General features: G+C 48.2%; 48 protein-coding genes and 1 pseudogene (2 of these 49 only partly in view). 18 read left to right on the top strand and 31 right to left on the bottom strand.

The annotated features are described in order from the left end of the window. The 4 genes from EK374_RS12580 to EK374_RS12565 form a co-directional block, all read left to right on the top strand. On the top strand, positions 1-210 hold the 3' portion of the coding sequence (locus EK374_RS12580) for a hypothetical protein (RefSeq protein ID WP_127024079.1). It extends 30 nt beyond the left edge of the window; 210 of the gene's 240 nt are visible here — the last part of the coding sequence; the start codon falls outside the window, past its left edge; it ends in the stop codon at positions 208-210. A gap of 426 nt (positions 211-636) precedes the next feature. Beyond that, positions 637-1089 (top strand): PA2169 family four-helix-bundle protein, encoded by a 453-nt coding sequence (locus EK374_RS12575; RefSeq protein ID WP_127024076.1) that lies wholly within the window; start codon positions 637-639, stop codon positions 1087-1089. A 355-nt stretch (positions 1090-1444) separates the two neighbouring features. Beyond that, positions 1445-1765 (top strand): DUF6172 family protein, encoded by a 321-nt coding sequence (locus tag EK374_RS12570; RefSeq protein ID WP_127024073.1) that lies wholly within the window; start codon positions 1445-1447, stop codon positions 1763-1765. Positions 1766-1954: 189 nt separating this feature from the next. Then, on the top strand, positions 1955-3235 hold the full coding sequence (locus EK374_RS12565) for a DEAD/DEAH box helicase (protein ID WP_127024070.1): 1281 nt from the start codon (positions 1955-1957) through the stop codon (positions 3233-3235). Positions 3236-3317: 82 nt separating this feature from the next. Here EK374_RS12565 and bdpA read toward each other — a convergent pair whose 3' ends face one another. Continuing rightward, entirely contained in the window at positions 3318-4811 is a 1494-nt protein-coding gene (gene bdpA / locus EK374_RS12560; RefSeq protein ID WP_127024067.1) for a BAR domain-like protein A BdpA, read from the bottom strand. 232 nt (positions 4812-5043) lie between these two features. Between bdpA and EK374_RS12555 the strand changes: the two genes are divergently transcribed. After that, the gene (locus EK374_RS12555; protein ID WP_127024064.1) at positions 5044-6636 is read left to right on the top strand and encodes an MFS transporter; all 1593 of its coding nucleotides are present in this window, start codon (positions 5044-5046) and stop codon (positions 6634-6636) included. A 50-nt stretch (positions 6637-6686) separates the two neighbouring features. On the opposite strand, the gene EK374_RS12550 is transcribed toward EK374_RS12555, so the two are convergent. The 4 genes from EK374_RS12550 to EK374_RS12535 form a co-directional block, all read right to left on the bottom strand. Further along, the gene (locus EK374_RS12550; RefSeq protein ID WP_127024061.1) at positions 6687-8000 is read right to left on the bottom strand and encodes a TonB family protein; all 1314 of its coding nucleotides are present in this window, start codon (positions 7998-8000) and stop codon (positions 6687-6689) included. Positions 8001-8184: 184 nt separating this feature from the next. Further along, positions 8185-10056: a DUF885 domain-containing protein gene (locus EK374_RS12545; RefSeq protein WP_127024058.1), complete on the bottom strand. Its 1872-nt coding sequence runs from the start codon at positions 10054-10056 to the stop codon at positions 8185-8187. 177 nt (positions 10057-10233) lie between these two features. Continuing rightward, entirely contained in the window at positions 10234-11562 is a 1329-nt protein-coding gene (locus tag EK374_RS12540) for an amidohydrolase (protein ID WP_127024055.1), read from the bottom strand. Between the two features lie 141 nt (positions 11563-11703). After that, positions 11704-12825 (bottom strand): hypothetical protein, encoded by a 1122-nt coding sequence (locus EK374_RS12535; protein WP_127024052.1) that lies wholly within the window; start codon positions 12823-12825, stop codon positions 11704-11706. Positions 12826-13103: 278 nt separating this feature from the next. Between EK374_RS12535 and EK374_RS12530 the strand changes: the two genes are divergently transcribed. Beyond that, positions 13104-13418, top strand: coding sequence for a hypothetical protein (locus EK374_RS12530; protein WP_127024049.1), 315 nt, complete (start codon positions 13104-13106; stop codon positions 13416-13418). Positions 13419-13529: 111 nt separating this feature from the next. Further along, a complete protein-coding gene (locus tag EK374_RS12525) occupies positions 13530-15248 on the top strand; it encodes a potassium/proton antiporter (RefSeq protein WP_127024046.1) in 1719 nt (572 codons plus the stop codon). Between the two features lie 42 nt (positions 15249-15290). On the opposite strand, the gene EK374_RS12520 is transcribed toward EK374_RS12525, so the two are convergent. From EK374_RS12520 to EK374_RS12505, 4 genes are all read right to left on the bottom strand, one after another. Next, positions 15291-16334, bottom strand: coding sequence for a succinylglutamate desuccinylase/aspartoacylase family protein (locus EK374_RS12520; protein ID WP_127024043.1), 1044 nt, complete (start codon positions 16332-16334; stop codon positions 15291-15293). Between the two features lie 27 nt (positions 16335-16361). Further along, on the bottom strand, positions 16362-17291 hold the full coding sequence (gene rimK / locus EK374_RS12515; protein ID WP_127024039.1) for a 30S ribosomal protein S6--L-glutamate ligase: 930 nt from the start codon (positions 17289-17291) through the stop codon (positions 16362-16364). A 73-nt stretch (positions 17292-17364) separates the two neighbouring features. Further along, a complete protein-coding gene (gene mgtE, locus EK374_RS12510; protein ID WP_127024036.1) occupies positions 17365-18711 on the bottom strand; it encodes a magnesium transporter in 1347 nt (448 codons plus the stop codon). A 36-nt stretch (positions 18712-18747) separates the two neighbouring features. Next, a complete protein-coding gene (locus EK374_RS12505) occupies positions 18748-19713 on the bottom strand; it encodes a magnesium transporter CorA family protein (RefSeq protein ID WP_127024033.1) in 966 nt (321 codons plus the stop codon). Between the two features lie 598 nt (positions 19714-20311). Here EK374_RS12505 and EK374_RS12500 point away from each other — a divergent pair. The 5 genes from EK374_RS12500 to EK374_RS12480 all read left to right on the top strand — a co-directional run bounded on the left by EK374_RS12500 (position 20312) and on the right by EK374_RS12480 (position 28329). Further along, the gene (locus tag EK374_RS12500; protein ID WP_127024031.1) at positions 20312-23002 is read left to right on the top strand and encodes a TonB-dependent receptor; all 2691 of its coding nucleotides are present in this window, start codon (positions 20312-20314) and stop codon (positions 23000-23002) included. Positions 23003-23111: 109 nt separating this feature from the next. Continuing rightward, positions 23112-25736, top strand: coding sequence for a glycoside hydrolase family 3 protein (locus EK374_RS12495; RefSeq protein WP_127024028.1), 2625 nt, complete (start codon positions 23112-23114; stop codon positions 25734-25736). 98 nt (positions 25737-25834) lie between these two features. Further along, on the top strand, positions 25835-26920 hold the full coding sequence (locus EK374_RS12490) for a sensor histidine kinase (protein ID WP_233280243.1): 1086 nt from the start codon (positions 25835-25837) through the stop codon (positions 26918-26920). Continuing rightward, positions 26913-27770, top strand: coding sequence for a LytR/AlgR family response regulator transcription factor (locus tag EK374_RS12485; protein ID WP_233280242.1), 858 nt, complete (start codon positions 26913-26915; stop codon positions 27768-27770). The genes EK374_RS12490 and EK374_RS12485 overlap by 8 nt, the downstream gene beginning before the upstream one ends. Before the next feature lie 109 nt (positions 27771-27879). Further along, on the top strand, positions 27880-28329 hold the full coding sequence (locus EK374_RS12480; RefSeq protein ID WP_127024025.1) for a hypothetical protein: 450 nt from the start codon (positions 27880-27882) through the stop codon (positions 28327-28329). Positions 28330-28574: 245 nt separating this feature from the next. Here the strand turns inward: EK374_RS12480 and acuI are convergent, their stop codons facing one another. The 5 genes from acuI to EK374_RS12455 form a co-directional block, all read right to left on the bottom strand. Beyond that, entirely contained in the window at positions 28575-29567 is a 993-nt protein-coding gene (acuI, locus tag EK374_RS12475; RefSeq protein WP_127024022.1) for an acrylyl-CoA reductase (NADPH), read from the bottom strand. A 44-nt stretch (positions 29568-29611) separates the two neighbouring features. Then, positions 29612-30244, bottom strand: coding sequence for an acrylate utilization transcriptional regulator AcuR (gene acuR, locus EK374_RS12470; RefSeq protein WP_127024019.1), 633 nt, complete (start codon positions 30242-30244; stop codon positions 29612-29614). 139 nt (positions 30245-30383) lie between these two features. Next, positions 30384-30623: a hypothetical protein gene (locus tag EK374_RS12465; RefSeq protein ID WP_127024016.1), complete on the bottom strand. Its 240-nt coding sequence runs from the start codon at positions 30621-30623 to the stop codon at positions 30384-30386. 95 nt (positions 30624-30718) lie between these two features. Next, positions 30719-32155: an MATE family efflux transporter gene (locus EK374_RS12460; protein WP_127024013.1), complete on the bottom strand. Its 1437-nt coding sequence runs from the start codon at positions 32153-32155 to the stop codon at positions 30719-30721. After that, positions 32152-33636, bottom strand: a complete 1485-nt coding sequence (locus tag EK374_RS12455; protein ID WP_206099199.1) for an efflux transporter outer membrane subunit — start codon at positions 33634-33636, stop codon at positions 32152-32154. Before EK374_RS12455 ends, EK374_RS12460 begins: the two co-directional genes overlap by 4 nt. 87 nt (positions 33637-33723) lie before the next feature. On the opposite strand from EK374_RS12455, the gene EK374_RS12450 reads away from it, so the two are divergent. From EK374_RS12450 to EK374_RS12435, 4 genes are all read left to right on the top strand, one after another. Beyond that, a complete protein-coding gene (locus tag EK374_RS12450; protein WP_127024010.1) occupies positions 33724-34341 on the top strand; it encodes a TetR/AcrR family transcriptional regulator in 618 nt (205 codons plus the stop codon). Between the two features lie 77 nt (positions 34342-34418). Continuing rightward, the gene (locus tag EK374_RS12445) at positions 34419-35534 is read left to right on the top strand and encodes an efflux RND transporter periplasmic adaptor subunit (RefSeq protein WP_127024007.1); all 1116 of its coding nucleotides are present in this window, start codon (positions 34419-34421) and stop codon (positions 35532-35534) included. Continuing rightward, the gene (locus EK374_RS12440) at positions 35531-38596 is read left to right on the top strand and encodes an efflux RND transporter permease subunit (protein ID WP_127024004.1); all 3066 of its coding nucleotides are present in this window, start codon (positions 35531-35533) and stop codon (positions 38594-38596) included. The genes EK374_RS12445 and EK374_RS12440 overlap by 4 nt, the downstream gene beginning before the upstream one ends. 34 nt (positions 38597-38630) lie before the next feature. Beyond that, a complete protein-coding gene (locus EK374_RS12435) occupies positions 38631-39437 on the top strand; it encodes an oxidoreductase (RefSeq protein ID WP_127024001.1) in 807 nt (268 codons plus the stop codon). A 492-nt stretch (positions 39438-39929) separates the two neighbouring features. On the opposite strand, the gene EK374_RS20780 is transcribed toward EK374_RS12435, so the two are convergent. From EK374_RS20780 to EK374_RS12375, 13 genes are all read right to left on the bottom strand, one after another. Continuing rightward, positions 39930-41015 (bottom strand): apiosidase-like domain-containing protein, encoded by a 1086-nt coding sequence (locus EK374_RS20780; RefSeq protein WP_267898338.1) that lies wholly within the window; start codon positions 41013-41015, stop codon positions 39930-39932. A 12-nt stretch (positions 41016-41027) separates the two neighbouring features. After that, positions 41028-41903: a DUF5060 domain-containing protein gene (locus tag EK374_RS20775; protein ID WP_206099198.1), complete on the bottom strand. Its 876-nt coding sequence runs from the start codon at positions 41901-41903 to the stop codon at positions 41028-41030. 15 nt (positions 41904-41918) lie between these two features. Continuing rightward, positions 41919-43097, bottom strand: a complete 1179-nt coding sequence (locus tag EK374_RS12425; RefSeq protein WP_127023998.1) for a hypothetical protein — start codon at positions 43095-43097, stop codon at positions 41919-41921. A 159-nt stretch (positions 43098-43256) separates the two neighbouring features. Continuing rightward, positions 43257-44216: an alpha/beta hydrolase gene (locus tag EK374_RS12420; RefSeq protein WP_127023995.1), complete on the bottom strand. Its 960-nt coding sequence runs from the start codon at positions 44214-44216 to the stop codon at positions 43257-43259. A gap of 106 nt (positions 44217-44322) precedes the next feature. Then, on the bottom strand, positions 44323-45378 hold the full coding sequence (locus EK374_RS12415; protein WP_164731870.1) for a glycoside hydrolase family 43 protein: 1056 nt from the start codon (positions 45376-45378) through the stop codon (positions 44323-44325). 388 nt (positions 45379-45766) lie between these two features. Next, on the bottom strand, positions 45767-47608 hold the full coding sequence (locus EK374_RS12410) for a DUF885 domain-containing protein (protein ID WP_127023989.1): 1842 nt from the start codon (positions 47606-47608) through the stop codon (positions 45767-45769). A gap of 173 nt (positions 47609-47781) precedes the next feature. Continuing rightward, positions 47782-48945 carry a radical SAM family heme chaperone HemW gene (gene hemW, locus EK374_RS12405; protein ID WP_127023986.1) on the bottom strand — a complete coding sequence of 388 codons (1164 nt, stop codon included), beginning with the start codon at positions 48943-48945 and terminating at the stop codon, positions 47782-47784. Next, on the bottom strand, positions 48945-49559 hold the full coding sequence (gene rdgB, locus EK374_RS12400; protein ID WP_127023983.1) for an RdgB/HAM1 family non-canonical purine NTP pyrophosphatase: 615 nt from the start codon (positions 49557-49559) through the stop codon (positions 48945-48947). The genes hemW and rdgB overlap by 1 nt, the downstream gene beginning before the upstream one ends. A gap of 54 nt (positions 49560-49613) precedes the next feature. Continuing rightward, the gene (locus tag EK374_RS12395) at positions 49614-50042 is read right to left on the bottom strand and encodes a DUF4426 domain-containing protein (RefSeq protein WP_127023980.1); all 429 of its coding nucleotides are present in this window, start codon (positions 50040-50042) and stop codon (positions 49614-49616) included. Further along, a complete protein-coding gene (locus EK374_RS12390) occupies positions 50042-50332 on the bottom strand; it encodes a DUF167 family protein (protein WP_127023977.1) in 291 nt (96 codons plus the stop codon). Before EK374_RS12390 ends, EK374_RS12395 begins: the two co-directional genes overlap by 1 nt. Beyond that, on the bottom strand, positions 50333-50875 hold the full coding sequence (locus EK374_RS12385) for a YggT family protein (RefSeq protein ID WP_127023974.1): 543 nt from the start codon (positions 50873-50875) through the stop codon (positions 50333-50335). Positions 50876-50885: 10 nt separating this feature from the next. Then, positions 50886-51701 carry a pyrroline-5-carboxylate reductase gene (gene proC, locus EK374_RS12380; protein ID WP_127023971.1) on the bottom strand — a complete coding sequence of 272 codons (816 nt, stop codon included), beginning with the start codon at positions 51699-51701 and terminating at the stop codon, positions 50886-50888. After that, positions 51694-52383 (bottom strand): YggS family pyridoxal phosphate-dependent enzyme, encoded by a 690-nt coding sequence (locus EK374_RS12375; protein WP_127023968.1) that lies wholly within the window; start codon positions 52381-52383, stop codon positions 51694-51696. The genes proC and EK374_RS12375 overlap by 8 nt, the downstream gene beginning before the upstream one ends. 42 nt (positions 52384-52425) lie before the next feature. Between EK374_RS12375 and EK374_RS12370 the strand changes: the two genes are divergently transcribed. Both EK374_RS12370 and EK374_RS12365 read left to right on the top strand, forming a co-directional pair. Continuing rightward, positions 52426-53490, top strand: a complete 1065-nt coding sequence (locus EK374_RS12370; protein WP_127023965.1) for a type IV pilus twitching motility protein PilT — start codon at positions 52426-52428, stop codon at positions 53488-53490. A gap of 5 nt (positions 53491-53495) precedes the next feature. Further along, entirely contained in the window at positions 53496-54614 is a 1119-nt protein-coding gene (locus tag EK374_RS12365) for a PilT/PilU family type 4a pilus ATPase (RefSeq protein ID WP_127023962.1), read from the top strand. A gap of 482 nt (positions 54615-55096) precedes the next feature. On the opposite strand, the pseudogene EK374_RS21140 reads toward EK374_RS12365, so the two are convergent. The 4 genes and pseudogenes from EK374_RS21140 to EK374_RS12345 form a co-directional block, all read right to left on the bottom strand. Then, a pseudogene (locus EK374_RS21140) lies at positions 55097-55369 on the bottom strand (FRG domain-containing protein); the annotation flags it as partial. A 12-nt stretch (positions 55370-55381) separates the two neighbouring features. Then, positions 55382-55711 carry a hypothetical protein gene (locus EK374_RS12355; protein ID WP_127023959.1) on the bottom strand — a complete coding sequence of 110 codons (330 nt, stop codon included), beginning with the start codon at positions 55709-55711 and terminating at the stop codon, positions 55382-55384. A 37-nt stretch (positions 55712-55748) separates the two neighbouring features. Continuing rightward, positions 55749-56045, bottom strand: coding sequence for a nucleotidyltransferase domain-containing protein (locus EK374_RS12350; protein WP_127023956.1), 297 nt, complete (start codon positions 56043-56045; stop codon positions 55749-55751). Between the two features lie 115 nt (positions 56046-56160). Beyond that, positions 56161-57671: the 3' portion of a two-component system response regulator gene (locus tag EK374_RS12345; protein ID WP_127023952.1), read on the bottom strand. It continues 865 nt past the right edge of the window; only the last 1511 of its 2376 coding nucleotides appear in the window; the start codon falls outside the window, past its right edge; its stop codon occupies positions 56161-56163.

Raw genomic sequence — 57671 nt, 5'->3', positions numbered from 1 at the left:
ACCTTTGGTGATCCGTCACAAACGGAAGAGGTTGTGAGTCTGCTGAAATCTGAAGCCGCTGCGCTTGGAGCAAATGGTGTTGTATTGACTTACTTAAATGATAATACAGTCATTGTTAACGTAAATACGCTACATGGCTTTCAGGCAAGCGCTAGTAAAGAGGGCCGGTTCCAAAAAGTAGCGCAGGCTTATGCCTTATTTGTCGAGTAAATATTGAAGACCTGTGGCAGGCTGGTTGTTAAAACCTCCTGCCTTCGCTATTAAATTGGTAGCGCGGTTTAGTGTGCTGAAAATATGTAGATAGTTCATTCCCATTCTTAGCCATATTTCTGCAATTCCCTCACCTGGCGTAAGCCATACAAAAGTAAAAGTTACCTGTAGCTGTGTAAATTTATGCTAATCAGGCGATGGTGATTCAAATCAGACGACTGTTTTTAGTGCTGAACCGGTTAGGCTGAAATGCTAATTAATTCCATTTGTTCAGTGGCTTAAGTGTTTTTTTCTGCAATTTATCTCCTTGTTTGCCAGTCTGGCCTGCAACCTGCACCTGTTTAATTGTCCTGTTGCCCGGACGAGTTCACCCCGGTTGACCATCAGGTCACCGTTAACGTTTTGCTTATCAAGGAGAACCTTACTATGGCACAGTTAAATACCCCGCACGTACATCATGCCGCCGATATTATTCAGGTATTAAACAGCGGTATTGAATTTTACAGCGATGCGAAGCAACAAGTACGGGATCCACAACTGGTTCAGCTGTTTGACCGTATGCTCACAGCGCGTCGTATGGTGAAAGAGCGTTTACAGCCATTTGCCGTTGTGGAAGATGGTCAGCGCGAGGAGGGGCCGGATTTTTCTGTTGAAATCAGAAAGGTCTACACCAAAGTGATTAGCGCTCTGTCTTCAGACACACAACATGCCTATATCAGCCAGTTGGAAGAGGTTGAAGACAAAACGCTGGAAGAACTTCGCATAGCGCTGAAAGATAACCAGCCACCGCAGTATGAAGCTGCATTGCTGCAGTCTATGGCAACCATGCAGGAATGCCATGATGAAATGCGGGCGTTAAAACGCACCATCAGCCTATAAGCTCTATGCAGATAGCTGTCTTATGTTAGTCAGCTCAGTTGCCTGAGTCGTATCTTCGGCTGAGGCACCTTTTTTATTAGGAAACAGGGGGTAATCAGATATCCAGGCTATCGTATTAGCAGCCAAGCTCCAGGGTATAACTGTGTCGCATTCGAGCGGCAGGAAGTGTATAAAGGTGTGGTGAAAAATCATCTGGCGGTGTTTGAGTTTCGTGAAAACAAAGTGACAAAAATCAGTGAATACTGGAAGTAGGGCCCTTTGCCGTTAAATTTTGCTAGAAAATAGCAGTCTTGTGCTCATCCATGTAGAATGCGCGCTTGTAAGCTTGTACCAGTGTATATCCGCAGGAATTTTGATGAAAAAGACAATTGCTTTAACCCACCCAAAACTGCAACCTGCTCGTTTAGTGGATTCGATTAAGTATGATATTAAAAAGTACCTGAACAGAGAGCGTCGTAAAACTCTGCCTGCTGGTATGGATTACTGGACCTTTGATTGTCGCTTTGGTGCGTCAGTAGATGTCGCAGAAAAGATTTTTACCTCTGAAATCAACAAACATATTGATGCTGCTGTGGCTCAAGAGCTGGAGAGTTTTTATGTAGAAATTCTTGCCAGAGCTTGCAAACATAAGCCACGTGAACTTAGTTTTGACATCGACGAAGCTGACGAAGGCTAAGGGTCAGAATGCTTGTCGCAGCAGATGAGCATTTCACTTTTTAACCCAAAGCGACCTGATTCAGGCGCCTAAAATTACAGAAAAACTGCGTAAAATTCATTCGAACACAAAGAATTGTCTCTTCTACCGCTAAAATACTGTATATTCTGCCCTCATTTTTTACTGTAGCTATTCTACAGAGGAACTCTTATGCAATTTTCATCTTTAGATCTAGCCCCGGATTTACTCCGCGCCCTTGTAGAATGTGGCTACAGTGATATGACCCCGGTACAAGAACAGGCCATAGTGCCTGCACGTCGCGGTAAAGATTTGCAGGTTACAGCGCAAACAGGTACAGGTAAAACTGCTGCCTTTGCTATTCCTGTACTACAGCGCATGCTGGATAAACCAAAAGATACAGTAGCGCAGCGCCCACGCGCCTTGATCCTGACCCCAACCCGCGAATTAGCTGAGCAAATCGCAGAATCTATCTCTGCTTACGCGCAGTTTGTGCCTTTGAGTGTCACGGCACTTTATGGTGGCGTGAAAATGGGCGGTCAGGCCAATAAATTAAAAGCGGGTGTGGATATTTTGATCAGCACGCCGGGTCGTTTGATAGAGCATATGGCCCTTGGTAATGTGATCTTAAGTGATGTTGAATTTGTAGTGCTGGACGAAGCCGACCGTATGCTGGATATGGGCTTTGTCACAGACGTGACCAAGTTAATGCAAATGACGGCGACTACACGCCAAACTATGTTGTTCTCGGCTACAACTTCACCAGCCGTGAATGAACTGTCGCATAAAATTCTGAAAAATCACCAGCAAATCCGTGTGGCAAAAACCAATAGCACGGCTGACACCGTCAATCACGTGGTGTATCCGGTTGAGGAAAGTCGCAAAATCGAATTATTTGAACAGCTGCTGGCGGAAAAAAACTGGTTCCAGGTGTTGGTATTCACCAGTACCAAAGAGCAGGCTGACCGCTTATTAGCCGGCTTGCAAATGCGGAAAATTGAGGCTGCAGTCTGTCATGGTGATAAAAGCCAGGGCGCACGACGTCGCGCTATCGCTGATTTCAAATCTGCTAAGTTACGGGTATTGATTGCGACTGAAGTGGCTGCCCGTGGTCTGGATATCCAAGGCCTGGATTATGTCGTTAACTTTAACTTGCCGTATCTGCCGGAAGATTATGTGCACCGTATAGGTCGTACCGGCCGCGCTGGTGCTACAGGCAACGCGATTTCATTTGTCAGTCGTGAAGAAGAGCAAACCTTAGAACGCATTCAAAAGCTGATTGGCAGTACGGTCAAACGTATAGTCACGCCGGGCTTTGAAGTAAGCAATAGGGAATCGCTATTAAAAAGTATTTCACGCAAAGTGCTGTCAGGCCGTTCAAACAAGGCCAGTGCAACCCAGATCGATCTGGACAGTGCCAATAAAGTGAAGCCTAAAGCCAAGCCTAAAGCTAAACCTCGTACCGCTAAATAATCTTGTGTTTTCAAACCAGTCAAAGCCGCAGTGCTTTGACTGGTTCTTTCTTCTACCCACACTATTGCCTTATCTGCTTCGCTTACATATAGGCCTTGGCAAAAGCTTCTTTTGACTGCTTGATATAGTTGCGGGCTTTTTGCGCGTGTTGCTCCCATGCCGCTTTATCTTTAGCGTCGGTGAAGGGGTTTTGATCCGGAGCAACTGAACGCTCAAATCTGTCGTAGAAGGTAATTGCCGACGAGGTAATTTGATTAAAACGCTCTTTAAATTCCTGCATACCCTCAAGCTGCTCTGAGGTCTTCAGCATGTATTGGATCAGCTGAGTATTGTCATTGGCGGCCAGATAACCCTGGGCTTTGTTGGTGACGTTTTCACCTACTTCGTTAATCACCACGGCGCGTATGGATTCTTCTTTACTCATCACCCGACTGTAATTTTCCTGAGTGCGGGCAAGGCCAGCGTGCTGAATATAATCACGCAGGTGTTTGTCTAAATCTTTGCGGAATACTTCGACATTTTTAAGCATGTGTTGCAAATCGTTTTCCAATGCCGACACCTGGACTAGTTCTCGTTCCAGCTCGTTTAAAAACTTCTCCGCCTGCTCGTAAATTTTTAAGCCATTCTCCTCGGCAAACTTACGGTCTTTGCGGTTTAAATCAGCGTTCTCATAATTGGATTTATCAAAAGCTGTCGCCAGAAAGGACTTAAAAGGCTCAGCAAAAGCCGCATATAAACCACCACTGACCACTGTTAAAGTGGCGGTGGTTAAATCGCCAAAAGGTTTCACCATCGAATTGAGTCTGGCTTGCTGCAAAGGCGAAGCCACTCTTTTGGTGTCAGCCAGAATAGTGCGGAATGACGCATAAGCCATAGGGTTTGACATTTTATTACGCTCAGAACTTGCCAGCGCAAAAGTGATGGTCGAATAAATAGCGTTGGCATATTCCAGATACTGACGCTGGCTTTCCAACTGCGCCGCATAGTTTTTGCCAATAGTGCGGAAAGATTCGCTTTGCAGTTCGTAGTTTTTATTGGTTTGCAGCTTATCTAAAATACCGCTGATAATTTTCTGTTCGTTTTTCTGCAGTGCGGTATCCAGCAAAATGCGATCTAAAACCACATCATCCAACGCTACGCCACCGTGCGAGGTTTCAATATCTAAGCGCAGGTATTTGCGGCCCGGATCGTCAATCGAGACACGGTGCGCCATATAGGCATCTGTACCAGCTGGTGCTTCTATCAGGCCAACTTGTTGCCACTGCGCATCCAAAGAGACAGAAGAGGAAGTTAAAATATTGATACGGTAACTGGCAAAAGCAGACTGCGGTTTGACCCAAAATTCGAGTAAACCCAGTTCAGACACCGGATAACGGCTGACTAATGAGCTGCTGCCATCCTGACAAAATAAGGCGCTGGTGCCAGTGCGGGCCATTTCAGAGCTGCGCTGACAACCTGCAAGAATATTCCACTGATGGGCATCCTGTTCAAAGTCGCTGGAAAACACCAGTTCACCGGGTTTAGCCACAGCGAAACCACTAAATAAACAAAGCAAAGCAACGGAAAAACGACGCATACAATCCTCAGATGGAATAGGGTTGGTACAGGAAAGCCCCATACAGTCTTGTGTAAGGCTGACAGAATGAAGATTTATGGTAGCTGAATTTGGTAGGCAAAACAGTGCTAATTTTTGTTTTCCAATCAACAGCTTTTACTAAAAATAGCTGTTGCTGCAAGGCTGATTTGCCCAGTATGCTCTGCGCTAACAAAAAGTGCCTCATAAGGGGCCAATCACAGAGACAAATTTGATGAAATCACAGGGGCTGAATTTTTACCATCCAGTGGCGTTTTGGCTGGGTTGTCTGGGTATCACCTTGGGAGTGCTGGCGCATCTGCCTATGTTTATGCACGCCTCTCATATGAATTATCAAATGGTGGGTATGCCGATGGACAGCAATATGCTGATTGGCATGGGACTTATTCCGCTGGGCCTGGTGCTTGCTATGTACGGCATGATGCCAAGGCTGGACCAGCTGCGCAGCAACGACAACAGCAGATTACATTTTCATGTGGCTGATCAGCTGCCGTTAAATAAAGAACACTGGACTTTAGTCATGGTGCTGATGGCTGCTGTGATAGTGGACGTGATGAAACCCGCTACTTTAGGTTTTGTCATGCCGGGTTTAAAAGCTGAATATGGCATTAGCTCGAAAGAAGCTGGGGTACTGGCACTGGTGGCATTAACAGGCACCACTATTGGTTCGGTGCTCTGGGGCATGATGGCTGATTTATTTGGCCGCAGAGCCGCGATTTTATTATCTGCGCTGATGTTTATTGGCACAGCGATTTGTGGTGCTATGCCATCTTTTGAGTGGAATCTGGTGATGTGCTTTTTAATGGGCCTGTCGGCAGGGGGCTTATTGCCTATTACCTTTACCTTGATGGCTGAAACAATTCCTGCGGCGCACAGAGGCTGGTTACTGGTGGCTTTAGGTGGTTTTGGTACTGCTGCAGGTTATCTGGTCGCTTCAGGCTCAGCCGCTTTGTTGGAACCCATGTTTAGCTGGCGTATTTTATGGATGCTGGGGTTGCCTACCGGCTTGTTGGTGATTTTTTTAAACCGTTATATTCCGGAATCGCCGCGTTATCTGGCCAGCAAAGGCTTAACCAGCGAAGCCCGTTTGGTACTGCAGCGTTTTAGCGGTGTACAGGCGCAGGATCAAAGCTGCATAGTGGTAGAAGAACAGCCTGCAGCGCAGAACTCAGGATTTAAACAGCTGTTACAAGGGCATTATGCCGGCATTACCTTAGGTTTAGTGGCAGCAGGTGTGGCCTGGGGGTTGGTGAACTTTGGTTTTATGTTATGGCTGCCAACTAACTTGGGTGAAATGGGCTTAGCAGGGCAGGCCAGCGCTATTATTACCAAGTCGGCTTTTTTTGCTTTGCCTGGTGTGGCTTTAGTGATCTGGCTTTACCACAGCTGGAGCAGTATTAAAACTTTGCTGCTGTTTATTCTGTTAACCACATTGTCGTTATTGAGCTTCTGTCTTTTTGATTGGCTCGACAGCCGTTCTGTGACTTTACTCTCTGTGTCTATCGCCTTGCTGCTGGTTAGCTCCAGCGGTGTGATTGCCATGCTTATTCCTTATGCGGCAGAAATATACCCAGTGCATTTACGTGGTACAGGCTCTGGCATAGTCGCAGCCAGTTCAAAGTTTGGTGGCATTTTAGGGGCTTTACTTGGAGTGATGGGCTTATTTGACCAAATGGCGTTATCGGGTTTGGTCATTATGGCAGCGCTGGTGATGGCGGCCTTTTTATTGCATCGTCACGGCATTGATACCAGAGGGATACGACTGGAAGATATGCATGCCGCTTTAGAGAAAAAGTCTGATCGGTAAAGAAAAAGCCCGGATGGAACCCGGGCTAGTAATTGAACTGTTCGGTGCGCTTAAAGTGTAGCTTTAAGCTCTGCTGCCAGCTCGTAGTTTTGTGCTACGGCTTTATCCAGCAATAATTGCCCTTCAACTTTATCGCCCTGCAAAATTTTACGTACGCCAGACCAGGTTTGCACTTGCGGGTCGTTATTTTTTAACAGGTAATTTTCCCATTGTTGTGAGAATGCGGCCAGTTGACGTTGCGCATCCAGACTGCCGTTTTTAGCAGCCATGCTCCACCAGTAATGACCACTGTGCAACTGAGACAACGTGATCACAGGCTCAATAAAAGCAGCTTTACCCGGATCGGCCCATAGTTTGTAGTGGCCATGACGGGCGTCTTCATCCAGCTCTTTGCCAACCAACAATGCGGAGGCGTCTCGTAATTCCATTTTGTCGGACGATACAACCTTGGTGACTACGCCTTTTTCATTGGTATTTACTTCAGCACTGCCATAAAAACCTTCGATTTTTGTTTTAAACGAAGATTTGCGGCTAAACAATTGTTCAGGTAACTCTTCACGGATTTCCAGAGGCAAATCTTTGTCTACATTGACATGATAACTGGCGTTGGTCGCCAGCAGATCCATCATAGTTCCCAGCATGTATTGATGCTGTGGAGAGCCGGCTATCGCGTATTCGACCAATTTATGCTGTTGCATAAATTGGGTTACTTTATGTTTTGAAAGTGGCCCTAAGCTATAGTGCAGTGCCACTTTCCCCTGATGCTTTTGGCCAGTTGCTGCATATTTCCAGGATTTAATGGCTCTGATTGACGTCTTATCAAAAGTTTTTGCCGGAAAAGAGCTCAGAACGTCCACTGCAGACACATTGCCTTGTTCATCAATAACAAATCTCAGCACGTTGTAGCCAAAAAGACCTTTGTTGGCTGCTCCTTGTGGATAAACTGGTGCTTTGCGGCTTACGACATCGGGAAAACTGACTCGGTCTGAATCATCGTCTTCCAGCGTTTTCACCAGCACCTGTTCAAGCAACTGGTGGGACTGTTCATCCGCCTGCTGTAACTCTGTGGCAGATAATTTTTTAGACAGGGTGCTTATCACTCCGGCCGCTCTGGTATCGCCAAGTTCGGCTGCCAGCTGAAAATAGGCCAGGGCTTTGACCGGATCTGCGGTTGTACCTTCCCCTTTATAAAACATCACGGCCAGATTAAATGCAGCAATCTCGTTGCCAAGTGGCAGTAGCTCTGTAAATTCAACTGTGGCCTTGGGATAGTCTTTAAGTTCGTAGTGCTGTAACGCATCCAGTAAATCTGCTTGTGCTAAAGTGCTGAGCAGCAGGCCGGTTGCCAGTATTGATATACGCATTTTTCGTCCCTGTAATCGCGGTAAATGTTATAAGAGGTTAGCATTGATGCAACAGTAACGGCAAGTGGAAGATGTCAGCTATCAGGCAGTTGTAAAAAGTGTGGACAGAACAGATTTAAAAAATGGCCCCTTCAGGACTATATAGTGAAAGGGCCATCGGTTTGCAGAGGTACAGAACTGTATATTAAGCGGCTTTTACGCTGTCTACCCAGTTCTGTACGCGTTTTTCCAGCACTTGTAATGGCAATGCACCACCGCCTAATACAGTGTCGTGGAAACCGCGGATATCGAACTTGTCGCCCAACTGCTCTTTGGCTTTGGCACGGATTTCCAGAATTTTTAACATGCCAATTTTGTAGGCTGTCGCCTGGCCTGGCCATACTAAATAACGACGTACTTCTGAGGTCACTGCGCCTTCAGCAACAGGGGTTTTCTCTTTGAAGTACTCAATACCTTGTTGTTCAGTCCAGCCTTTGCTGTGCATCCCTGTATCGACTACTAAACGCACGGCACGCCACATTTCTGTGATTAAACGACCGAAGTCTGAGTAGTCGCTCTGGTAAGCGCCCATTTCTTTGGCCAGTAACTCAGAGTACAAAGCCCAGCCTTCAACATAGGCAGTAAAACCAGCCTGAGTACGGAAAGTTGGAACTGAGGTTAATTCCTGTGCAATAGAAATCTGCATATGGTGGCCAGGGCTGCCTTCGTGGTAAGCAATAGCTTCCATTTCATTTTTTGGCATTTGTTTCATATCAGACAAATGCGCGTAGTAAATACCTGGCCGTTTACCATCTGGGGTGCCCGGGAAATAATGCTGAGCAGCGCCCGGTTGTTCGCGGAAGGCTTCAACACGTTTTACGGTCAAGGCAGCTTTAGGCAGAATGCCAAAGTATTCTGGCAGCTTTTTCTCAATAAAGGCTAAGTAAGCTTCTGAGTCTTTGAGATAGCCCTGACGGCCTTCATCTGTATCCGGATAGAAGAACTGAGCGTCAGTTTTGATAAAGGTGAAGAACTCTTTTAAGCTGCCTTTAAAGCCCACTTTATCTTTGATCGCAATCATTTCTTTGGTCAGGCGGTCTACTTCATTTAAACCAATCTGGTGAATTTCGTCAGCCGTTAAGTTGGTTGTAGTCGACTGAGCTAAGCGATGGTTGTAATACGCCACGCCATTCGGTTGAGTCGACACACCTGTCACATTCACCTGAGTTTTATCCAGTTCGCTGGTTAAAAAGGCTGATAATGCTTCATAAGACGGCTGGAACTGGCTGGTTAAGGCAGATTTTGCGTCTGCCAGTAACTGTTCAGCTTTTTTGTCATCCAATTTGTCGGCTTTTTTCAACGCTTCCACTTTGGCTTTGGCATCAGCCCATAAAGGAGCGTCTTTATCGCTTTCTTTAAACGGCGCGCCGTTTAACAGATTACTCACCTGCTCCAGTACACCTTCATAGGCAAAACGAGGAGGGCGTACGCCAGCTTCGGCGTATTTAGCGGCACGTTGCTGTAAGTCAGCTATAGCTTTGGCTATACCACCAATACGTTTGACATAAGCTTCCATATCCACCACTTCATCTACTTTATGGAAGTTCATCAAGACTTGTGGCAATAAAGCGTGTACACCTTGCATCTGGTTAAACACGTAAGTGTTTACACGGAATGCTGCTGCGTCACGGCTTTGCTCATACTGGTAAATCCATAAATCATAAGAAGTTTTAGCTTCTGTATCTAACTTGTTATAATCAAATTGAGATTTTAACTCTTCAACAGTAGCTGCACCCCAGGCCAGTTGCTTGTCTTCAGCTTCTTCTGTGACGTCGTCAATTTGATCTTGTTTATCTTTACGGCCTAAGAAGGTCATTTGCAGCGGGCTCATTTGCAGCTGCTCTTCGTATTTAGTTTCAAACCATTGGTTTAAGCGCTCTGATTCAGATAAAGCCGCTTTAGTTTCTGCAGCAGTCATAGGTTCAGCTGCTGGGTTGGTGGTCGTTTTGGTGTCTTGGGCCGGATTGCAGCCTGCCAATAATGCGGCAATGCTAAGGGCTAATAATGAATGGCGCACTTTGCGTTTTCCTTTTAGTTATTGATTATTAGTGTGATCAGGGTTCAACAGCGGAGCTGATGGTGCCGTTACCAGACTAACCTGATTTGTCGAAAGAGTCGAAACTCAATTGTAAGTTTGTCTTTCAAAAAGGCCTGTCAGAGACAGACCTTTCGCGGCACATCACTCATGCCTGACTCATTGTTTTGGCATCAGGTCTAGCAAGGCAACAACAGTCGCTTCTACACCAGCTTTAATAGCAGGCTCTGGCGCAATTTTAAATAAAGGGCTGTGATGGCTAGGCACAGGCGCACCACCATGTTTTTCCCGTTCAAAATCTGCTTTAGGCGTGCCACCTATCTGAAAATACACACTCTGAATGGTCGGATTCATAATTAAAAATGGATAATCTTCAGCACCCATGCCTAAGCGTTTGTAATTCTGGTCCAGAATATCAGCGCCAAAATGGCTGACCCAGCGTTGCTTTAAGCGTTGCGTCAGTGGAATATCATTGACGGTAGGCGGCGTGGTTTGTGGGTCTACTGTCACTTCAGGCAGTTTATCTTCAGGTAAACCCGCAACCCGGCCCATATTGGTGGCCACTCTTTTGATGGAGCTAATCAACTGCTCACGAGTTTCTAAGGTATCGTTGCGCACTGTCAGCTGTAAGTGTGCTGAGTCCGGAATAATGTTGTGCTTAGAACCTGCATGAAAAGAGCCCACTGTAATCACGCTGGGCTCTTTTGGCGCTACTTCACGGCTGACAATAGTCTGAAGTGCCAGCACAATTTGTGAACCCAAGACTATAGGGTCTTTGCCACGGTGTGGGCTGGCACCGTGAGCACCAACGCCATGAATATGGATATCGACTGAATCCACGCCAGAGTAAGGCGATCCTTCAACCGCTACAATTTTACCTGCTTCTATTTCGCTCGACACATGCAAAGCCATGGCGTAGTCCGGCGTGCCAAAACGCTGCCATATTTTATCGTCGCGCATACTCTGTGCACCACCAACATACTCTTCGGCGGGTTGGCCGATCAGCATCAAAGTACCTTGCCATTGGTCTTTGATTTTCGCCATCTGGCGAGCTGTGCCAATTAAACTAGTGACATGCATATCGTGGCCACAGGCATGCATGACTGAAACTTCATTACCATGCCAATCTTTGCTTTTCACCTTAGAGGCGTAAGGCAAACCGCTTTTCTCTTCAACAGGTAAAGCGTCCATATCCGCGCGCATCATCACCAGCGGGCCTTTACCGTTTTTTAAAATGGCGACCACCCCTGTTTTTCCGACTCCGGTTGTCACTTCAAACCCTGCCGCTTTCAACTCTTTGGCCAGACGCTCTGCAGTTTTAAACTCCATAAAGGACAGTTCAGGGTTTTGGTGAAAGTGCTTAAACAGTGGTTCAAGGTGTTGTTGGTAATCGGAGTTAATAGTGGCAGCTAAGTCTTTTGGCACAGCAAAGCTGCTGGTACTAAGTAAAGCTGCACTGACAAAGCAGGCGAGGGGAAGCAGGCGCATGTTGAGATCCTTTTTGTTATTGTTGGTACTGATAGTGAGCGTCTGCATCACAGCACAAAAAAGCTGCAAAGGACAAGGGACTGATGCTGATCTGCGATCAATACCAGTCATTTAAAGATGACAGGTGACGCGGCGGCTTTTTTATGCCGAATGTAACAGTTCAAATACCCGTACTTTTTCACTGTCGCTGCTGATGGTTTTTAAGGCTGCTTTTATCGCGTTTTGCAATGCCTGTGGATCTGAAGCCCGGCTCAACATAAGGCTTAGCATGGTCGCCAGCTCGTAATCTGATTCAATATTGGCGGCGGCCAATGCTATGACCTGTTCATTTTGCGTTGTACTAAAACGTTCGAAAGGCAAAGCAGTCAAAACCTGCTGCAATTCATAATCAGATTCGATGGATTGTGCTGCACTAAGCAGCGCTTGCAGACTGTCGTTATGCTGAATCTGTGGTGCGGCTTGCTGCAGCAACTGTCCCAGTTCGTAGTCGGATCCAATATCACCACTGGCCTGTAATATCTGGTCTAAAGGAAAGCCAGAATGAGCCTGAGCTAGTTGGCTGAACAACCGGCGTTTTTCATAATCTGAATTAATACGCATACTGGTCTGCAGTAGGGCTTTTTGTACCTGGGGTTGCATGGACTGAGCTTGGGCCAGTAGTAACATCAGTTCAGTCAATTCATAGTCGCTTTGTATGGTCGATGTGCTTGCTATCAGTTGCAGCTGCTGTTGCTCTGTCAGTACAGCCTGTTTTGCCAGCTCGTTGAAATACTGTTTTTTACTTTCCAGATCCTGCATCAGGCTGATTTCATGCAGGACTTTAGTCGTCCCCTGATACTGCAATAAGGTGTTAACCCGGCCTTTGGCGCCAATCGGCGTATGTCTGAACATCAGCAGTGTCAGATGCTCAATCTGCCGGCGACTTTGCTCTCTGTCGCCAACAACCTTGCCATGGACTCTTAGTTCACTTTCTGTATCTGCCTGACGGCGCTCTAACACAAAATCAAGATTGTCTTTTGTACTGCTGATACGGATGTAACTTTGTTCAGGTAAAGCCAGGATGCTGTTGCCTGTGTTATCCAACGTAAGAGCTGAAGTCAGTTCGGCGTCTATACTGTAGCGCACCGCATCCACCTCAAAACTGCGCTTCAACCGGGTTACCTGGCCTTGATCGTCTGTTTTTATATACTGGCTATGCACAGTACAGGAGGCTAATGTGAGCAGTAGCAGGGCTGAGCAGCAAAGCTGTAAGGCAGATTTCATCGAAGGTCCTTATGGATGAGTGTCAGAATCAACTGTATTGTCTGACTTGTTTTGTTTGCTTTGCTTACAAGCAAACATTGTTCCACAAGTTAAGTTATTGTTTTATAGTTACTTTATGAAATTGTTTTACATGAAAACAAACTAAAGTGGTGTAAAACAACAATTTTTAGTTAATTTTGTCGTTTTCTGTCGCTTATCCGATGGTATTATCGAAGTTGTAATTAACAAAAATTGTAAATCAAGGGGGTCGCTTCTCTTATGCTTTCAGGTGGTTGAAGATGAAACTCTTAAGTTTTATTGCATTATTTTTCTATCTTAGTTCGCTGCTTCCTTCAGCGCAGTTTTCTGCTGCCGATCAATGGCTGGCATCACCCCTAAATTCTCCCACTCATAGTCTCGCACAACTGACCTCTTCAGCATCGCCTGTGAAACATCTGGTGTTATCGGATGATGACGACCACAGCCTGGTGCAACTGCATTTCCATACAGCTGTGCCAGCTTTAAGTCAGAGTTATAGCTATGTAGAGACCGCATTTTATCTGCTGTCCCCATTGCCGTTTTTAGCGCGTGGCCCGCCTTTAGCTCTGATTTAATTCATTGTATTTTGCCCTGCAGTTTTCAGCTTTTAAGAACAAAAGTATGGGGCTGCAAAATGAAGTTATGCTGTAGGTTTGGCCTGTAGCCTCAAGGCGAGGAATCTGTTCATGTTTGTCATCGATCAAATTATTTTATTAGCCGCGATTTTGATTATTTTCGGCATTTTATCCAGCAAGTTGTCGGCCCGCTTAGGTTTGCCTGTGCTGGTGCTGTTTTTAATGGTTGGCATGCTGGCTGGGGAAGATGGCCCAGGCGGTATTGTGTTTGATAATGCACAAATCGCTCATGCGCTGGGCTCTTTAGCTTTAGCCATTATTTTGTTTGACGGCGGTTTGCAAACGCCTATGGCCTCGATAAAACAGGTCTGGAAACCAGCCTCTGTATTGGCGACTTTAGGTGTGCTGGTGACGTCAGCAGTGACTGGTGTGGCGGCCGCTTATATTCTGGATGTGTCGTTGTTTTACGGTTTATTAATTGGCGCTATTGTCGGCTCGACTGACGCAGCTGCTGTATTTTCTCTGCTGCGTAATGCCGGTATTCATATCAATCCGCGCCTGAAATCAACGCTGGAAATTGAAAGTGCGACCAACGACCCTATGGCCATCTTTCTGACCGTGGGTTTATTAGAAGTGATGGTCAAAGGACTGGAACCAGGCACAGGTTTATTGATGCTGTTTGTGCAGCAAATGGGCATAGGTTCTGCTGTGGGTTTAGCGGGCGGCTGGTTGTCGGTGCGTCTTATTAACCGCATTCATTTAACTACGTCAGGTTTATACCCTGTGATGGTGGCTGCACTGGGTTTACTGGCTTTTGGTGTAGCAGCCAATCTGGGCGGCAGTGGTTTCCTCGCCATATTTATTGCTGGTGTGGTGATAGGCAATAGCCGTTTTGTATTTCAGCGCAGTACCTTTTTGTTTCATGACGGTCTGGCCTGGTTGGGTCAAATTATAATGTTCGTGTTCTTGGGCTTGCTGATTAACCCATCCTCGTTACTTGATGTCTGGCTGGAAGGTCTACTGATTGCTGTGGTTCTGATCCTCGTGGCTCGTCCTTTGTCTGTGGTGCCTGTACTGAAACTTTTTGGTTTTAACATGAGAGAAATAGGCTTGGTGTCCTGGGTTGGTTTACGAGGTTCTGTGCCTATTATTCTGGCGATTTACCCACTGATTTATGGTTTGCCCGGTGCCAGCCTGATTTTCAGTGTGGTGTTTTTCGTGGTGTTAATTTCAGCCACGGTACAAGGCTCTACCTTACCCTGGGTGGCCCGTACTTTAGGCTTGACTGAACCCCCGCCGGCCACACCTGCAGCTACACTGGAAATTACCGCTTTGGGTGATGTGGATGCCGATATTGTTGAATATCAACTGGGCGACAGTTCAAGGGCTTCAGGTCGGCGTTTATCGCAAATGGCCTTACCTGATGGCACTGTGGTGGCCATGATCACGCGCGGCAACGAGGTGATCCCACCGCGAGGTTCAACCTTCCTGCATGCCGGCGATCATTTATTTATTGTGATGAAACCTGATGTGCGGGAGTTTGTCGATTTGGTCTGCTCCGGTGTGGCAGAAGCCAGTCATCATGAATTGCCTGCGGGTGAGCTCAGGTTAAAAGGCTATACCAAAGTGGAAGACGTGCAGCACTCTTATGGCATCGAGCTTTTCGCGGATGGAGCCTTGTCCCTGGATGAAGTTTTACGTCAGGCTTTAGCGACAGAACCCAGGCTTGATGCCAGCAAAACCTTTGGTGCAGTGACACTTTATGTGCGGGACATGGTAGGACAACGTATTGCTACTGTCGGCATAGTACCTACAGCAGTCAGCAGTTAAAAACTGTCACCTCAGAGCAGACAAGTCTGCTCTGAGGCTAGGTTAAACCACACCTAACATCGACGGCATAGCGGCGTCGACTTCGTCTGTGATGGCATCCAGTGTCTTCTCGGCTTCATCCAATGAGCTGACTTCGGCAATATGGAATAACGCTTCGCCTTCGTTTACCAGTGGTAAGTTATTACGGCCAATCACTATGCCATTAAAGCTGGCTTCCACCGCCACTTCGAAATCGGAGTAGGGGCTGTAGATGTGCGCCAGCACATCACCTTGTTGCACTGTCTGGCCTAAACCTACGTAATAACGCGCTATACCGTCGTGTTCTGCTCTGATCCAGCTACTTTTTTTACTGAATAACGAGCCGGTTTTGACGGCTTTTTTGCTTGGACTGAACATGCGAAGGTCTTGCATCACATTCAAAATGCCATGCACCCCAATTTTGATGGACTGTTCATCAAAACGCAGCGCTTCGCCCGCTTCGTACAAAATAATAGGAATACCCAAAGCGTTGGCAGTGCCGCGCATAGTGCCTTCGCGGCTGGCTGCTTTGATAATAATAGGGGCGTTAAATACTTCTGCCATTTGCAAGGCGACTTTGTCCTTGGCACTGGCCCGCACCTGAGGCAAGTTGCTGCGATGAATAGCACCCGTATGTAAATCAATAACATGAGTGCATTGCTTTAAAATGCGTTCAGTAAACTGATAAGCCATACGGCTGCCCAATGAGCCTTTTTCGCTGCCTGGAAAGCTGCGGTTTAAATCCCGTCTGTCGGGTAAATAACGAGATTGCTGCACAAAACCATAGGTATTGACTATAGGCACCACCACTAAAGTGCCTCTCAACTGGCTTAATTTGGGCATTTTCAGCAGGCGGCGGCAAATTTCCACGCCATTAATTTCGTCGCCATGCAAAGCTGATGTGATTAAAAGCACAGGCCCGGGCCTTTTGCCATGTACCACATGAGCGCCGATATTCAGCTCGGTGTGGGTGTAAAGTTTGCCAAATGGAATATCGACCACAGCACGCTGGCCGGGTTGGATCACAGCTCCACCTAAAGTAAAAGCCTGTTGTTTTTCCGTTAGCATGGGTTTGCCTTCTGTTATCGATATTTGTTATTTCGATGCCAGCTTTTTTTGCTGTGCTTTTTGTTGCATGCGAGCCTGATGCAAAGGCACGTTTTTCTCCAGATATTCAATCATCCGGCCTGCTACATCTATATCGGTCGCTCCTTCAATGCCTTCCAGGCCCGGTGAACTGTTTACTTCCATCACCACTGGTCCATGGTTGGATCGCAAAATATCCACGCCAGCCACATGCAAGCCCATGGTTTTAGCAGCTGCAAGGGCTGTGCGTTTTTCTTCAGGGCTTAGTTTCACAAGAGAAGCTGTACCACCACGGTGTAAGTTAGAACGGAACTCACCGGCTTTAGCCTGACGTTTCATCGCAGCGACAATTTTAGTGCCGATGATAAAACAGCGGATATCTGCACCATTGGCTTCTTTGATGTATTCCTGCACCAGAATATTGGCGTTCAGGCCCATAAAAGCTTCAATCACGCTTTCGGCTGCGGTGCGGGTTTCAGCCAATACCACACCAATGCCCTGAGTACCTTCGAGCAGTTTGATCACCAGCGGTGCACCACCGACCATATCGATTAAATCAGGGATATCACCAGGTTTATCGGCAAAGCCGGTAATAGGCAGGCCAATGCCTTCGCGGGCCAATAATTGCAAAGAGCAAAGTTTATCGCGGGCGCGGCTGATGGCACTGGATTCATTCAGGGCATACACCCCCATCATTTCAAACTGACGCAGTACTGCAGTACCGTAAAAGGTAATAGAAGCGCCAACACGAGGGATCACAGCATCAAACTGCTCCAGCACTTCACCTTTGTAGTGAATGCCGGACTTCGTTTTATTGATGTTCATGTAACACATTAGCGGGTCTATCACCTCGATTTGGTGACCCCGCTCTTCGGCCGCTTCGACCAGTCGACGGGTAGAATACAACTCACTATTGCGCGATAAAACCGCAATTTTCATAACCACACCTTCAATTTCTTTGATAGCTGTATTCTAGTGCGGTTTCTACAGCAAGTATCTGTAAAAAATCAGATTAAAGTAAAAATAGCGAACCTAAACCAAGGAAGGCAAAAAAACCTATCACGTCTGTCACTGTGGTTAAAATAACCGAACCTGACAGGGCAGGGTCTATTTTCATTTTTTCCAGCCAGACAGGGATCACCACGCCACTGAAGGCGGCAACACAAATGTTGATTACTATGGCAAAGCTAATGACGCTGGCGATAATCCAGTCGCCAAACCACAAGTAAGTGATACCGGCAATCACCAAAGCCCAGAGCACACCGTTAATAGCACCTACCCCCAGCTCTTTACGCATTAAAGTCCAGTAGGTTTGCGGCGTAATTTGCCCCAAAGCCAAACCTCTGATAATCAAAGTTAAGGTTTGGCTGCCGGCTATGCCGCCCATGGACGCAACAATAGGCATTAATACAGCCAAAGCCACCACTTGCTGCAATGTCGCTTCAAATAAACCTATGGTCCATGCTGCTAAAAATGCGGTCAGTAAGTTAATACCCAGCCACAAAGCACGACGTTTGGCGCTGTTGATGATAGGAGCAAATAAGTCTTCCTCTTCATCCAGACCTGCCGTATGCATAAACTGGCCTTCAAGGCTGCGCCGCACGTTTTCCAGCGCTTCACCTATAGATAAACGGCCTAACAGCTTGCCTTCACTATCGACCACTGCCAAAGCACTGTAGCCGGAGCGGGCTACTAAATCTGAGCCTTCATCCAGCCCCATATCACCTTGCACAACAGGGGCTTCTGCGTCGATAAATTCCACTACAGGCATATGATTCGGCTGGCCTAATAAGCGGATGCCTTGTAATAAACCGACATAGCGGCCGGTGCGGTCAACGACAAACAAGGCTTCCTGGTATTCAGCATCTTCGGTGAGTTTTTTAAATAACCGTACTGCATCCCGCACTTTGGCGTTTTTGCTTAAGATCAGTACATCGTGGTCAGCATAACGACCACATTGTTCATCATCGTAAGTTAAAGCCTGATCCAGCCAGCGTTTTTCGCTTTGATCCATTCGCGAGCAGGCGTATTGATAAATGGCGTCTGGTAATTCATCCAGCAGCTCTATCAGATCATCAACATCAATTTCTTCAACCAGTTCACGCAGCTGTGCCGTTTCCAGTTGTTTAAAGATGTTGCTACGAGCGTCGACCCTCATGTAGGTCAAAGAGGCAATTTGTTGTTCTTTTTCCAGCGTCAGCCAAGTGCTAACCCGTTGTTCCAGCGGCATAGCTTCGAGGGCAAAAGCTATCTCTTCCGGCTCCAACTGGTCCAGTTTTTCCGCCAGCTGTTCAGTTTCGTTTTCATCAAAACTGTCGCGGACTATTTCTTCAATATCCAGTTGGGTATTTTCAACCATTAAACCGCTCCTGCTGCGTGCTCAGTTGCTACAGCTTTACCACCAACGGCGAATTTTAAACCAGGCTAACAGGCCTACAGCCAATCCGAGCATCAGACCCCAGGTAATGTAATAGCCAAAAGGGTTGTCCAGCTCCGGCATGTACTTAAAGTTCATGCCATAGACACCCACAATGAAGGTCAGTGGAATAAATACAGCACTGAGCATAGTCAGTACTTTCATCTTTTCGTTAATTTGATGCGACGAAGTTGAAATATAACTGCCGACTAAATCACTTAACTGGTCGTAATACATCTGCGTCATGCTGTGCAGGCGCTCAAACTTCTCGTAAAAATCGCGCAATTCTATCGCATCAAAATGACGTTTAAATGGATGACTGGCATCTTCTTCGTACAAAAGATCAGAAAACATTTCTTTTTGGTAGGCCAGATTGCGGTCAATTTTGCGAAATACCGAACGGTACTTCATAATTTGCGCCATTTTCTGATCATTACCATTACTTTGCATGCTGTCTTCGAGCTCACCTAACTCGTCTTCAAACTGCAGCAGCTTTTCCAGATAAGTACCGGACACAGCGTGGATATACTTTTTAATCCAGTCTTTAAACTTGTCGATGCCCACCATGGCAGAAAAGGGCAGGTCAATTTTGCTGTCATCCTGGTGGCTGTGGTATTTCACCAGTATGACCTGATCGTTAAACAGAACTGAAATTTGGCTATGGCCAGGGTAATCACTGAAATCAGGGCCTGAAAACCCACGCAAAATCAACAAGCTAAAGCTGTCACTAAACTCCATCTTTGGTGGATGACGTTCACGTAAAAAATCCTCAGCTATCACAGGGTGAATACGGAAAAACTCCAGCACCTGTCGCTGTTCCATTTGATTGGCGGCCGTTAAATTGATCCAGATTTTTGTCTCGGATAACAAAGGGTAACGCAGCGCCTGAAAATCGCTGATCTGCCATTGTTTTTGCTCCGGACAATACTGGTGAAGTTCTATCATGCTGCTGGCCTTTGGATTACTTTTGGCAGCATAAGCAAAAAGGCTACAAGAATGCAAATGCTGTTGTGGATCTTGCACTTAGATTAAAGACTTTGCTGGAAAAAGCAGCAGAAGCTTGCGTCTCGGCATTTGCAAAAGTCAGTGTAATTTTGAATAGCGGCCATCAGGGGCAGGTCTTGCATTTTTCTCCGTCATGGCAGTGGCAAACCTACTTGCTATTCCTTTAGGTTTTTCGTTCTTATTTTCGTTAAACTCATCGAAACTCAATCGGAAAACTGTTTGGGGCAAAGTGCAGAACCTGAAACAAAAACGCTCTTTATCCATTGAATAAACGGGCGCCCACAAGGGACGCCCCTACCGATCCGTCACTAGAACATCCAGCTATCCTGCTCCTTTATCCACATCAATGGTAAAGATTATTTTCACTACCCAAGCGCGTAATAACCCCAGTTAAATCGTGTTGTAGTGTGACCAACTCGCCTTGTCGAATCTCTGTTTCTCTGGCTTTTCGCTGCCATTAAGGTTAGGGCTGTGGCAAACCCAGCTGTTTTGTTTGCCATAAAAACAAAAGCAAAAAACTACAGACAGGGGTTAGAAAATGCATAAACGTAACGCACTTTCGCTTGCGATAGCGATGGCATGCGCTTTTTCTGCTGCGGCGCAGCAGGCAGAAGTCAATAATACCGCAACTACTCAAACTCAAGCCGTTGCCAATGAAACCGAATTGGAAGTCATTTCAGTCACGGCTACCAAACGCAAAACCAAACTGATGGAAACTCCGGTGGCTATTTCAGCCCTGAGTGAAGCTCAACTGCAACAAAGCGGCGTTAACAATGTGGTGGATATCGCCAATTTAGTGCCGGGTCTGGATATTGCCGTCTCCTCAGAGCAGGCGGCTCCGGTGATTACCATGCGTGGTATTCGTTCCACCAACATTACTGAACTGGGTGACCCTGCTGTAGGCGTGCACCTGGACGGTATTTATTCACCACGTATGCAGGGCGCTTTGGCGTTGATGTATGACGTAGAGCGGGTTGAAGCTTTGCGTGGCCCACAAGGTACGTTATTTGGCCGTAACTCTACGGTAGGTAGCATTAACGTACTGACCGCCAAGCCGGATATGAGCAGCACCTTTGGTAATCTGAATACCGAGATGGGTAAATTTAATGCCAAAAGTGTCGGCGGTATGTTTAACCTGGCGGTGTCCGATGATTTTGCCGTGCGTTTTTCCGGCAAAGGCTTAAAACGTGATTCTTATGTTGAAGGCTACTTCGACCCGAACCAATACGACACCCGTTATCTGCCAGCTGGTGTGCTGGATGCTCCGGTTATTGCCGAAGGTTCTTATCAGGGCATAGGCCAAACCTTAACCCAGCGCGAAAACTGGTGGATAGACGCGGCTGGCACAGATCCAGAAGCGCAAAAAGTCCGGGCTTTAACTGCTGCGGATAAAAGCGATTTCTACAATAACGCCAACGAACACTCATTCCGCGTCAGCACTTTGTGGGAACCTGCGGCAGGTAATTTCTCCAACCATACGGTGTTCCAGTACTACAAAAACGACAGCGCCGGCTCTACTGACATGGTGAACTGCGATAAATTACGTGGCAGACCTACAGAATTAGGTGGCGACTGTTCTAACTTTTTACCAAGCGACAACACTTATCAGGCCGTAGTCAACGTGCCGGGTAAACTGGAGTTAGACATCACCTACCTGCGCAACACCTTAAACTATGAACTGACCGACGAGTTAGATCTGGTCTGGTTGGCTGGCTATGAAGATATGAAACGCCAGTCAGCTCAGGATATTGAGACAGGTCTGGATGTTTGGGATGGCGCAATGTTTTTCCTCGACGGTACAGGCGCACGTTCTTACTCCACTGAGCTGCAACTGCAGTCGGATGAGCTGGGTGATTTAGTCTGGATTGCGGGTGTGAACCTGTTCCATGAAAAAACCACAACTGTGGGTTATTACGACAACCCTATGGATGACAAGGCGTTTTGGGATCAACCCGACCGTTCTACCGACGCTTTGGCCGCTTTCGGTCAGGCGACCTACAACTTAAGCTCTGATCTGCACCTGACTTTAGGTTACCGTTTCAGTGACGAAACCAAAGAGGACAAAGGCGGCCGTACTTTACGTTGTTCCAATGCTGATGGTTGTGCACCGGGCTGGTATAACCGCACCGTGCTATCCGATCTGCCAACCAATGCCTTTGAAGATCCGTCTATCTATAAATCGTCTTTCGCCAATGACAACAAAGGCAGCTGGCGCAACCACGATTTCCGCTTAGGTCTGGATTATGATCTGACAGAAAACACTATGGTCTATGGTTATGTGGCTTCAGGCTTTAAAGCCGGTGGTATAGGCGATGTGTTTGAAGTGGTCAATGACAGAACAGGTCAGGTACAACGTATTGAAACCCAGTTCGACCCTGAACAGGTTGTCACCTATGAGCTGGGTACCAAAACCAGCTTGTTAAATAACTCACTGAACTTACAAGCTGTGTTCTTCTATACCGACTACACAGATATGCAGTATGCCTCAGTAGGTTCTGTTGGCACTGTGGAACGACTGGCTCCGGTCGAAAACCCGGATGGCAGCCCTGTGCTGGACCAAAACGGTCAGCCTGTGCTGGATTACCGCAATATGCCAGTGGTGGCGTACTACACCCAGAACGTACCAGGTTCAACCATTAAAGGCTTAGAACTGGAATTTGACTGGAAGCCGTACCCAGCTGGCCGTATCAATGGTTATGTCACTTACACGGACGCCGAGGTGACTGAAGACTGGATCACCAAGTGGGATTACGACCCAGAGTACTTGTTTGCTCTGTCCTATGAAGAGTCGATTGACCCTGAAAACAGCATGCTGACCACGAACCTGAAAGGCAATCAGCTGGCTATGGTGCCAAAATACACAGCTAATTTAAGTTACACCCATAGCTTTGATTTGGGCAGCTACGGTTTTATCCACGGCTGGTTTAATCTGAGCTGGAAAGATAAGTCCTACAACACCATCTGGAACGTTGACAGACATCTGGACGATATGGACTTTGCCGTATCTGACGAAGCCGTTGCTTACATAGACGATCGCAGAGACGCTCATACCATAGCCAATGCTTCACTGAAATATGAGCCGGTCGGCCAGGCCTGGTTTGCTGAACTCTTTGTCAGCAACGCCACAGACGAAACTGTCCAGCAATGGAGTAACACCGGCAAAGGCTTCCCGAAAGGCAGTTTTAATATGCCAAGGTATTACGGGGTGAGAGCAGGCTTTAATTTCTAAGCTTTCTTACTAATGCAGAAACCGCTCCGTTTTACTGAGCGGTTTCTTTTTATCCGACGCTTAACACCTGGCCTGGTGGGGCGTTGTGACCATGCGAAGGAAGATGTTTATGATCAGTACCAAGAGCAGTAAAACTCTTATAAAAACCATCCACAACAAGCAAAAACTGGCATTACTGGGCTTAGCTTTGGCAACTACGGCTTATGCCACAGCGGCTGATACTCAAAGCCCAAGCACCACACAGAACAAAAACGCATCCTCTGCAGTGCAGTGGCCTTTTGTTAATACCGGCTTAAAGCGCGACCCGGAGCTGGAAAAAATGCTGGACCAGATCCTGGCACGTATGACTCTGCAGCAAAAAGTGGCGCAGATGATCCAGCCGGAAATTGGCTATATGTCCGTCGCGCAAATGCGTAAATACGGCTTTGGTTCTTACCTGAACGGCGGCAATACTGCGCCTTATGGTCGAAAACAAGCGACAACGGACGTCTGGTTAAAATACGCCGACGAAATGTATGAAGCTTCGGTGGATGCCAGCCAGGACGGTAGCCGGATCCCAACCATTTGGGGCACAGACGCTATGCATGGCCACAGCAATGTCTATGGCGCTACTTTGTTTCCACACAATATTGGCTTGGGTGCAGCCCATGATCCGGAACTGATCCACCGTATAGGGGTAGCCACAGCCAAAGAAGTCGCAGCTACAGGTATTGAATGGAGTTTTGCACCTACAGTCGCCGTAGTGCGGGATGATCGCTGGGGCCGCACATATGAGAGTTACTCAGAAGATCCGGCCATAGTCAAAGCCTATGCTGGCCAGATGGTGTCGGGTTTACAGGGCACTTTAGGCAAAGATTTTCTGCAGGGTTCTAGCCGCATTGCCACCGCCAAACACTTTGTTGGTGATGGTGGTACTGAAAAAGGCATAGACCGTGGCGACACGCTGATTGACGAACAAGGCCTGCGTGATATTCACGCCGCAGGTTATATGACCGCTATTGCAGCTGGTGTGCAGTCGGTGATGGCATCTTTTAATAGCTGGAATGGTGTGCGTTTGCATGGTCATAAGTACCTGCTGACCGATGTACTGAAAAACCAAATGGGTTTTGATGGTTTTGTGGTCAGTGACTGGAATGCCCATACCTTTGTCGCAGGCTGTGATTTAGAGCAGTGTGCTGGTGCTATTAATGCTGGTGTCGACGTACTGATGGTGCCTGAGCACTTCGAAGCTTTTTACCACAATACCATTCGTCAGGTAGAGCAGGGCATTATTCCGCAAGCCCGTATTGATGATGCGGTGCGTCGCTTTTTACGGGCAAAAATTCGCTGGGGTTTGCTGTCGCGTGGTAAACCGTCCAGCCGGCTTGAGTCTGTGCAGAATGCGGTATTTAACAGTCAGGCGCATAAAGACTTAGCCCGGGAAGCTGTACGTAAATCTTTGGTGCTGCTGAAAAATAACCAGCAGATATTGCCTTTGTCGCCGAAAAGCCGGGTGCTGGTGGCTGGTGATGGTGCAGACAATATTGCCAAACAGGCTGGTGGCTGGAGTGTGTCCTGGCAGGGCACAGACAACACCAATGCTGATTTCCCTAATGCCACGTCGATCTACCAGGGCATACGCCAACAGGTGGAAGCCGCAGGTGGTCAGGTGGAATTGGCTGTCGATGGTGACTACCGTAAAAAACCAGATGTCGCGCTGGTGGTGATAGGTGAAAAACCTTATGCCGAATGGTTTGGCGATATTCAGCAACTGGAATACCAGCATGGCGACAAGACTGATTTAGCCTTAATTAAAAAGCTAAAACAGCAGGGCATTCCGGTAGTCACAGTGTTCTTAACTGGACGGCCTTTGTGGACCAATAAAGAAATCAACGCCTCCGACGCTTTTGTCGTGGCCTGGTTACCAGGTTCAGAAGGTCAGGGTGTGGCGGACGTGCTGCTGGCCGATAACGCTGGCAAAGCCCGTTATGATTTCCAGGGCAAGCTAAGTTTCTCCTGGCCTAAGTACGATCACCAGTTTGTGCTGAATAAAGGCGATGCGAACTATGACCCCTTATTTGCTTATGGTTACGGCTTAACTTATGCCGACAAGAAAGACCTCGGCCAATTTACAGAACAAGGCTCCAAAGTTGCAGTCGCTGGCAGTGATGATGGTATACAGCCACTTTTTGTCCGCAACTTAGCTGCGGATATGGCCTGGGTGCTGTCTGACAACAGCACTGGCAAAAGCACTGCGCAAAACGCCACTTTGATTACTACTCCTTTTGGTGTCAGTGCGGACGGTACAAGCCTGGCGATGCAATCGGTCAACCTGTCCTATCAGGAAGACGGTCGACAGCTGCGCTGGAATAGTGCGGCCAAAGCTTCAGCCAGCCTGCGCTACATCGAACCCCTGTCAGGTAGCGATTTCAGCAAAGCCAAAGCCTTACGTTTGAGCCTGCGTCTTGACCAGCCAGTGCCTGCAGAACTCAATCTGGGCGTGCTCTGTGATCAGCAAGGCCTGTGTCAGCGTCAGCTGTCGCTGGTCAAAGCTCTGGCACCACTAAAAGCCGGAGTATGGCATACTGTCGAGGTCGCGCTGGATTGTGCGGATAGTCCTAAGCTAAAACGCGTATCAGATGCTCTGATCTTTAGCTCCAGCGGGCAACATAGCCTGGCTGTGGCTGAAATGGTGCTGACTGCGCAACAGAGCACAGCAGCCAATGGCACTATAGTGGTAGGTTGTGCCAACTGATCAGGCTCATCACAGCAAAGTGTTGAACAACAGTTAATAAATAAAAAGTGGTGTCGGCAGCGGCACCATTTTTGTTTCTTTCGAAGTGGAAAAACATAGTGTTGCAATCGTTAAGTCGTAATCAATTGTTCTGGCTCTGTCAGTGTGGCGGCTGGGCTGTCTACGCCTTGCTGACAGCCTTGATGATCAAAATTCCCAGCCAGGAACCCTGGCAAGTGGGCCTGCCTCATCTGCTGTTGGATTCCAGTTTTGGTTTTTTGTTGACCCTGTTGTTAAGAAGCTGGTACCGCCGGAACAGCACAAGGCAGGTTAAGGAAAAAATTCTGCTGCATTTGCCCGTAGTGTTACTAAGTTGTCTGGTTTGGACCCAGTGGAAATGGCAAACCTTGCAGTGGCTCTATGGTCAGCCGTGGCAAACCATGACCTGGTTTGATTTTGGCACCTGGAACTCGGCTTCTTTAACCATGTTATTGACCTGGACAGCCTTGTATTACGCTTCCAAAGCTATCTTTGAAACCATGGAGCAGCGGCAGAAGGCGGCTGAAGCTATTCATTTAGCCAAAGAAGCCCAGTTAAAAATGCTGCGTTATCAGCTCAACCCGCATTTTATGTTTAACAGCATCAACTCCATTTGCACCTTAATTTTAAAGCAGGACAATCAGCACGCCGTGTCTATGCTGGAAAAGCTGTGTGATTTGTTGCGTTATAGCCTATACACAGACCCTTTAGCCAAAGTGACAGTGGCGGAAGAAATTCACATTTTACAAACCTACTTTGACGTCGAACAGTGCCGCTTCAGAAACAAACTGAATGTGTCCATAGTGGCGGACGATGAGGTGAAGAACCTGCTGGTGCCTTCGTTATTGCTGCAACCTCTGGCAGAAAATGCCGTGAAACATGGCATGAAATCGTCGCAGCAAAGTTACGATATTTCGGTCAGCTTTAGTCAACAGAATGGCCAGCTGTTGATCCGCATGCTGGACAATGGCTGTGGCTTTAGCCCCCAGCCAGAAAGCGGCACGGGCAGCTTATCTACCGGTATAGGCCTGCAGAATTGTGAAGAACGTTTAGCGCTGATTTACCCCAACCAAAGCACCTTAAGTTTTGGTAACAGGGAGCAAGCGGGCGCCTGGGTTCAAATCAGCATTCCAAAAGAATTAGCGGGCGGCCAACAAGGTGAATAATCTGAGCATCATTAATACGCTGATCGTAGACGACGAACCAGCAGCCATAGAAGGCTTGCGACTGAGGCTGGCAGCTTTTCCGCAGATCCGGGTGATAGCCGAGGCCCATAGTGTTGCTGAAGCGGTTCGTAGCATTGACGCGCAAATGCCTGAGCTGATTTTTCTTGATATTGAAATGCCAGAGCAAACAGGCTTTGATCTAATTCGCCAGTTACAGCCCGAACAGTGTCCGGCCATCGTCTTTGTCACCGCTTTTCATCAACATGCGGTGAAAGCTTTTGAAGTGCGGGCTTTGGATTACTTATTAAAACCTGTGAAAGCGGAACGATTAGCAGAAGCTATAGCCAGAGTGAGCGAACTTAGCGCCATCCGCGCTGACAAAGCGCAACTGCTTTCAGCTGTGGCCGACATCACGCAAACTGAGAGCGCAAGCCTTGAGCAGAATACAGCGCAGAGCTCGCTGCAACACAACGAGACTGACGCAGACACCGGGGCCAATCAATCACAATACTGCATAGAACGTCAGAAACTGGTGATCCAGGACGGCCGCAACCCGATTCAGCTGATTCCGTATCAGGACATTATCTGGATAGACGCCGCCGGTGACTATATGTGCGTGCATACCCAAGCCGAAACCCATGTAATGCGGGCCAGGCTCAAAAGCCTGATCGACGAGCGCCTGCCCGATGTGTTTGTCCGTATTCATAAATCGACAGTTGTGAACCTGAGCTATATCGAAAGCCTGCAACCGCTGAGTAACTCTGAATACAAGGCTATTTTACTCAATGGCAAGGTGCTTAAAGTAAGCCGCACTTATGCCAGGGCGCTAAGACAGAGGTTGTTGGGGTAGGGCGCTTTGTTAAGCCTTTTTGTATAACTTTAAACTAACAATAAAATTACAGCTGACAACACAGAAAAAATCGGCGAGCATGGAGTCTTACACACACAGGGACTACTTCATGAACTTTAAACTGGCGTTTCATTACCTGAGTTACCTGCAGTACCCATTGATGTTCACTGCTCTCTACTTTGCTTTTAGCCCCTATCTGGCAGGTTTTGCTGCACTAAAAGCCAACCCGTCGATCATTTTTACCAGCCTCAACACAGCGCTGATTTTTATGGGCCTTGGCATCAGTTTCTCGTCTTTACAGGACACCACAAAAATGCAGAATAAGTTGTCGCAAAACATCTGGCAAAACCCGGCCAAAGGCAAACTGATGATTTGTATTATGAGCCTGATGATCCTGCTGTTTCTGCTGCTGGGTTTAGTCGGCTACTTTTACAGCGCCCCAGGCATTCTAAAGGATGTATCCGTTGGCACCATAGTGATGGCCCTTGGCATGCTCGGCTTTCTAAAAGCCGCCATAGAGATTTTTGAGCACCATAGAATGGATAAAAACAGCCTGTAGCTGAAGGGGTTATATTCTGTCGTAGCGACTTATATTTTGATTGGTTTTAAGGGCGGCTTTGAGCGAAAAGCAGACTTAGGCATAGTCAAGTTTTTTTGAAAACCTATGTCCACAACTCGCTGAACGGGGATATTGGTGCAATCTTAGAAGCAAATGAGCGTGCGGTGGCCGCGTATCGTTATGATAAACAGCCACTTATACAGAAATATTTGTAGTCTCACTTTTGGGTTTGGCCGATAAACGATCTAATTACATCGCTCATTGATATTGACCACTATACGTCCCCGTACTTTGCCGTCGATTAACCGCTGGGCGGTTTCGCATACCGCAGATAGCGGGATTTCGCTGGCGACAGCGTCGAGGGTGTTTGCATCTAACAATTCAGCCAATCGTGCCCAGGCAGCGATCCTGTCTTGCACTGGCCGCATCACGCTGTCTATGCCTGCCAGGGTTATGCCTCTTAAGATAAAAGGTGCCACAGTTCCGGGGAGGTCCATGCCCTGGGCTAAGCCACAAGCGGTCACGATGCCACCGTACTTGGTGCTGGCACAAGCATTGACCAGTGTATGGCTGCCGACCGAATCAATCACGCCAGCCCAGCGCTCTTTCGCCAGCGGGCGACCCGGTTCAGACAGCAACTGCCGATCGATAATCTCGTGGGCACCCAGTGCTTTCAAATAATCGGCTTCTTCAACCCGACCAGTGGCGGCTATTACTGTGTAGCCGAGTTTTGCTAGCAGCGCGATAGCGTAACTGCCAACTCCTCCATTGGCACCTGTCACCAGTACTTCGCCACAATTAGGCGTTACACCATGCTTTTCTAACGTCATCACAGATAACATGGCGGTATAACCTGCGGTACCGATCGCCATCGCTTGTTTGGCAGATAAGGCGTTGGGGAGTGCAATCAGCCATTCACTGGATAGTCTCGCTTGTTGTGCTAGACCTCCACAGTGTACTTCGCCAACACCAAAGCCGTTTAGCAGCACCTGATCACCGGCTTTAAACTTACCCGAGGTGCAGCTCAACACGCTGCCTGCCAAATCAATGCCTGGGATCATCGGGAATTTGCGTACGACGGGCGATTTACCGGTAATGGCCAGCGCATCTTTATAGTTCAGCGTGCTGTACGCCACACTGATTAAGGTGTCGCCGTCCATCAGCACTGAGTCGTCCAGGTCCTTTACTGTGGCGGTATAACTTTGTGGGTCTTTTTCAATCAATACGCCTTTAAACATGGTGCCTCCTAAATAGACCGATCGTCTATTAACTAATAAAAAAATTACCCGGCGCAGCGCTGAGTAAAAAGTTCTACGTACTTATCCAGGGGTCTGGTGCTTTGCTCCAGCCGGGCACGGCTGACGGCACCTTCCCAGCCAATCCAGAAAAACTCAGCCAGCGCATCGCAGTCGGCATTGACTGCAAGCTGACCTACTAATTGCGCTTCACGCAGGCAGCTAGCCACACGGTGCTGCCAGCTTTGGAAGGTTGCAATCAGCACTGGCCGAAAGCTCTCTGGCAACAAGTCTACTTCCTGACCTAAGTTACCGACCAAACACCCGCGTTTGAATTGATGCCGGGCTATGCCTTGTTTGGCGTCGTCGACAAAATTGCGAATGCGTTGTATCGGAGGGATGCCGGTGTCCAGTAAGTGGCTATCGAGCTTGTGGGCAAAGTAGTTGGCGTAGCTGGTCAGTACCGCATGGCCAAAGGCTTCTTTGCTTTGAAAGTAAAAATAAAACGAGCCCTTGGGCACGCCCACTTTTTTCAGGATCTGATCCAAACCCGACGCGGTAAAGCCTAGTTCGGTTAAATGCGCAAGACCGCTTCTGATCAACTCAGCGCGGATATCCCGATTTTGCGCCGCAGTTTTAGGCGGGCGCCCTCTACGCGGTGTAGTGGTCAATGTAGTCATAAACAGAATAATAGACCGACCGTCTATAAAAGCAAGCTAGACAAAAGTCGAAACCCAACGCCACATCGAGTGGCAAGTGAACGTATCAGATACATACTTGCTGGTATTACTGGCTTCCCAAAATGAGGTAACACTCCCTTCATAGCTTCTCAGCCGATGCATTCTTTTCAGAAGGAACAGCTTTGTTTTCAAGTAACGCAACGCGTTTTTCAAGGGCTGCAATTTTATCATGCAGAAAATCGCCATAACTGTAGTCTGATGCGACAGCTATATTCTCGACATTTCTGCTTAATCGTCTGAAAAGCATTTTAAGCCTGCTGATGGCGTTTAATTTGGAACGATTGGATGGATCTGGATAATCCGCGTTGTTCTTGGCCATTGTAGGTACTCTTTCTACTGTTCTTGAAAACTATTTTGCCGTGTGTATCAGGTCATATCATTTGGGCATTGGAAGTGTGCTCCCCCACATAACCTTTACACTGAACATTTTCTGTTTTTAGCGAACGTCTTTGAGTCGCTTTTTCCGTGCAATTCTTCGACGTAATTCCCACGCCAAATTGAAATTACAGTGATGGCAAAATATAACACTGCACTTAGGGCATATATTTGAAACAAGGTGTTGATGTCAGCACCAAAATATCCCACCGCTATCCAGCCAATGAATGCTGCCACAATCATTCTCGCAGTGCCGGCAAGTACCGGCCAAAGCACCCGTTTCATTGCAATTGAAGCAAAATACAGCGTCATCGCCGCACCGATGCAGCCATAAAAAGGTGCAACGTTTTGCAGATAAATGCTTCCTAAAGTTAGAATTTCGGGATCATGGCTGAACAGCGTTAGCCAGAGCTGAGGTGCAACGGCGGCAACCAAGCCAATCATAGTGGTGAATATAAAAGCGACTACCGCACCAATCCAAGCGATCCGCTGTGCTCTTTTAATTTGCCCAGCGCCAATATTTACGCCTACCATGGTCATTACGGCGGTACCGAGTCCAAATAGCAAGGGCACCTGAATATACTCCAGCCGCGAAGCAATACCATATCCTGCAACCGCAGCCTGTCCGAAAGTGCCGACTGCCGCAGTGACAATTGCAACAGTCAGATTGATTTGTACTGTACCTACAGATGCCAGCATACCCACGCCGGCAATTTCCAGAAAGGAAGTGGTTTTTAGCGGAGTTCGCACCAGTGCAACTGTGGCGTCCGGACGCAGCATCTGCTTAGTCAGTAAAATTACTGCCACTAAATAGTATATAACGATTGCAATACCTGCCCCTTTGACGCCAAATGCAGGTACAGGCCCCCAGCCGAAAATGAGCAGCGGTGATATTGGCAATAATAGCAAAGCACCACCCAGAGTAATACGTGCCGGTGTGGCTGTATCTCCAGCCCCACGCATTGCTGCTGACAGCATGGCAACTAACCAAATCAGCGGTGATGCCAAAAAAATGATGTTTGAGTATGCTAACGCAGCCTCAAGCGCAGGGCCTGAGACGCCCATGATCGAATAGAGGCGGTGGCCGCCAAAAACGAACGCGAAAGCACAAATGGTGCCCAGAAAACCTGCAACCCAAACACTGTGCCAGACCAATGATGCGGCCTGTTGTGAACGACCGGCGCCAATTGCCCGCGCCACAGCGGCTGCAAGACCACTACCAAAGCCGCCATTCGCCATCATTTGCATCAACATTAACAGCGGAAAAACCACGGACACGCCAGCTAAAGCATGAGAGCCAAGGGAGCTGACGAAATAAGTTTCGGTCAGACCAACAAAAGTTTGGATCAACAGGACAGCAATCGTCGGTAAAGCCAATGCAAATAATACCGGCAGCACAGGACCTGTTAATATTGCTTCGGTTTTAGCCTGAGTTGCAGAAGCCGGAACCCCTGTCGCTGGTCGTGATATATTCATGATTTATGCTCAGAATGGCTATCCCAGCCACCACCCAGGGCTTTAAAAACCCTAATCGATGCGCGCACAGCGGCAATTTGCGCCTGAAGATGAGCATCGGTCATGCGCAGTAATTTCTCATCGGCTTGCAGTACTTCAATCTGGCTATTGATACCCTGGTTATAAGCGGCCTGCGCAGCCGACCGCGCCTGATTGAGGGATTGTGTTCCTTGCTGTAGAAAAGAGGCTTGCTGTTCCATTTTCAGCAGTTCCGTAAAAGAAGTCTCAACCTCTTCAGTCGCACGTAGATTCGCCAGCCGGTAGGCCGCTAACAGTTCAGCTTCCCGCCCTTTAGCATTGTTGATCTGTGCATTAATGCGTCCAAAATCAAACAAACGCCAGCGCAACCCAAGAACCCCTGAAGCCTGACTGCTTGCGTTATTAAACAGACCGCCCGATGTTGTCGTTGCACTGCCAATCAGACCGCCAAGGGAGAACTTCGGGTAATACTCTGAAATCGCTTGGCCAATCTGTGCGTTTGCTGAGGCAAGTTTGCGTTCTGCGACAATCAAATCTGGCCGACGCCTGAGTAAGTCTCCTGGTGTACCGATGTCTTGAACTGCCGGAACAGCAGGAAGATACTTCGTACTGACCAGTTCCTGCTGATAGGTGCCCGGCAGTGCACCTAGCATGACATCAAGCATGTTCATCGCCTGTACAATGCTGGCTTCTAACCCAGGCACCGCTGCACTCGCCTGAGCCATCAGACTTTGGGCCTGATCCAGTTCTGATGGTGCGATGAGTCCATGTTCAGATAACAATCGCAGATTCGATACCAGCGCCTGTTGCGTCTGCAACTGACGATTTGCTACATCCAAGCGGAGTTGCAGGCCGCGAATATTGACGTAGATGTCAGCGGTCTGTGCAGCCACAGCCAACTGGACTGCCGCCTCGCTGGCTGCTGCGGCCTGATAATCCGCCAGGGCAGCGGCTTTACCGTGGCGTAAAGCTCCAAACAGATCCAATTCCCAGCCGATGCCAAGGTTCGCCTCGTAGCTGCTACTGTAACGGCTAAAACCTGGTTGTGGAGCCAGTAACTGGCCAAGTGGCGTTTCGGTTGATTGATAGGCTCGTGCCGCATGCCCGTCGATATTTCCTGACGGCAGTAATGTTGCATTGGCTGCTGACAAACCTGCTTTTGCCTGATCAATTCTGAATTGTGCCTGAGCTATATCGAGATTTTGCTGCAACGCTAGTTGAATAAAACGCGTCAGCAACGGGTCTTCGTAGCCTTGCCACCAAGTCTCGATGGCGGCGTGTGCAGAGGTTGAGCGCTGCATCACCGCCGTTTGCCCGTCAAACTGCCGTTTGGTGATGATTTGAGGCGCAGCGTACTCTGGGCCGACAGCGCAGCCACTAATAATACATGCGATAACCAAGGCAACGCTCTTATGTTTAACAGACATAGGTGTTCTCAAATAGGGTCGTTTATTTGTGACCATATTACCTATTGGTCACTCGTTGTCAATTTTTTCTATGACGAGTACACTATGCGTACTTTGCTTAAGTTGTATGGGTTTTGAAAATATATGAGTAACGACGACAACTATCCGGTTTCACAGCGCGGTCCGGCAGATCACGATGTCAGAGATCAGATTATCCTGGCTGCCGGCGAACATTTCAGGCAGTACGGATATATGAAAACCACCGTGTCTGACCTTGCAAAATCTATAGGTTTTTCAAAAGCATATATTTATAAGTTCTTCACTTCCAAACAAGCAATTGGCGAAATGATCTGCGCTAATTGTTTACGTGAAATAGAAACCGAAGTGCGGTCAGCAATAGAAGCAACGGACAAACCACCAGAAAAGCTGCGGCAAATGTTCAGAGCCATGGTTGAGGCAGGCCTACGACTATTTTTTAATGATCGCCGATTGCACGAAATTACTGTTGCAGCAGCCTCGGAAGGCTGGCAGGCCACGGGAGCCTACGACGAGCACATGCGGGAGTTACTGCAAGATATTATTCAGCAAGGCCGCCTTTCTGGCGACTTTGAACGAAAAACGCCTATGGATGAGGCAGTTACATCCATTTATCTGGTAATGCGTCCTTACCTGAATCCACTATTGCTGCAACATAGCTTTGACCGTGCTCGTGACGCCGCGACCCATTTATCCAGTTTGGTCTTGCGTAGCCTTTCCCCCTAATTTAGTTTGTGACTATTGACTAAAATGGTCACTAGAATAAAATAGATCTTCTAAACGATTGGTCTAGGGGATCCATTATGTTTCAACGCCATCTTATTTCACTTACTGCCGTCACTGTATTCTCGCTAACGTTGATTGGGTGCAACGAAGTAAACACTTCAGATCCACGTACAGACCCACCTCTTGTCCGAACCGTGCAGATCCAAAACGCATCGTTGACAACGCGTACGTATACAGGTGTGGTGGCGGCCAAAGTGCAGAGTGACCTGGGGTTCAGAGTTGCCGGGAAGATCAAAGAGCGTTTCGTCGATACTGGCCAGAAAGTTAAACGGGGGCAGGTACTGCTGCGGCTTGACCCAGTTGATTTGCAACTCGCAGCCAATGTACAACAAGCTGCGGTAGTCGCAGCCGCCGCGCTGGCAAAACAGACCGCAGATGATGAAGCACGCTTACGTGCCCTAACGGGAACAGGGGCGATTTCTGCTTCAGCCTATGATCAGGCCAAAGCCGCCGCCGACTCAGCGCAAGCCCAATTAAAGGCAGTCAAAGCACAGGCTGAAGTTGCGGACAACGCTAAGCAATATACCGAGCTCGTTGCTGATGCTGATGGGATCATAATGGAAACTCTGGCTGAACCAGGCCAGGTCGTCTCGTCAGGTCAGACGGTAGCTCGTTTGGCTCATATGGGCCCGCGCGAGGCCGAGATCCAATTGCCGGAAACACTCCGTCCAGAGATAGGCTCCTTGGCGACTGCAACTTTGTTTGGCAGTGGTCAAACCGACGAAGCGGCACGATTACGTCAGTTGTCTGAGACGGCTGATAGACTGACTCGCACTTTCGAAGCGCGTTATGTACTTAACGGTGCGCTGGCCACTGCCCCACTAGGCTCGACCGTGATGATCCAACTTTCCGATGAAGTGAATTCCAAAACGATCCAGTTTCAAGTTCCGATCACCGCGTTGTTTGACCAGGGAAATGGGCCTGGGGTTTGGGTTGTTTCTGGCTCTCCGGCGAAAGTGAGCTGGCTTCCTGTCACGGTACACCGGCTTAATACAGAGCTTGCCTTTATCAGTGGCTCGTTCAACCCAGACGCTCAAATTGTCACGCTCGGAGCGCATTTGTTACGGGATGAGAATCCGGTGCGAGTTGCACAATCGGGCCTTTCAGGTGCAACTGAAGGAGCTTCGTTATGAGCGGAAGTCGTTTCAATTTGTCCGCCTTGGCGGTGCGACATCGTTCCATCACTGTATTTTTGATTTTGTTGATTTCGCTGGCCGGGGTGGTGTCATTTCTTAAATTAGGTCGTGCTGAAGACCCAGCCTTCACCATTAAAGTCATGACTGTCATCACTGCCTGGCCAGGGGCCACCGCAGAGGAAATGCAAGACCAAGTTGCCGAAAAAATTGAAAAGCGCTTACAGGAATTGCGCTGGTATGACCGGTCGGAAACATACACCAGACCGGGTTTAGCATTTACCACTTTGACACTGCTCGACAGCACTCCGCCGGCTGAAGTACAGGAGCAATTTTATCAGGCACGCAAAAAAGTCGGTGATGAGAGCATCAACCTGCCTAGCGGTGTGATAGGCCCGATGATCAATGATGAATATGCCGATGTCACTTTTGCTTTGTTTGCTCTCAAGGCTAAAGGCGAGCCACAACGTGTATTGGTGCGAAGCGCAGAGTCATTGCGTCAGCGCTTATTGCACGTACCTGGTGTGAAAAAGGTCAATATCATCGGTGAGCAATCCGAACGCATCTATGTAGAGTTAGCACACGAGCGGCTGGCCACTTTAGGGGTTAGTCCACAGGACGTGTTTGTCGCACTGAACCAGCAAAATGTGCTGACGCCCGCAGGCTCAGTGGAAACCAAAGGACCGCAGGTCTTTATCCGTCTGGATGGGGCATTCGACGAACTGCAAAAGATCCGCGATACCCCGGTTGTAGCACAGGGCCGGATCATCAAATTGTCTGACATTGCAGAGGTCAAACGGGGTTATGAAGATCCTGCCACATTTTTGGTCCGAAGCGGTGGAGAGCCGGCATTGCTGCTTGGCGTTATCATGCGGGAAGGTTGGAATGGTCTTGATTTAGGTCAAGCGTTGGACCAGGAAGTGCAGGCTATCAACGCGGCACAACCCTTAGGTATGACATTAAGCAAAGTCACAGATCAGGCAGTTAACATCAGTGCTTCGGTGGATGAGTTCATGCTGAAGTTTTTCGCTGCTCTGCTGGTCGTGATGTTAGTCAGTTTTCTCAGCATGGGTTGGCGTGCAGGATTAGTTGTTGCGGCGGCAGTGCCCCTGACTCTCGCCGCGGTCTTTTTAGTGATGCTGGCGACCGGCAAAAATTTTGACCGCATAACTCTTGGCTCATTAATCCTTGCACTGGGTTTATTGGTCGATGATGCCATCATCGCCATTGAAATGATGGTGGTAAAAATGGAGGAAGGCTTCAGTCGGGCGGCGGCCGCCGCATATGCCTGGAGTCACACTGCTGCACCGATGTTGTCCGGCACTTTGGTCACTGCGGTTGGTTTTATGCCAAATGGCTTTGCCCGGTCCACCGCGGGTGAATATACCAGCAATATGTTTTGGATAGTTGGGATTGCACTTATTGCATCCTGGGTGGTTGCGGTTGTTTTCACCCCCTACTTGGGAGTGAAACTGTTACCAGAACAGCCAAAAACCGAAGGCGATCATAACGCGATTTACAACACGCCCCATTACAACCGTTTGCGCCACATTTTACAGCAGGTTATCACCCGAAAATGGCTGACTGCAGGCGCAGTGGCAGCCTTGTTTGTCACGGCCATTTTAGGGATGGGTATGGTGAAGAAGCAGTTCTTTCCCATCTCTGACCGGCCTGAAGTCCTGGTTGAAGTACAGATGCCGTATGGCACTACTATCACTCAAACAAGCAATACTGCTGCAAAAGTTGAAACCTGGCTGGCCAAGCAAGAAGAAGCCCGAATTGTCACGGCTTATGTCGGCCAGGGCGCACCGCGTTTCTTCTTCTCTGTAGGGCCTGAATTACCCGATCCGTCCTTCGCCAAGATTGTAATCCGGACCGACAACCAACAGGAACGTGAAGCGCTCAAGCATCGTTTGCGTCAGGCGATAGCCGATGGTCTCGCTCCTGAAGCCCAGGTTCGCGTAACGCAGCTGGTGTTCGGCCCTTACTCGCCCTATCCGGTTGCATATCGGGTGGTTGGACCTAACACAGAAACGTTGCGCGACATCGCAGACAAGGTTGAGAAAGTACTGGCAGCCAGCCCTATGATGCGTACTGTAAATACAGACTGGGGTACCCGCACTCCTGTGTTGCGTTTCAAGCTGCAACAAGACCGTTTACAGGCGTTGGGGTTAACGAGCAGTGCAGTGGCACAACAACTGCAATTTTTCCTGACAGGTGCGCCGGTTACTGTAGTGCGCGAAGATATCCGGTCAGTTCAGGTGATTGCCCGCACCAGTGGTGACACGCGGCTGGACCCAGCACGCCTCGCTGATTTCACCTTGGCTGGTATCAATGGCCAACGGATCCCGTTGTCACAAATTGGTGAAATCGAAGTGCAAATGGAAGAACCGGTAATGCGCAGGCGTGACCGGATGCCAACCATCACCGTACGCGGTGATATTGCCGATGGATTGCAACCACCGGATGTGTCGTCCGTGATCACTTCACAGTTGCAGCCTATCAAAGATGCTTTGCCTGATGGCTATCGCATAGAAGAGGCGGGCTCAATTGAAGAGTCAGGTAAGGCAATGGTCGCTATGCTTCCGCTGTTTCCTATAATGATCGCGGTCACCTTATTGATCTTGGTGTTGCAGACCGGCTCCAATTCCGCCATGGCGATGGTGTTTTTGACGGCGCCGCTTGGTTTGATTGGCGTGGTTCCAACCCTACTGTTGTTCCAGCAACCTTTTGGCATCAATGCACTGGTTGGCCTGATTGCATTGTCCGGGATCCTGATGCGCAACACTTTAATTCTGCTCGGACAAATCCAGCACAATCAACAGGCTGGACTGGCGCCGTTTCACGCGGTAATTGAAGCCACAGTGCAACGAGCCAGGCCAGTGCTGCTGACTGCGCTGGCTGCAATACTGGCGTTTATTCCCTTGACACAATCGGTGTTTTGGGGAGCTCTGGCTTACACACTGATCGGCGGAACTTTCGCCGGTACTGTCCTTACCTTGGCGTTTTTGCCAGCTATGTACGCCATCTGGTTCAAAATCAAACCGGACAACCAGGTCTGATCAATCATGTATGCAGATTATGTAAGAGGTTTTTATGTCTAAATTAAAAGTTGTGGTGGTCACTGGAGTGTCATCAGGAATTGGTCGGGTTACTGCGGCAATGTTTGCCCAGCATGGCTTTCGGGTGTTCGGCACAGTGCGGGATTTGACTAGAACCATGCCAATTGCCGGGGTCGAATTTGTGGCGATGGATGTCCGTCGGGACGATTCTGTTGCTTTGGCTATCCAGTCAATCATTGATATAGCGGGCCAGATCGATGTATTGGTCAACAACGCCGGGACCACCCTGGTGGGGGCCGTTGAGGAATCATCAACGGATGAAGCGCATTCATTATTTGACACTAATGTATTTGGTATGCTGCGGAGGATAAAAGCGGTATTACCGCAGATGCGCGCACAAAAATATGGCCGCATCATTAATATCAGTTCTGTACTTGGCTTCCTACCTGCCCCTTATATGGGTCTGTATTCTGCATCGAAACATGCAGTTGAAGGTCTGTCTGAGAGTCTGGACCATGAAGTCCGGCAGTTTGGCATCCGGGTATCTCTGGTTGAACCTTCGTTTACTAAAACCAATCTGGATCTAAATGCACCGATGACCGCGCTAAAGATCATGGACTATGATCATGAACGCAATCTATCGACTAACACTGTGGTAAAGACTGTTCAAGGGGCTCCAACACCAGATGGTGTGGCAAAGACTATTGTCAAAGCTGCAACAGGCCGTTGGCGGATGCGTCACACACCATCAGGTGAGGCATCCTTGCTAAGTAAATTACGCCGATTTATGCCTTCAGGTCCCGTATCCAAAGGGATCCGGAAAACATTTGGTTTGAGTTAATATTTGATTTTAAAAAGTACTTACATGCAGTCAGGTCGATCTAAAATGTCGGCTTGGCTGCATTGAACAGCCTTTCAGGGAGCACTCTTTGGCTGCCCCCCCTAAATTAGGTAACCTAGTTACTGGTTTCGATTCACAGACCTCCCAATATTTTGAGAAACCATAGGATGAAGTCACGTGGTATAGATGCAACTCTCTCAAAAATAAAACTCAAAAAACACACAAAATGAGGCAGGCTTTTTCAGTGAATTCCGCTCAGCATTCGAAAGCAGACATTTCATTGTGAAAAACTGTAAAGTCAGCAGTTGGCACAAAGTGACGATGCAGATGCGCCTGGGATACGGACGGGTAACTACGTTAGCAGACCCTGCACGCTACACGGATGTATCCACGGCGGGTCTGCGTTGCAGTTGACCGCTCCGTTGGATTCGGAAAAACATACTTCGCTTATTTTTCAATATCGCCTGAACATCAAATCATTCGAAACAGCCCTTATTGCTCCAACAAAATTTTTGCAGCCCAGTCGCGGCTGGCGATTTGTTTTTCTTGCGGAAAAGCCGGCAGCACTAAAGTGCCATCGGTATTCGCTGTTATAGAAAGCGGTTTTTGCCATTGCCCATTGATTGGATCGAACCATTTCAAGTTATAGCTTTTACCTGGCACAAAGCCTTTTAATTTAGGCAACACAGCTTTGTTTTCAAAATAAAGCAGCGCCAGGTCTTTTTCTTTGGTGCGCATCATATAAGACCAACCATCCAGCCCATCGTCCGGGCTGCCCGGGGCTTTACGCACCGAAAGATCCTCTGAGGCTAAGCCTAAATCCTGATAGCGGCGGCCTTCTGACAACATAAAAGCCTGCAGATGCTGCATATAGCTGGCGGATCCATACTTTAACGCATCCCAAAACTGCGGCCTGGCACCTGCCGGTTCTCCGGTTGAGGTCACATCATAAGCCGCAGTGCCATGCACATGGCCGGATAAACCGCCCGACAGCACAGAGCCATACATTTGGGCGCGGGCAAAATAATTATCCCGCGCTGAATTGGCGGGTGGCTCTTCACCTGCGGGTTTGTTTATTTCGTGCAGCCAGCCGGTGTAATAAGGTTCGAAATTAATAGTGGGATAAGCCGGAGTCAGCTTAAATTGGGTTTCCAGCGCGGCACCCACTCGATGATCCCGTGGCTTATTGCCCACGCTATGCATAGTCAGCCAGGGCACTTGCCCGGCATGACCAAAGGCGTCATAGGTTGATCGGTCAATCAGCACTGTCATAGGTTGGTTAAAAGGCGGTGGGCCGTATTTTTTTAAGTGATACGTCAGCGCTTCATTAAATTGGGCCGCAGTCAGGCTGAAGTCTTTGGGGATCCAATCCAAATGAATACCGCTAAACACCAGGTTGTTGGCACCATAACGCGCAATTAAATACTGGGTGTAGCGGGCAAAACTTTCATTAAAATCAAAGTAGGCATGCCAGGACGGGCCTACGTCGCGACGCACAGTTTCCAGCAGTGGCACAAAACCTTGTTGCGACAAGTACTGCATTTTGCGGTCCAGGCTTTGGAAATAGGCCGGGTTGATGCGGTTAAAGTCCTACACGCCTTTATGCTGTGCCGACATTGCAAAGGGCAGATGGCCGTATTCATCGCGCATACTTTTGGCGGTAAAAGAACCCCAATAACTGACACCACCCGAGGCATCAGTGCCTTGTTCACTTGCAACGTCATAACCAAATTTTTCCCAGGCATTGCGCAGGTAAACGCCATTGTGATCGGCATGGGTGCTGGGGTTTAGATCGGCATCCCAATTGGGGAAAGCGGCAATCATACTGACCGAGTTAAAACCCTGTTGCTTGCGATACGTGACCGCATCTTCAAAACCAATGCCAGGGCCTGGTTGGTAATCTGTGGACGTGGCGGCGCCACGAAATGGCAAGCGCCAGGTGCTGGCCGCCAGCCAGGTATCACCGACCATAAAAAAGGGGGTGCCATCGGCATATTCAAGCGCGTGGCCGTTTGGTGATACCCGCACGAAACCTTGCCGGTTTGGGTTCTGCTGTTTTTCAGCCGCTGTCCATGCCACGGCAGTAAAGGTGCCTGAGTGGCCATTTAAACCCGCATCATCCGGATGGTTAGACGCACTTTGCCAGGTCCATTGGCCGGGCGCTGTGGCCACCACCCGCACTACAAACCTGTTATCGCCATCCCAAAAGCCATACACCCGTTTATCAAAACCTGGCCCTTTTAGCTGCACCCAGAGATCAACCTCGGTGTAATAATTGGCATAAGGTTTGGCTGCCAGCAGCACAATTTCCTGCATCTGCCAGGTACGGATTTGATTGGGGGCAACAGTGTCGGTGGCTGACGCCGTACAGCCCACAAGGGTGAGTGCAGCTACAAGCGCCAGTACTTTTGTGATTGCAAACCCTATAGATAGCGGTATGGAAAGCAATTTAACGAGTCGATTCATGGGGGCCTCAGCTGGTTATTGCGCGCTGCTGAAATGCAATTTAGGCGCCTGACTGCCATCGCCATGTTCAGAGTCGTAGAAGGACACTTCAAGCGCTCCTAAAGGCTGTAGTAACAGACCACGGGTGGTGCCATCAAGCAGGCGTTGCAGCACAGGGCGGGGGATAGTGACCAGGGTTTTGCCTTGTGCTGGCGCTACTTCGGTATCAAAAATCATTTGGCCGTTAATAGCAGCTTGCAGATCTTTGCCTTGGGTAAAACTCTGGAAGGTCACGTTATGTTGTTGCCAGTTTGCATCACCAGCCAAAATCTCGAACACCCGCACTTTATCGAATTCAATACCAAAATCCTCACCCAAAGCCGCGACGTAGTTACCGCCTTTTTGCAGTGACTGGGTGGTAAGCTCCAATACGCCAGACCCTTTGGCTTTTTGGCCGCGAAAACTTTGTAAGTCCCAGCGCAGCAAGGGGTATTGTCCGGCACTGACGGTGAAAACCCTAGCATTGTCGGAAGTCCAGTTGTTGAAATTGACTAAAGGAAAAGCCGAATTAATGCTGGTATCCTGATTGACCTTCAGGTGCTGTTTAAAGCTTTCAAGTGCAGGGATAGGCGGATGATAGACCAAAGGTTCGCCCAAATCGGCTTTGGCATTCTTCACCGGCACCACTTCGGCGCGGTAATAATCCACATCGAGATGGTATTGGCTTGGCCCCCAGTCAGTAACGCCAAGTTGCACATTCACTTGATCGCCAGGCACAGCGTCTAAATTGCGGGTGGTCATACTGATCACTTGCCAGTCTGTGGTCTGGTCCAGATCATATTCGCGTAAATGTTGGTGATAATCCGTGGTGCGCTGGGTGTTGATCATAAAGTTGACCCGGCGCGGCGCATGGCTGGCCCGAACCCGCGCTTCCACACGTAGTTCGTAGTCCGGGCTTTTGAGCTTTTCCATATCCAAAGAGGGCGCAACATCACGTTTGATAATGGTCCAATAGATATTGTGCTGATCTTTAGTGGCATCGACCTGCATGCGGGCAAAGCCATCCATGGGGATAAAAGTTAACTGCGCCTCGCCATCTCCGGTCAGGCTTTGCCAGCCTGCAACGGAATGATTAAAGTCGTCGACAAAGTCGGCATGGGCAAGCGGTGTGAAGATAAAGAGCCCGCCTAACAGAGTGGTTTTTATAGTTTTCATTATGAATTTCTCTTGATTGGTTGATGTACATCGGCCCCATATGACGCGGATTTATTGACGAGCCTGGCAGATCATTCGAAAACGGACGCCCACAAGGGACGTCCCTACAGTAACGACTTCGTGAATACACAGGAGACGGCCAGATTAGCCGTTTGGCTTTTAGGCTTTAGGCTGCATCATGCCGTGCATCTTCAGCCAACTGCTAAAGGCGCCGAACCAGCCTGTACTGGTGGTTTCTTTCGGGTACATGCCAAAGCCGTGACCGCCTTGCTCGTAAAAGTGAAACTCGACTGGTTTTTTCGCCAGTTGCCAGTTTTTGACCAGGCCAAAATCACCATTGGCGAAGAATGGATCATCAGCGGCAAGGGCGACAAATAATGGCGGTGCGTCGGCTGGTACTGCCACTTCCGCCAATGGGCCATAGATATTGGCGATAAAAGCGGGTTTGGCATCTTTACCTACAAGCGTCGTTGCCATAGTCAGCATGGCGCCGGCGGAAAAACCTATCATGCCAATACGGTCCGGATCGACCCTCCATTCGGCAGCACGTTTGCGAATCAGAGCAAAGGCGGCGCTTGAATCTTCCAGTTGCGGTGCCAGACGTTTCACCATTTCAGCTGGATCAGGACGGGGCGGGCGGCGCGCAGTACCGGAAAACATCTGCGCCATTTCTTGCTCAAAGGCAGCCATATCGGCCGGGGTTTGATTTAATCTGTATTTCAGCACAAAAGCTGCAACACCTTGCTTCGCCAGCGCTTTGGCGACATCCCAGCCTTCGTTGTCCATCGACAAAGTGCGAAAGCCGCCACCAGGGGCCACAATAACCGCAGCACCGCTGGCCGTTTTTGCATCAGGTAAAAAGGGCGTTAGTGTGGCGACTGTAACGTTACGTGCAAATCTGCTGCCGTACTGCGAATGCCAGGATTCCTGCGCCTTGGCATCTGGCAGCGGGCCAGTACCAAGTTCTATGGCATTGCTCTGATCGGGTGCGGCTATGGGTGTCATCGTATCGTTGGCTTGCGCCACAGCCTGAGCTGTCCATAAACAAGCGGCCAGCAACAGGCTCTGCCGGAACAGGCCAAAGTGTGAGCAGCCAGGAGTTAAAAAGTTACTTTTCATTTCGTTCCTTTCCTTGTTGTGTCTTCTGAATTGGAGCCGGCTACCCGCAACGCAACGGCCTGGAGAAGGCTAGTTTGTTGCTGCCCGGACTGCTTTTTTAACCTTCTCACTGTTTCTTGGAGGTTCTGACTATGGGTTTAATAGTGCCGTCTTTATTGAAATACACTCGGTCCAGGCTGACCGAACGGCGGTAATTGCCACCGCCCGGCAGGTCGGCGCTGTGATAGGCAAGATAGGTCTGGCCGTTAAAGTCAAACATCGCCGGGTGGATAGTGGTGGTGTTAGGCAAAGGCTGCATAATGATGCCCTGATATTTCCAGGGGCCTGTGGCCGACGAGCTGGTGGAATAAGCCAGGCTTTCCGGAAAACCTGCCGCATAGACTAAGTAATAAATACCGTTATGTTTGGACAGGTGAGGGCCTTCTTCGAAGTTCGGCAAGCTATCTACCGCATGGATCTTCACCTTGCTGGTGTCACGGTTTTGCATCCGTCCTTGCGCATCCACTGTGTAGCTTTCGCCTTTCAGATGGACTAAGTCGGCTTCCAGTTCCACCCACCATAACTGCTGGTTGCCCCAATACAGGTAGGCTTTGCCGTCGTCATCGACAAATACCGCCGGATCTATATTGCGCCAGGTGTGGTCTTTGTATTTTGCTGTATCTTCCAACAAAATCATCGGCATACCCCGTGGGTCTTTAAACGGGCCTTCAGGGCTATCTGATACAGCAACCCCGATAGAAAAACCAAATTGACCGCCTGTTTGGCCGCCTTCTACTGCGGCATAAAAGTAGTATTTGGTTTTGCCTGAGCCATCTTTATGCTGGATCAGATGATGTGCATAGGCATTGCCTGTTTTCTTATCGCCTCTGGCCCAATCAAAGTTAGAGTAGCGAAACACTGCGCCTTTATTTTGCCAGGTTACTAAGTCCTTGCTGGTCCAAAGCCTGTAGTCGTACATGCGGTAATCTTTGCCGTCCGGCACAGCTTCATCATGAGTGCTGTACAGGTATAAGGTATCACCCACTACCAAAGCGGCTGGATCTGCGGTGTAGATCAAGTCACCCACTTCGTTAGTTGGGTCTTTGCTATCGTACTTAATAATAGGGTTGTCAAAGCTTGAGGGGGCAATCATTTGAGCTTTGTTTTCAGCGGTTTCTGCCACTGTAGCGCTGCAGTACAAGGCGGCAACACAACACAGAGCCAACAGAGATTTTTTGTTATGGAGACAGGGTATTAGGCTAAACATGAAAGCGAATCCTTAGGCCACAAAGATTGAATACAACATAGTGTGTCGAAGTTTGCGGCATAACGGAACGTGCAATCACTTACGAATCCCTTTAATAGCTTTACCTTATTTGGTCAAAAGCTGAGCAGGGTAGAACAGGGATTTTAAATAAGGATCCTGAGGCATCAGTAGCGGAGAGTTATGGAAAAACAGTCTGTGTTTTAGCGGGTTATGAGTAGCTTAGACTGAAAAATAATGTGAACTTAGGCAAAACAACGGGCGCCCACAAGGGGCGCCCCTACAGTATATATTCGGTGAGCTTCAATTAAATCTTGGCTTTAGCTGCCTGAATATATTGATCCACCAACTGCTCCAGCACATCCAAAGGCACAGCACCGTTTTTCAATACCACGTCATGGAATTGGCGGATATCGAACTTGTCGCCTAAGGCTGTTTTGGCTTTTTCGCGCAGTTCCAACAGTTTCAGCATGCCGACAGTGTATGCCGTGGCTTGGCCTGGCATCACAATGTAACGCTCAATGGCGTTGACTGCTTCGCCTTTAGAGTTTGGCGTATTGTCGACCAGATACTGAATGGCCTGCTCACGGCTCCATTTTTTGTCGTGTAAGCCAGTGTCGACCACTAAACGGCAGGCGCGCCACAGCTCCATAGCTAAACGGCCGAAGTCGGAGTAGGGGTCCTGATACATACCAATCTCTTTGGGCAGGAACTCAGTGTATAAACCCCAACCTTCGATATAAGCAGTGTAACCACCAAACTTGCGGAACTTAGGCACGTTTTCCAGTTCCTGCGAGATGGCGATTTGCATATGGTGGCCCGGAATACCTTCATGGTAAGCCAAAGCTTCCATTTGGTACTTCGGCATACCACTCATGCGGTACAGGTTGGCGTAATAAATACCAGGGCGACTGCCGTCCATTGAAGGTTGTTCGTAGAAGGCTTTACCCGCAGATTGTTCGCGGAAAGGCTCGACCGCTTTGACCACCATATCGGCTTTAGGCTTGACGATAAACAGCTCGTCCAGGCGCGATTTCATGGTATCGATAATACGGGTGGCTTCAGCTAAGTATGCGGCTTTGCCTTCTGCAGTATCCGGGTAATAAAACTGCTGGTCGTCACGCATAAAGGCAAAAAACTGCTGTAAATCGCCTTTAAAGCCGACCTTTTTCATAATGGCTTTCATTTCATCATGAATACGGGCTACTTCAGATAAACCCAGATTGTGAATTTTTTCAGCGCTGTAATCTGTAGTGGTGATGCGGGCTAAACGGGTCGCGTAAAATTTATCGCCGTCTTTAAAGCGCCAGACACCGTCTTCAGTACCGGCTTTTTCTTCTAATGTAGTCAGTAATTTAAGCAGGCTTTCATAAGCAGGTTTTACGCTGCCAATCAGTGCCAATTCAGCTTCTTTAATCAGCAGATCTTTTTCTGCTTGCTCTAGTTTTAATTCCTGCACTTTGCCACGGAAATCCGCCAGCAGGGTGCTGTCGTTGCCACCGTCAAAAGGGGCGCCGCTGATAATGTTGCGGCTGGCGCCTATCACATGAGCAAACACAAATTTCGGTGGCAGAATGCCGGCATCAGCCCGCACCTGTAATTGTTGTTCTAACTGCTTAAAGTAGGTGGTGACATTTTTTAAGCGACCAATATAAGCTTTGGCGTCGCTTTCATCACTGATACTGTGCTGGTTAATCAGCAGCGAAGGTACATTGGAATGTGTGCCATACATTTGATTAACAGGGTAGCTGTAGAGATCCCATTTAGCGTCGTCTAAACGGGCTTGCAGTCGCGCTGTTAACAGCTTTACGCTCAGTTGGCGGCCACTGTCGAGGCTTTGCATATTCAGCGCCTGTACTTGTGCCAGTTGCTGTTTGGTTTGCTCCAGTTCTTTTTGGCGATGGGTTTCAGATAAATCATCCCATTGGTCGTAGTTAGTTTTCAGGCCCAAACCTGTCTGGGTTTCCGGACTGTTATCTACTTGCTGCTGGAAAATACTTTCAAACAGCGCATCGGCTTTTTGGTTTTCAGTTAAAACCACAGTGGCTTCAATGATTTTACTTTGATCAATCTGAGTCGGAGCAGGCTTGCAACCTGCGACAGTGGCCAGGCTTACTGCCAGCGCTAGTGCTGAGTAACGTAAATACATAAGTAAATGGACCTTCATTATTTGTCGTAGTTAGTTGGTTGAAAATTCCATACCCTAAGTAATTGGAGTTGCAGCGCGACGACAAGCGAGCGAATCCCCAGGAGCATAGTAACCTATGTGACTGGGGCGAGAACGCGCAGTCAACAAAGCTGCAGCTTCAAGAACGACGGGTATTAGTCGATAAATAGTTCTAGCAAATCATTCAGGTAGCGCGCACCTTTGGGGCTGATTTGCCACTGCGTTTCTGTGCTGTTAATTAACCCCAGCTGCTCTGCTTTGGCAAGCGCATCCTCGACTGCTGCGATTGGCAGGCCGGTATAAGCGCTGAAATCCTGTTTAGGACAAGCTTCGAGCAAGCGAAAGCGGTTCATAAAAAACTCAAAGGCACGATCATCAGGCTGCACTTCAGTACTTTCATCCAGATAACCTTTACTGATATCCATATAGCCTTTGGGATGCTTGATTTTGACAGGCCGGACAATTTGCCCTGTCTCTGGCAGGGTGATTTTGCCATGAGCGCCACAACCAATCCCCAGATAGTCACCATAACGCCAGTAGTTCAGGTTATGCCGGCACCGCTGACCGGTCTGGCTGTAAGCCGAAATTTCGTACTGCGTATAGCCATGCCGCTGTAACAGCTGGTGGCCTTGCTCCTGAATGTCCCACAAGGCTTCGTCTTCCGGCAGCACTGGAGGGCGTGAGGCAAAGGCGGTATTAGGTTCAATGGTCAGCTGATACCAGGACAAATGCGGCGGTTTTAAATCAATAGCTTGCTGTAAATCGGCCAAAGCGCCTGTCACATCCTGATCCGGCAGACCGTGCATTAAATCCAGATTAAAGCTTTGCAGCGGCAATTGGGCGGCAAGCTGTGCCGCTTTTATCGCTTCGTCACAGTTATGAATACGGCCTAAGGCTTTGAGCTGCTCTGCCTGAAAACTTTGCACTCCTATGGAGAAACGGGTGACCCCAGCTGCAACATAAGCAGCAAAACGCGCGGCTTCGACTGTGCCAGGGTTGGCTTCCATGGTGATTTCGCAATCTCTTGTCAACTGGAGCTCTGTACGCACACCATCTAAAATGGCCTGAATACCTTCACCGCTAAAAGTGCTGGGCGTGCCGCCGCCAATAAAAATAGAGCTGATTTCGCGGCCCTGCACATAGCCTAGGTCCTGACGTAAATCAGCCAGTAAATGGCTGATATATTCCTGCTCTGGAATGCCTTGTTTCACCGCATGGGAGTTGAAGTCACAGTAAGGGCATTTTTGAATACACCAGGGAATATGGATATAAAGCGCCAGCGGCGGCAGCTGCAGCTGCGTAGTTGATGCAAGGTTCATCAACCTTGTTCACCTTTTAATTGTTCACCTTTTAGTACGGACACCAATAAACGCAGCGCTTTGCCTCTGTGGCTAAGCTGCTTTTTCTGCTCAGCGGTTAATTCAGCGGCACTGCCAGTCGAATCATCGGGCAAGAAAATTGGGTCATAGCCAAAACCACCGGAGCCTGCGGCTTCAAAGGCAATCTGACCATGCCAGATACCATGAGCGATCACAGGGACAGGGTCATCGGCATGACGGACAAAAGCCAGCACACAGTGAAACTGAGCGGCTCGTTTGCCTTGTGGGACTTCTTTTAAATCAAGCAACAACTGCTGCAGGTTTTTTAAATCATTGCCATGTTCACCGGCATAACGGGCGGAATAAATGCCTGGTGCGCCGCCTAAGGCATCTACAGCTAAACCTGAATCGTCCGCTATAGCGGGCAGGCCAGTTAAACGGCTGGCGTGACGGGCTTTAATCAGGGCGTTTTCAATAAAACTTAAGCCATCTTCAATAGCGTCTGGCACCTGAAAGTCGGACTGCGGCAGCACCTGCCAGTCAAAAGGAGCGAGCAGAGCAGATAACTCGGCTAATTTGCCTTTATTACCAGTGGCTAAAACAAGTTTATGCATAAGGAAACCTTTGAAACAAAAAAGGCTCAGTGGACACTGAGCCGGGTAAAGAGACTACTGCTCAGTGTAAAACACTTGGGAAAACTCCAGCTGCTGGCGTTCAGTGCCTTGCCAAATCTCCAGCTTAAATTTCAGGTGTTTTTGGTCGTGCACAGGCACCTGAGCCAGATAATAAATGGCTTCTCCTTCTTTCACTTCACGAAACTCAAGTTCAATTTGCTTTTGAGTTAAATCTGTCGCTGTGCCGCTGATCCGCACTTGTTGTGCTTTTTGATCAGAGCTGTTCAATACGGAGATATTCAGCACCGCCTGATACAAACTGCGTTGCAACTGATAACTTTGTGCCACTTTGGCATCAAGCATGGTGCTGTCAAAGGCGATGTAATGCACATCCCATGGCCCCAGCACTTTTTTTTGTTCAGCCTGAAGTGGGCTTATAAACAGGGCCAGAACCAGGCTCGCAGCCAGCAGATAGTGTTTCATCAGGACTCCAGATAAGGTTGTAAGGCGCCAGGCACAGAGCAGGGCGCGACAATGCGCCATTTTTTCTGTCGGCTCAGTTCGCCTTTTTCCAGCAGCACCTGACGTTTTGCCACGTCAAAACTTTGCGCCAGAAACTGTTGTAAATGCGCATTGGCTTTGCCATCGACAGGTGGAGCTTTAATCGCCACTTTGATGGCATCACCATGCAGGCCTAAAAACTGATCCCGGCTAGCGCCAGGCTGCACATGCAATTGCAGCAGGATATCGCCATTGGCCAGCCGGGTTAGCATTTAGAAACCACGTAACATATTGGTTAATAAAATCTGGATAAACTGGATACCTAGCAGTACCACCAGCAACGATAGATCCAGACCGCCCATGACTGGCACAACTCTGCGTACCGGACGTAACAAAGGTTCAGTCAATTGGTGCATCACCAGTTCTACCGGATTACGGCCCTGACTGAACCAGCTCAGTAAGGCGCGGATCACTAAAATCCAGAATGCAAGTTGCAGCGCTTCGGTGATCAGCAATACCAGGGCACTAAGCGGCAAATACACGTAAAAAACCTGACCTAGTTGCAGCATCTGTACTATGGCGACATGCAATACACAGATCGCAAAAGCAAAAATCCAGCTGGCGGTATCCACTGGGCCTAAGCTTGGTAAAAACCGGCGCAGTGGCACTATCACAGGATTTGTCGCTTTAACCACAAACTGGCTGAATGGGTTGTAAAAATCGGCTTTGGCACTTTGCAGCCAAATCCGCAGTATTATTACCATCAGATAAAGTTTGATCAGGCTGCTTAACAGGAAAAAGAATGCTTCGGTCATTTATGAATCCTTAAAGAGTTTTTGCCATTTCTTCAGCACGGCGTATCGCTGCATACATGGCGTCTTTGACCATGCTTTCAAGATTATGTTGTTTAAAAGTTTCAATGGCTTCGTGTGTGGTACCGCCTTTGGACGTCACCTGAGCACGCAGCGCTTCAAAGGATAAGTCGGACTGACTGGCCATAGTGGCTGCACCCAGAGCCGTTTGCGCCACCATTGCTTTGGCCTGATTTTCATCAAAGCCGAGTTCTTGCGCGACCTGTTGCATGGCCTGCATAAAATAGAAAAAATAGGCCGGTGCACTGCCAGTGACCGCAATAATGGCGTTAATGTCCTGCTCTTTTTCCAGCCAGACGGTTTTGCCTGTGCCGGCAAAGAGTTTTTCAGCAAAAGATTGCTCGTACACTGAGCAGCGGCTTGGAAATAAACCTGTGACGCCTAAACCGACCAAAGCCGGGGTATTCGGCATAGCACGGATAATCCGCACTTGTCCCAATAACTGTTCAAAACGCTCAATTGAAATACCAGCAGCGACAGAGATAAACAGCTTTTCCTGAGACTCTGGCGCTTGCTCTATGATTTGCTTACAGACTTCGGCCATCATTTGAGGTTTCACCGCCAGCACTATCACATCGGCTTTGGTCACAGCTTCGATGTTGTCTGTGGTGGTTTCAATGCCGTATTGGCTTTTTAACGCCTGTAATTTTTCTGCATTGCGGTTGGCGGCAATAATATTTTCAGCCGGATAACCCTGCTGAATCATGCCTCCGATAATACATTGCGCCATATTACCAGCGCCGATAAATGCAACAGTATTGTCAATCATTAGAAGGGGTTCCCCTGGCTCCAAAAATGGCCGTGCCTAATCTTATCATAGTAGAACCAAAGCGCAGAGCGTCTTGCCAGTCATCTGACATGCCCATCGAAAGTTCTTTTGCATCAGGATGTTGCTGTTGCAATTGCAGTGACAGTTTTTGCATCTGAGCAAATGCTTCAGCGCCTTTTCCCGGCTCTGGAATGGCCATTAAGCCTTTGAGTTTAAGTTGCGGCAATCTAGCGACTTGAGTTGCTAGATTTATTAAATCCGCAGGTTCTATGCCCGATTTGGACTCTTCGCCACTGATATTGACCTGCAGCAGCACCTGCAGCGGGGCTTTATCCAAAGGGCGCTGTGTTGATAAACGTTCAGCAATTTTTAGTCGGTCTATGCTGTGCACCCAGTCGGCATAAAGCGCTATGTCTTTGGTTTTATTCGACTGAATAGGGCCAATAAAATGCCACTCTATGCCGTCAAGCTGATGCAGTTCTGTTGCTTTACTGACCAGTTCCTGCACATAGTTTTCACCAAAAGCGCGTTGACCTGCCTGATAGGCAACGGCCACTGAGGCTGCTGGTTTGGTTTTACTGACGGCAATAAGGCGGCTTTGTTGGTTTAATTGCTGTTTTGTCTGAAATTCTGTGATGGCGTTGTAGGCTGATTTCAACGCTTCTGCTATGTTGTTTGTCATATCAACTCTGTTCTTAGCCTTTGCTTTGGAGTGCTTTTCATCATGGATATTACCGAATTACTCGCCTTTAGTGTGCAACATAAAGCTTCGGATCTGCATTTATCAGCCGGTGTACCGCCACTTATCCGGGTGGATGGGGATGTGCGACGTTTAAATATTCCGGCTTTGGACCATAAAGCTGTGCACTCTTTGGTGTACGACATTATGAATGACCGTCAGCGTAAAGAATACGAAGAAAAGCTCGAATCCGACTTTTCTTTTGAAGTTCCGGGTTTAGCCCGTTTTCGTGTCAACGCTTTTGTACAAAACCGCGGTGCTGCTGCTGTGTTTCGGACCATCCCAAGTGATGTGTTAAGCCTTGAAGATTTAAATGCTCCCGATGTGTTTCGCAGTATTTCGGACAACCCGCGTGGCCTGGTGCTGGTGACTGGTCCTACAGGGTCTGGTAAATCCACAACCCTGGCGGCGATGATTGACTATATCAACACCAGTAAAAACCATCATATTCTGACGATAGAAGACCCCATTGAATTTGTGCACCAGAATAAACTCAGTTTAATCAACCAGCGGGAAGTGCACCGGGATACTCATAGTTTCAGCAATGCCTTGCGCTCAGCCTTGCGTGAAGACCCGGATGTGATACTGGTGGGTGAGCTACGTGATTTGGAAACCATTCGTCTGGCGATGACAGCAGCTGAAACCGGCCATTTGGTGTTTGGCACTTTGCACACCACCTCAGCACCAAAAACCATAGACAGGATTATTGACGTCTTTCCGGGTGAAGAAAAAGCCATGGTGCGTTCCATGTTGTCTGAATCCTTAAGAGCTGTTATTTCCCAGACGCTGCTGAAGAAAAATGGCGGCGGCAGGGTAGCGGCCCATGAAATTATGTTGGGGGTTCCGGCCATCCGAAATTTAATTCGTGAAGATAAAATTGCCCAGATGTACTCAGTGATCCAAACCGGCGCAGCCCATGGTATGCAAACTATGGATCAATGCCTGATTAATCTGGTTAACCGTGGTGTGATCAATCAAAAAGACGCATTGGCTAAAGCTCAGGATAAAAACTCCTTTAACAGCATGGGCTCTATGGGGCGGATGGGGTAACAGCAATGGGCTTAATCGACTATTTACACAAAATGGTAGCTGCTGGTGCTTCGGATTTATTTATCACGGCTGGCCTTGCTGCGTCCGCAAAAATTAACGGTGAAATGCAGCCGATAGCAGAGCAAGTGCTGAACCCTGAGCAATCGCTGGCTTTGGTGTTATCTGCTATGACGCCAAAACAACAAGCGCAGTTTCAGCAGGAGAAAGAATGTAACTTCGCAATTGCCAATGACGCAGGACGCTTTCGGGTTTCTGCCTTCTGGCAACGGGATCAGGCCGGTATGGTGGTCCGTCGTATAGTGACCACTATCCCCAAAGCCGATGATTTAGGCCTGCCGCCTGTGTTAAAAGACATTATTATGTCCAAACGCGGACTGGTGCTCTTTGTGGGCGGGACTGGTGCTGGTAAATCCACCTCGCTGGCGGCTTTGCTTGGTTATCGCAATCAAAATGCCCGAGGTCATATTTTAACCATCGAAGATCCGATTGAATTTGTGCACGATCACCAAAAAAGCCTGGTGACACAACGCGAAGTGGGTATTGATACCGAATCTTTTGAAGCGGCGCTGAAAAGCTCGTTACGTCAGGCACCTGATGTGATTTTAATAGGGGAGATCCGCAGTCAGGACACCATGGAGTACGCGCTGTCTTTTGCTGAAACCGGCCACCTATGTATCGCCACTTTGCACGCTAACAACGCAAATCAAGGCATAGACCGTATTATGCATTTGGTGCCTAAAGAGAAGCACGGCAAATTACTCTTTGATTTATCGCTGAATTTACGCGCCATAGTGGCCCAGCAACTGGTGCCTACTGTGGATGGTAAAAAACGGGTGGCAGCTATTGAAGTGCTGCTGAATTCACCGCTGATTGCCGATTTAATTAAACGCGGCGAGATAGGCGAAATCAAAGCTGTGATGAGCAAGTCTCGTGAACTGGGTATGCAGACCTTTGACCAGGCTTTGTATGATTTATACAAAGCGGGCCAAATTAGCCACGCAGATGCGCTGCATTATGCAGATTCGCCAAACGATTTACGTTTGATGATGAAGCTAAAAGAGGGCACTACAGGCTCAGGTTTATTGTCTGGTGTGACTGTGGCGGGTTTAACGGATAATGATTAGGTCGTGATTCGTTGTAACTATTTTTGGCTCGTAGGGACGGGGTTTATCCCCGTCGGCTGTTCAGATGCTTTGATAAAAACGCTTTCGCCGTTGGCGAGATACTTTCTTTTGCTTCGCCAAAAGAAAGTATCCAAAGAAAAGGCGACCCTGGCCGCTGCGAAAACCCGCTCAAAAACGTGCGTCCAAGGCGATTGTGCAACTCGTTCGTCGCTACCGCTCCTCGCTCAGACACTCCTCGTCTTAAAACCTTGGCCACCTATTTTTGAACGGCTTGCGGCTAAGGGGAGGGATGCTATATAGAGTCTTACTTGGCCTGACAGTTATTTATGATCTCGTTTTTGGATGTAATTCGTAAAATGAGCCTTTCAGATCAGGAAACAGGGTTAACGAACTTATGTTCATTTTGTCTAGTGAATCTAAAGCGAAAATGCGTTCTGAGCTGGGAATTAGTATTTTTGCCAGTACAACACGAGATTTTCTAGCTATAAGATTTTGTAGGTTTCTACACATACCATATTAGGTGTGCGTACAAATAATCCTTTTTGGTTTATCAGTCTGGCATTTTCATCAATATTTAGCTCAAGAAATTGCAATTTCTCTAAGTTTTCATTGCTGTTAATTTCATTATTGACAGATTTTGATAGCGCCCAAACGACAACATTTTCAGTATCGGAGTTGTCAGAGTGAAATTTAAAAAACGCTGCTACATAAGGTGAGTCAGTCCAATGGAGCAGAGGGGGATTAAGTCCATAATGTTGGCCAAGGGCTCAATACTCGTTATCTTCCAGTTGCCTTGGATTAAGCTCTCTGCGGCCTATGCAATACTTTTTAAAACGCGCCAGAACATCCGTTTCAATTTGAGTTAGTTTTGAGACATCATCCGATTGGAGCTGACGCTTTAAGGTCGATGTCAAACCCCAGCATTCTGAGGATTGTCCTCTGGAACAGTACCCTTGGTTGTTTCTTAATGTTTCGTTATGATGAAGAAACTCAACAAAACCGAGCCAACTCAGACATTTAACAAGTGAAACACCTTCATCTTTTTGGCTTTCACCCCACCCATTTCTGCTACGTGTAAAGTTTGAATTTATTTCCATTCTGATACCAACCGCAGTTGTTCATCCTGATTTAACGTCATAACAAAATTCCCTGTTCGGCGATCTGATGAATAGGCTGGATGGCAAAATTTGGAGCTTTTAGCAGCACATCTATTTTTTGGTCGCCCAGAGTCATAATGATCTCCGCTTCGATTCGTGCTGCTGTCATGGCCGGATTATCAATGGCAAACAAACTTTGCACCAAAAGGTCAATATCGCCTCCTGATTTTGTGTCGTCGGTTCGGGAGCCAAATAAACTGACTGTTGCTTCAGGCCCAAGGACTTTTTTTACGCAAGCCTTGATGCTTTTTATTTCATAGGGAGTCAGTCGCACACTAAAAGTCCGATTAATGCATTGATTAATAGAGAGTATAGCGCTCTGTGTTTAGCAGGACTAGCCTCGCCTTGGTGTTACTTGGGTTTGTTTGAGTCCTGGCCAATCGAAAAATTTAACTCAGCGGTCCTGGCCTGCCAAACAAATAGCCCTGCGCTTTATCACAGCCTATATCTTTTAAGAGCTGATACTGCGCCGGTGTTTCCACACCTTCTGCAACAATAGTCAGTTGTAAGGCTTTGCCTAAAGCGCAAATAGCACGGATTATTTCCGCACTGCTGCTGTCCTGCTGCAGGCTGACAATAAAAGCCCTGTCAATTTTCAAACAATCAATAGGCAATTCGCGCAGGCGACTTAAGGAGGAGTAGCCTGTTCCAAAATCATCTACTGAGATGCGGGCACCCAGGCTGCGCAGTTGTTCCAGTGTGTTCAGCAAGCTTTGGCTTTGACTCAGAGCGGTTTCGGTAATTTCAAAATAAATCAAAGACAAAGAGACATCGAATTTTGCCGCCAATAGGCTGATTTTATCAGCCAGCTGCTGATCTTCTAGCTGACGTACTGACAGATTGATCGATACCGAAATATCCTTGCCGTAGCGCTTTATTAACTCGGCCATGTCGGTAAATACCTGCTGTAGTACCCAATCGCCCACTTCGTTAATCAGGCTGCTTTGTTCTGCCACTTTAATAAATCGGTCAGGTGGGATAAAACCCAGAATAGGATGAGACCAGCGGATCAGCGCTTCAAAGCCGCGTACTGCTTCGTCTTTGATACGCACTATAGGCTGATAGTACATCGCGAGTTCGTTAGATTTATGCAGTGCTGCTTTCAAATCTTTTTCAATTTGCACTCTCTGCCGGGTTTTTTCTGCCATCAAAGGGTTAAAAAAGGAATATCTGCTCCTGCCATCGTCTTTGGCTGCAAACATCGCCAAATCAGCACATTTAAGTAATTCTTCATAGCTGATTGCATCGTCCGGGTAACAGGCAATACCTATACTGGCGGAAACATTAACAATGTTATCCTGCAGCGAAATATCCTGACTAATGGTATGCAATATTTTTTCGGCGATACGCATGCAGTCCGTTGGGTGGTGAATATCTGGCACCACCAATACAAACTCGTCACCTCCAACCCGGGTGGCTACATCGCCAGCACGCGTCAGCAGGCAGATGCGTTTAGCGACTTCCTGCAATAACAAGTCACCTGCATGGTGGCCCAGGGTATCATTCACTAATTTAAAGCCGTCTAAATCCAGATACAAAATACCCAGCATACTTTGGTTTCTGTTAGCCCGGATCAACTCAGTTTTGAGCATTTTTTCAAGTTTTACGCGATTGCCCAGCCCGGTCAAATGATCACTGAATGCCAGAGTAGCCAGATTTTCTTCAGCACGGCGCAGTGCTGATATATCGGAGAACATCATCACATAGTGGCTGATGGCACCTTTGGTCATCGGCGCTCGGACTTTACACAGATGTTGCCAGGTGGGGAAAAGCGATCCGTCTTTACGTTTGCATTCCACTTCACCACTCCAGTGACTGGAGCTTAGTTCCTGCAATCTGGCTGATACCGGGGACCCCTGTTGCGGTGGATACAAAAAATCATCCGGCTTCAGTCCACGCA

It is taken from the genome of Rheinheimera mangrovi, assembly GCF_003990335.1.
Classification (GTDB): domain Bacteria; phylum Pseudomonadota; class Gammaproteobacteria; order Enterobacterales; family Alteromonadaceae; genus Pararheinheimera; species Pararheinheimera mangrovi.
The sequence above is the reverse complement of the archived record's forward strand: the minus strand, read 5'-3'. Positions and strand labels throughout refer to the sequence as shown.

What these genes read in the sequence shown, in the direction of transcription:
- EK374_RS12480 (WP_127024025.1), top strand. Translation starts at nt 27,880, where the DNA reads ATGAACTTTAAACTGGCGTTTCATTACCTGAGTTACCTGCAGTACCCA.
- EK374_RS12540 (WP_127024055.1), bottom strand. Translation starts at nt 11,562, where the DNA reads ATGCGCCTGCTTCCCCTCGCCTGCTTTGTCAGTGCAGCTTTACTTAGT.
- acuI (WP_127024022.1), bottom strand. Translation starts at nt 29,567, where the DNA reads ATGTTTAAAGGCGTATTGATTGAAAAAGACCCACAAAGTTATACCGCC.
- EK374_RS12500 (WP_127024031.1), top strand. Translation starts at nt 20,312, where the DNA reads ATGCATAAACGTAACGCACTTTCGCTTGCGATAGCGATGGCATGCGCT.
- rdgB (WP_127023983.1), bottom strand. Translation starts at nt 49,559, where the DNA reads ATGCATAAACTTGTTTTAGCCACTGGTAATAAAGGCAAATTAGCCGAG.
- EK374_RS12395 (WP_127023980.1), bottom strand. Translation starts at nt 50,042, where the DNA reads ATGAAACACTATCTGCTGGCTGCGAGCCTGGTTCTGGCCCTGTTTATA.
- EK374_RS12365 (WP_127023962.1), top strand. Translation starts at nt 53,496, where the DNA reads ATGGGCTTAATCGACTATTTACACAAAATGGTAGCTGCTGGTGCTTCG.
- EK374_RS12555 (WP_127024064.1), top strand. Translation starts at nt 5,044, where the DNA reads ATGAAATCACAGGGGCTGAATTTTTACCATCCAGTGGCGTTTTGGCTG.
- EK374_RS12460 (WP_127024013.1), bottom strand. Translation starts at nt 32,155, where the DNA reads ATGAATATATCACGACCAGCGACAGGGGTTCCGGCTTCTGCAACTCAG.
- EK374_RS12440 (WP_127024004.1), top strand. Translation starts at nt 35,531, where the DNA reads ATGAGCGGAAGTCGTTTCAATTTGTCCGCCTTGGCGGTGCGACATCGT.
- mgtE (WP_127024036.1), bottom strand. Translation starts at nt 18,711, where the DNA reads ATGGTTGAAAATACCCAACTGGATATTGAAGAAATAGTCCGCGACAGT.
- EK374_RS12520 (WP_127024043.1), bottom strand. Translation starts at nt 16,334, where the DNA reads ATGCTAACGGAAAAACAACAGGCTTTTACTTTAGGTGGAGCTGTGATC.
- EK374_RS12355 (WP_127023959.1), bottom strand. Translation starts at nt 55,711, where the DNA reads ATGGAAATAAATTCAAACTTTACACGTAGCAGAAATGGGTGGGGTGAA.
- EK374_RS12425 (WP_127023998.1), bottom strand. Translation starts at nt 43,097, where the DNA reads ATGAAAACTATAAAAACCACTCTGTTAGGCGGGCTCTTTATCTTCACA.
- hemW (WP_127023986.1), bottom strand. Translation starts at nt 48,945, where the DNA reads ATGAACCTTGCATCAACTACGCAGCTGCAGCTGCCGCCGCTGGCGCTT.
- EK374_RS12410 (WP_127023989.1), bottom strand. Translation starts at nt 47,608, where the DNA reads ATGTATTTACGTTACTCAGCACTAGCGCTGGCAGTAAGCCTGGCCACT.
- EK374_RS12420 (WP_127023995.1), bottom strand. Translation starts at nt 44,216, where the DNA reads ATGAAAAGTAACTTTTTAACTCCTGGCTGCTCACACTTTGGCCTGTTC.
- proC (WP_127023971.1), bottom strand. Translation starts at nt 51,701, where the DNA reads ATGATTGACAATACTGTTGCATTTATCGGCGCTGGTAATATGGCGCAA.
- EK374_RS12550 (WP_127024061.1), bottom strand. Translation starts at nt 8,000, where the DNA reads ATGCGTATATCAATACTGGCAACCGGCCTGCTGCTCAGCACTTTAGCA.
- EK374_RS12375 (WP_127023968.1), bottom strand. Translation starts at nt 52,383, where the DNA reads ATGACAAACAACATAGCAGAAGCGTTGAAATCAGCCTACAACGCCATC.
- EK374_RS12495 (WP_127024028.1), top strand. Translation starts at nt 23,112, where the DNA reads ATGATCAGTACCAAGAGCAGTAAAACTCTTATAAAAACCATCCACAAC.
- EK374_RS12525 (WP_127024046.1), top strand. Translation starts at nt 13,530, where the DNA reads ATGTTTGTCATCGATCAAATTATTTTATTAGCCGCGATTTTGATTATT.
- EK374_RS12385 (WP_127023974.1), bottom strand. Translation starts at nt 50,875, where the DNA reads ATGACCGAAGCATTCTTTTTCCTGTTAAGCAGCCTGATCAAACTTTAT.
- EK374_RS12455 (WP_206099199.1), bottom strand. Translation starts at nt 33,636, where the DNA reads ATGGTCACAAATAAACGACCCTATTTGAGAACACCTATGTCTGTTAAA.
- EK374_RS12565 (WP_127024070.1), top strand. Translation starts at nt 1,955, where the DNA reads ATGCAATTTTCATCTTTAGATCTAGCCCCGGATTTACTCCGCGCCCTT.
- bdpA (WP_127024067.1), bottom strand. Translation starts at nt 4,811, where the DNA reads ATGCGTCGTTTTTCCGTTGCTTTGCTTTGTTTATTTAGTGGTTTCGCT.
- EK374_RS12535 (WP_127024052.1), bottom strand. Translation starts at nt 12,825, where the DNA reads ATGAAATCTGCCTTACAGCTTTGCTGCTCAGCCCTGCTACTGCTCACA.
- acuR (WP_127024019.1), bottom strand. Translation starts at nt 30,244, where the DNA reads ATGACTACATTGACCACTACACCGCGTAGAGGGCGCCCGCCTAAAACT.
- EK374_RS12465 (WP_127024016.1), bottom strand. Translation starts at nt 30,623, where the DNA reads ATGGCCAAGAACAACGCGGATTATCCAGATCCATCCAATCGTTCCAAA.
- EK374_RS12530 (WP_127024049.1), top strand. Translation starts at nt 13,104, where the DNA reads ATGAAACTCTTAAGTTTTATTGCATTATTTTTCTATCTTAGTTCGCTG.
- EK374_RS12505 (WP_127024033.1), bottom strand. Translation starts at nt 19,713, where the DNA reads ATGATAGAACTTCACCAGTATTGTCCGGAGCAAAAACAATGGCAGATC.
- EK374_RS12445 (WP_127024007.1), top strand. Translation starts at nt 34,419, where the DNA reads ATGTTTCAACGCCATCTTATTTCACTTACTGCCGTCACTGTATTCTCG.
- EK374_RS12450 (WP_127024010.1), top strand. Translation starts at nt 33,724, where the DNA reads ATGAGTAACGACGACAACTATCCGGTTTCACAGCGCGGTCCGGCAGAT.
- EK374_RS12435 (WP_127024001.1), top strand. Translation starts at nt 38,631, where the DNA reads ATGTCTAAATTAAAAGTTGTGGTGGTCACTGGAGTGTCATCAGGAATT.
- rimK (WP_127024039.1), bottom strand. Translation starts at nt 17,291, where the DNA reads ATGAAAATTGCGGTTTTATCGCGCAATAGTGAGTTGTATTCTACCCGT.
- EK374_RS20775 (WP_206099198.1), bottom strand. Translation starts at nt 41,903, where the DNA reads ATGAATCGACTCGTTAAATTGCTTTCCATACCGCTATCTATAGGGTTT.
- EK374_RS12575 (WP_127024076.1), top strand. Translation starts at nt 637, where the DNA reads ATGGCACAGTTAAATACCCCGCACGTACATCATGCCGCCGATATTATT.
- EK374_RS12570 (WP_127024073.1), top strand. Translation starts at nt 1,445, where the DNA reads ATGAAAAAGACAATTGCTTTAACCCACCCAAAACTGCAACCTGCTCGT.
- EK374_RS12370 (WP_127023965.1), top strand. Translation starts at nt 52,426, where the DNA reads ATGGATATTACCGAATTACTCGCCTTTAGTGTGCAACATAAAGCTTCG.
- EK374_RS12390 (WP_127023977.1), bottom strand. Translation starts at nt 50,332, where the DNA reads ATGCTAACCCGGCTGGCCAATGGCGATATCCTGCTGCAATTGCATGTG.